Source organism: Enterococcus sp. HY326, from assembly GCF_026157065.1.
Classification (GTDB): domain Bacteria; phylum Bacillota; class Bacilli; order Lactobacillales; family Enterococcaceae; genus HY326.
Window position 1 is genome coordinate 230,687 of the sequence record NZ_JANLGQ010000003.1, and the last position, 57,671, is coordinate 288,357.

Genomic DNA, 57,671 nt, shown 5'->3' on the forward strand with positions numbered 1-57,671 from the left:
ATGTTAAAGCCAACGCTGATTTAGGTATCACTGTGATGAGTTGGGGTGCTCAAAGTGCCGGCTTCTTCGTTCCTTTATGGAAAGATATGAACGCTGATGCTCCTCAAGATATTAAAGACGCCTTCTTCACGGAAAGAAACTTTAAAAAATTAGCTCGCGTCGAAGAATTAGCTGCGAAAAAAGGCGTGGAGCCAGTTAACGTTGCGTTAGCCTATGTTTTAGACCCTCGTTTTGAAGTAACAGTTTCGATTGGACCTCGTAATAAAAATGAATTGCTTTCAAGCTTAAAAGCCTTAGAGGTTAGCTTGACTCCAGCAGAAATTGCTTATTTAGAATTAAAAGATTAAGACCTTATAATAGAAGACTTGCTCATCCTTTATCATGAAAGGAGCGCATGTCTTCTTTATTTTATTTATCTAAAAGAAGTCTGACATAAGTAATAAATGAAAAGTGCTGATTTTCACAATGACTCTTTATATAGTAGAAATTTGTAAAGCAGTAGATTAAAAAACTTTCGGTTAGTATTTATAACCGTAAAGCAGCTGTTGAAAAGCTTAAATTATACAAAATTTTTTATCACGAAGTAAGTGGCTGATTTTTGCAAATCTTTTTATAGCGCATTGAAAGAAGTAAAATTCAGCTGCTTTATTTTTTTATTTTTGACAGCCTTTTTTCTTTGACAACTTTTGCGTATAATGAGGGGTGTTTAGAAATGAGGCTAGTATGCAAAATTTAATTCCTTTATTAGAAAAAACTTTTGGTTATCGCAGTTTTCGTCCGGGACAGCAGGCGATTATTGAGAAAATTTTTGAAAAAAAACCAGTGCTGGGGATTATGCCCACTGGCGGCGGTAAATCGATTTGTTATCAACTGCCAGCACTAGCATTACCCGGTGTAACTTTAGTGATTTCACCGCTGATTGCCTTGATGAAAGATCAGGTGGACAGTCTGCAGGAGATGGGGATTGCGGCGGCCTATATTAATAGCAGCCTCAGTCAAGAGCAATGGCAGCAGCGGATGCAACAAGCCCGCAATGGCGAATTAAAATTGCTTTATGTTGCACCTGAACGTTTGGAGGCCGCTTCTTTTCAACAACTGCTGGAAAGTTTGCCGATTGATTTAGTGGCGATTGACGAAGCCCACTGTATTTCCCAGTGGGGCCATGATTTTCGTCCCAGCTATTTAAAAATTCCTGAGCTGTTGCAGGGCTTGCCGGCTTCTGCTAGCGTGGTGGCTTTAACGGCAACGGCCACGCCGAAAGTGGCCGATGATATTTGCCAGCTGCTAAAGATTCCTGCTGAAAATCGTGTGCAAACGGGTTTTGCCAGAGAAAATTTAGCCTTTGAGGTTGTTAAAGAGCAAAAGGATTTGTACTTACAAGAGTATTTGAAATTAAATAAAGGGCAGGCGGGCATTATTTATGCCGCCACCCGCAAAGAAGTTGACCGTTTATTTTATATTTTAAAAGATGGCGGGTTTTCAGTAGGCCGCTATCATGGCGGTTTATCAGAGGCGGAGCGCTCAAGTAATCAAGAAGCTTTTTTATTTGATCAAAGGACTGTGATGATTGCCACTAATGCCTTTGGAATGGGCATCAACAAAAGCAATGTGCGCTTTGTCATTCACGATCAAATTCCCGGTAATTTGGAATCCTATTATCAAGAGGCTGGCCGTGCAGGTCGGGACGGTCTATCGAGTGAAGCCGTTTTATTATTTGCTCCACAAGATATTCAAGTCCAGAAATTTTTTATCGAACAATCCCAAGGAACGATTGCCTATCAGCAGCAGGAATATTTAAAGCTGCGGGAGATGGAACAATACGCCCATACACAGGGCTGTTTGCAGTGCTATATTCTCCATTACTTTGGTGAGGAAGCAGGCGATTGCGGTCGCTGCAGTAATTGTTTAGACCAAAGGGAACAGGTGGAGATTACTTTAGAAACGCAAAAAATTCTTTCGTGTATTAAGCGCATGGGGGAACGGTTCGGTAAAGGTTTAGTTGCGCAAGTTTTGACCGGTTCAAAAAATCAAAAGGTGCTGCAATGGCATTTTGAAACATTGCCGACCTATGGCTTGATGAAGGACTGGGGCCAAAAAGAACTGACCCAGCTGATTGATTATTTAACAGCGGAGGGTTATCTGATCCCCTCAGACGGACAATTTCCAACGTTAAAATTAGCCAACAGCGGTGTTGAAGTATTGAAGGGCCAGCGGAAAGTTTACCGCCGGCAAGCGCAGGTGCGTCAGTTAGTAGCGGACGATGCTCTATTTGAACGATTGCGGGAGCTGCGCTCAGATTTAGCCCAGCAGCAGAAATTGCCACCATATATGATTTTTTCAGATAAAACCTTGCGGGAGCTAGCGGATAAACAACCGCAAAATTCATTGGAATTTCTGGCTATCAATGGTGTTGGTCAAAATAAACTAGATAAATATGGCGCAGTTTTTATCGACTTAATTCAACAATCAAGTCAAACGGAATAGAAAAATATCAGTGAGTCTAGCTGAGTTGCGTGAAAAGTCAGTGTTCAAAATAAAAAATCAAAAAAGTGCAGTGTCTAAAAAAGTTTGGCTTCATAAAAAGCTTTCAAGGACAGTGGACTTTTTTTGATGATTTCAATTTTTTAAACCCTTAAGCTCTATTTAAGCCACCATCCTTATAGTCATGAAATAAAATAATGTTTAGAAAGAAGGCTTCCTGTGAAATTAAAACATCTAATTTTGGGTGGGGTAATTTTAAGTGGCTTAACGGGATTGGTTTTAGAAGCTTGGTACAATGATGTTTTGGGATTAGCGGCAACAGTCGAAACCACTGAGACGACAGAAACAACAGCAACAACAGCGTCTGGGGCAGCCGCTGTGATGCAACTGGCGACTAGTAGTGAAGAGGACACTCAGGCATTAACGGATTACTTAGAAGATGTGGAGGAAATAATTTCAAGCTATGGCGAAAAAAGTGATGGTGAGCTTTCAATTACCTATACAGATTTAACTAGCGGTGAAACAATTTCTTATAATGGTGAAGTGTTATACGCCGCCGCCAGCACCACAAAAGTACCGCTGGTGATGTATCTCAGTGATCAAATTGATGCCGGTGTTTTGTCATGGGAGGATATCATTTACTACGATGATAGTTATTACGAATCGGGAACAGGCACGATTCAATATGATACTCAAGCAAGCTATACATTAGCGGAGCTAGCTGAACTGGCGATTGTCGAGTCAGATAATATTGCCACCAATATGCTTTATGCTGCCTTAGGAGGGTATGATAGCACTCGTAGTGCCTATTATTTGAAATATTTAGGCGAAGACATCAGTCAAAATGAAAATCAAATTACATCTGATGCAGCGGCAGAAATTTTAAGCTATCTCTATGAAGCAAGTGACACTAATGATAATTATCAAACTTTGATTGAAAATATGCTAGCGACTGCTTTTTCTGAACGCTTAGAGACCACTGAAACAACTGGTTCTGTTGCCCATAAAATTGGCAGTCTCGACAGCGATGTCCATGATATCGGAATTTTTTATAGTAAGGCTCCGTATATTGTGACGGTTTATTCTGAAGGGGTCAGTGATGCAGATCAGCTGATTGCTGAGTTGTCTGATGAGCTGTGGGAATTGCAAACAACCTCTTATCCAAACTAAAAACAGCTGACCAAACTAACGGATGAAGTGATTTCAAAGTTAGACTAAAAAGCTAGCTTTGAAGGATGCTCCATAGTAAATGTTTGGCAGCTGTTTTATTTAATGCAGTTCTTTGATTAAGTCATTTTCGGAAGTATCTTTGGCATGTTTTTTACTCCGCTCAGGACTTTTCCAAGTGCCGGAGCCGTGACCTAAAATAGTTTTAATTGCCGGAATAAAGGTGGTGACAATCGTCAAAGCGTTCATCATCCAATAAAACAACATATACAAAGGTGCAAAGAACATGTATTTTAATTTACGACCGCCGTCATCGGCTAGTAAGGCCGCAGCTAATTGGAAGAAGCCGGAAATCATTTCAAAAATGACAAAGACGAAGGCCATTGTAAACATATGATAAATTCTTTCGTAATTGCCCATGCTCAAAAAGTAAAAGAAGAGCCCGATAAACCAAGCGGTAAAAATCCAAAAACAAAATGACCAGAGAATACTTAAACTTTGGTCAAGATACATAATTGTCCGGCCGATATTTTTGAAGGGATGCAGAAAAACTTTTTTGAAATTGGTCAACCACACTTCCATGCCGCCTTTGGCCCAGCGGCGACGTTGCCGATAAAGCATCCGCATCGTTTCAGGGACTTCCATGAAGAACATAATTTGCGGAGCGAATAAAGAAAGCCAGCCATCCATTTGGTGATCCCATGCAATACTGATATCTTCTGTTGCTCGATCTTGCCGGAAGAGACCGACATCGACTAATGCGTCTTTGCGATACATTGTGTTGGCACCGCTATAGGCATAGAGGCCACCGAAAACACCCTTTTGTGTCCGCTTGATAATGCCGACAATGCTGGAAAATTCAACTGTTTGTGATTTGGTAATTAAGCGGCTGCGATTTTGCACATCCATATTAGCTGTAACGGCTGCAATATTGGTACTATATTGGCGAATAAAATAATTAATATAGCGATTCAAAGCACCTGGTTCAGGAACGGTGTCGGCATCGTTGCTTAAAATTAATTCACCTTTGGCAAAACCAACACCGATATCAAAGGCATGAGCCTTACCTTTATTTTTTTCAATGCGAATGACCCGCAGCTTATCGTATTTTTCCATTAAGCGGGCTAAAATATTGGGAGTATCATCTGTTGAGCCATCGTCAGTGACGAGGACTTCATAGTTTTCATAATTTAATTCAGTCATCAAGTATTCGATTGTGTTTTCAATAACGACTTCTTCATTGTGGGCTGGAACCATGATGGTCACAAAGGGTTCAATCTCAATGGGGATGTCGTCCCATTTTTTTTGCCGATAGCGGAAGATGAACCGATAACAAAAGACACCGATAAACCATGAGAAACCACCTAAGATTGGATAGGTTAATAAAATTAGAAAGAGTAACGTTAAAATAATATCGATTATTTGATTGCCGGTATGAAACATCAGGTTCATAATTTCACCCCATTTTCTTTGTAGAGATCAGCGACAAAGTGCGTGTCGAGATTTTGTTCTTCTTTGACAGCGTAGTATTTGACCGTGTGGCGATACTCTTGACTGCCGAAGCGTTCGTTGTAGCTGTCGTTTAAGACTTGCCGCCGCGTAGCTAGACGTTGATCATCGTAGGTCGTTTCTTTGCGTAACTGACCGCCAAAACGGTGATTATTCCAAAGGGTTAGGCTAACATAGGTAATTAAAATAATAACAAATGAGATGGCTAAGAAAATAACTAAAAACATCAACGCCCGAATTTCTTCAGAATAGCTATGGAAATAGCGGCTGATTTCTAAGTCAGGAAATAAAATCGGAACAAAAATCCAGATAAAAGGCAAGATAACGCCAAACCAACCAACCAGTGCAACCACACTTTGAAAGATTTTTGTGCCCAGATGACCTTTTTCATAATATTTATCTTTGACTAAGATATGGGAAACATCTTCACGGGTAATTTTTTTCATTTTTCTTCACTCCTTTTGACTTCGTTTGTATTCTAGGCTTAATCAAGCAAGAAAGATATTAGTTTGCTTGCAGCTGAGAATCATTTTTTGAAAATTAATCAAATCATAATGAATCCGTTCTTATATGACGAAAGTGTGAAAAAAGATGAAAGAATTAACTTTAATTTTGGACTAAAATAAAAAAATCCAACGGCAGTCACAAACTGTCCGTTGGATTGATTTTTTTATTAAGAAGCTGCTTCTTCTGCAGAATCCGCTTGTAGAGATAAGTAAGCCAGCTCTTTGTCAGTTAATTTTAAATCAAGGGTTTGAATGCAAGAGTCAAATTCTTTACGGCTGCGACTGCCGATAATCGCTGCTGGTTTAAAAGGCTGACACAGGACATAAGCTAAAGCAATGTTGATGCTGTCCACTTGATATTTTTTCGCTAAAACCTGACAGCGGCGCAATTTTTCAAAGTTTTCATCACTGAAAAAGGCATCCTTGATATCTTGCGGCGCATTTTCATCATAAATGTCGGCAAAAAATCCATGGGCTTGTGCAGCCCAGCTAAAGAGCGTTACATCTTTTCCATTGTGCCATTGAGCATAGGCATCATCTGCGTAAACACAACCTGGCCAGCGGGTTTTCTTAACCGTTGCTAAAGAATAAGATGGATTATTGACGGAAAGACCTTGGTAGCCTTTTTTATTGCAATAATTTACAGCATCCTCAACCCGTGATAATTCCCAGTTCGAAACACCGTAAGCCGTAATCAAGCCTTCTTTGCGATGTGCTTCTAAACGATCCATAATCAATTCCACTGGAACATCGGGATCATCTCGATGCATCAAATACAAATCAAAATGATCACAGCCGGTTCGTAAAAGGCTGCTGTGTAAATCATCCGTGATTAAATCGGGTTTCACCCGCCAATATTCAGGGTGATGAGCCCCGTCTTCAGTGATAATCGGATGGCAGGCTTTATCCATAATAATCAATTGCTCCCGATTGTCTCTAGAATCCAACCACTCTTTTAAAATTAATTCCGCTCGGCCAGCGCCGTAAAAACGGCCGGTATCAATCACATTGCCGCCGACTTCTACATATAAGTCGAGCATTTTAAAAATTTCTTCCCGCACATCTGCGCCAATGCCAAACCAAGCGGTCCCCATAATCATTCTTGAAATCGGTTGTTCAATTCCTTTGACTTTAATATATTCCATTTACTTATCCTCGTTTCTTTAAAATTTGACGAACCAATGCAACTAAAACCAAACCTAAGACTGCAACTGCTGCGGCCACATAAAAGACTGTATGATAGGCAGCTGTTCCAGCACTGGCATCCACAAAGCGGGCCGCAATTTGCGGACCAAACAAAGCACCTACTGAGTAACCGAAAAACATAATGCCATAATTGACACCGGAAAATTCCATGCCAAAGGTTTTAGCCGTCAGCGGTGGGAAAACCACCAACACCCCACCGAAGGACCAGCCCAAAATAATTAAAAAGAAAATAAAGACTGGCAATGAGTAAGCAAAGCTTAAACCGATTAAGGCAACAAAAGTTAGCACAAAGATGAGTGCTAGTGTTGGCAGCTCCCCCCATTTATCACAGAGCTTGCCGATAATCAAACGGCCGCAAAGATTTGAAATTAAATTCACAGCCACTAAATTGGAGGCAGCGATAGCACTCATACCTAATTGAGTTTGCCCGATGGCTGATAGCGAGCCAATCATCATGATGCCGGCCGTACAGGCAACGGAAAAGAGCAATAACAGCAGCCAAAATTGTAAAGTTGAAACCATTTCCTTTGGTGAAAAACTTTTTCCAGAGGGATTGCCTTGAGCCGTTTGCTGAATGAAATTTGCTGGCTGCCAGCCTTTTTCTGGTAGAGACATTTTCCAACCGACCGCCCAAATGACAATCAAGTATGCAACTCCTAAATACATTAGGCCTTGAATCCCAAAAGCATCACATAAAATGGCACCGGCTCTAGCAGTCACTAAAGGACCAACGGATGCGGCACAGAGTAAAACGCCAGACATTGTGCCGCGTTTTTCTGGATACCAGCGCAAAGCTGTGTTTAATGCCGGGTTATACAATAAGCCATTGCCGGCGCCAGCGACAAAGCCGCAGGTGATGTAAAGCATCGGAATGCTAGTAGCAAAGGCTGTTGCAAACCAACCTAAACCAAAAACTAAACCACCGACATACATTAATTTTTTTGGACCGGACTTATCGACAATCCGTCCTGAAATAATGCCGAAGAGAGCCATGAAAAATTGGTAAATGGTTAAGGCAAAGGCAACCTGAGCCGCATCACCGCCCGTTGCTTCTTGAAGCGGAATTGAAAAAACAGAAAAGGCCGCTGAAGCCGAACAAACAAAGATGACAAAAAAAGCGGCGACAAAAACGATTTTTCGAACTGATAATTGCTGTTGCTGGGTGATATCCATATTGTTTCACTCCTTGTGTTTTATTTCACAATTAGCATAACTTTTTTCTGAGGGAAGAACCAATACTAATTTTTAGTAAATTCATAGAGAGAATCTATTGATGTGGTATACTGAAAAAAAGTTCCAAAAATTTTTGGAGGTGGCAGATGAATTACAATCATCTAAAGTACTTTAACGCCTTGGCAACAAATGGCAACGTCACAGAGACGGCGAAATTTTTACGAATCAGTCAGCCTTCGTTAACCTATGCGATTAAACATTTAGAGATGGATTTAGGTTTTTCGTTATTTGAAAAAGTCGGGCGTCATATCCAATTAACCAAATCTGGAGAAGAATTTCACAAGGTAACAGAACAAGCAATTGCGGCTGTCGATCAAGCGGCTATCAATTTGCGAGAAGCGGAGCAATTAGCAGCTCAGCAATTAAATATCGGTATCATTCCTACTTTGGCTAGCAGCTTTATGCCCAAAATGCTGCGGGCTAGTCAAAGGGAACACTTTGCAACGGAGGATTACCATATTTTTCATGGCTTTACCAATGAGATTATTGCTAAATTATATACTGGTATCTATGATGTTGGTTTTTGTTCAAAAATAGTTGATGAACGCCTCGAATTTTTTGAAGTCGAGCGTCAATATTTTACTTTGATTGCTAACCAAGATTTTCCCTTGAGTCAGTATTCTATAGAAGAATTATTTCAACAACCACTAGTTACCTATCGCAAAACTGTCCCGATTGGTCAAAACGCCCATCAAGTGTTGCACAGCTACAATCCTTATCCACAAATTGTGGCGGAGATGGATGATGAAACATCGATTGGCGGCTATGTGATGGAAAATCCAGTGATTGCTTTGGTGGCAGATACTTCTTTATTGCGGCAATTTGATTTGCACAAATTTATTTTGCCAGATGAGGATAGGTACCACAGTGTTTATTTGACGGTCTTAAAGGAGCGTCTAGCGGAAACTAAAATTAAACAGTTTGTCGATTTTACCAAAATTTTTATTGCAGGCAGTTAAAAAAGGAGCGGATGCAGTCATGTTAATGTTTACAGATAAAAGCTTTAAAGTGTTTGAAATTGAAGGCCTTGAAAATAGGATGGCAGCCATCAGAAGTGAAATTCAACCCATTTTTCAGGAGCTGGATGATTACTTTAAAAATCACTTAGAAAAAGAATTGAATGAGGAGCTCTTTGTTCATATTGCTCAACACCGTCGCCGCAGTGTCTATCCACCAGAAAATACGTGGTCGGCCCTCAGCCGTAAAAAGCGCGGCTATAAAATGGAGCCGCATTTTCAATTGGGAATTTTTCCGGAATATGTGTTTATGTGGCTATCGTTTATTGACAATCCTCAAAATGAAAAAGCAATGGCAGAGGCAATGTTAGCTCACCCAGAAGTTTTTCCTGGATTAACTGATTTTTCGTTGTCCTTGGACCATACGCAGGCGGCTGTCCTGCCGTTAGAGGAGGCTGATTTGCAGCAGGCTTTGACTCGCTTTAGAGATGTCAAAAAAGGTGAGTTTCAAATTGGTCGAATAATTTATCGTGGTGACAAATTATTCAAGACTCCCACCAAAGCCCGCAAATTTATGCTGGAAACTTACATGGAGTTGTTACCTTTATATCGTTTGGTCATGCCTTGGGCGATAAAATAGTGGGTGATAGTTTTTAACTATCACGTAGCGGTCAAAATTAATATACTTTTTGTGATATTTATATTAAAATAGAAAAATCAATTAAAGAAAGATGAGTTTACTATGAAAATATACTAAGCTCGGCTTTTCTATTTTAAGCAAGAAGGTGTTACAATGGCGAAACCAATTATTGGTGTAGCGGCAAATGAAAGTCAAAATCCGGGAACAGTGCTTTATGAGATGCCAATTTTGTATACGCCCCTCGGCTATACAAAAGCAATTCAAGAAGTTGGCGGATTGGCAATGGTTTTGCCAATCAGTGAAAAGGCAGCTGCAAAAGAATATGTCAGTCAGATAGATAAGCTGGTGTTAGCTGGCGGTCAAAATGTATCACCGAAATTTTATGGAGAGGCAATGACTACTGCGGATTCGACTTTTTTAGCCCGTGATGAGTTTGAATTGGCTTTAATTGAAGCGGCTTTGCTTCAGAAAAAACCAATTTTTGCAGTTTGTCGTGGTATGCAATTGCTGAATGTTGCTTTAGGAGGGACTTTGCATCAAGATATCAGTCAAATGAAAATTTCTCACATGCAAGACCCGATTCCCCGGCAGGTTGCCACCCACAAAATTTTTACGGAAAAAGGCAGCATTTTAAATCATATTTACGGAGATCAGACGATGGTCAATTCTTTTCATCATCAAGCGGTGGATCACTTGGCAACTAATTTTAAGGAAACCGCGTGGAGTCCAGATGATGTGATTGAAGGCATTGAAGATCAGCAGCAACATTTATTAGGGGTACAATGGCATCCAGATTTTGCTTATGATGCTTTGCCGCAGGAATTATCGGCCTTTAGATATTTGGTTGAAAGTCTGTAGGCTAAAATTTTTACTTACATTGGTTAGTTTGGTTTTTAAACGAAAGGGGATTTACATGAAAAAGAAATTTATGGGGCTTTTAGCGACTGCTGCACTTTTATTGGCAGCCTGCAGTGGCGGCGGAGATACAACAGATAGTGGCAGTACTTCGACTTCAGGAGATACAGCTGCAGTGAGTCAAACCATCTCTGTTTCTACAGCTGGGGAACTGACGACTTTAGATAGTGGGCAATACACAGATACGTATAGTTCTGATATGATTGGTCAGCTAGCGGAAGGCTTGTATCGTTTAGATGCCGATGGTCAACCGGAATTGGCAATGGCCGCAGAAGATCCTGAAATCAGTGAGGATGGCTTGACTTACACATTTAAAATTCGTGATGCTGAGTGGAGCAATGGCGATCCGGTGACGGCGAATGATTTTGAATATGCCTTTAAATATGTAGCAAATCCAGAGAATGCGTCATCTAGTATTAATCAAATGGATATTTTCCAAAATGGTTACGAAGTTAGAAACGGAGACGCTGAGCCAGACACGTTAGGTGTGACGGCATTGGATGATGAAACTTTAGAATTAACGTTGGCAAGTCCAATTTCTTATTTGGATCAAATTTTAGTCGGTACGCCATTTATGCCGAGAAATGAAAGTTTTGCTAGTGATTTAGGCACAGCTTATGGTACAAGCTCGGATAATTTTCTCGGTAACGGTCCTTTCACCATTTCTGGTTGGAATGGCAACAGCGAGTCGTGGACTTTAACAAAAAATGAAAATTATTGGGATGCTGACAACGTTCAATTAGATCAAATCGATGTGCAGGTAATTACTGAAACAGCAACTGGCGTTAACTTATTTGATACTGGAGCGCTGGACTTTACTTTATTAACGGATACCTATGCACAAGAAGAACAAGACAACGCATTATCCCATTACGATACTCGTTCATTAGTTGGTTATGTTTCTGCCAACCAAAATCGGGAAGTTACCGGCAATGTTTTAGTGCGCCAGGCCTTGTTACAATCGATTGACAAAGAAGGCTATGTGGAAAATGTTTTAGGTGACGGCTCCACTGCTTTAAATGGTTTTGTTCCGGCTAACTTTGCTTATGATCCAGATAGTGGTGAAGATTTCCGTGAAGAAAATGGCGATTTGTTACCATATGATTTAGATGCAGCAAAAGAAGCTTGGGCTGCCGCTAAAGAAGAATTAGGTCAAGATGAGATTACCTTAGAAATACTTTCCGCAGATTCAACAGTTGCTAGAAGAACAGTTGAATTTTTGCAGGGCCAATGGCAGGATAATTTAGAAGGATTGACCATCAGTGTGGCTTCCATGCCGTTGTCCAATCGTTTGCAACGACAAACCGATGGTGACTTTGATTTAGTCTTTGGGACTTGGACGCCAGATTACGCTGATCCGATTAACTTCTTAGAATTTTATGATTCAACCGGCGGACTGAATACTTCTGGTTACGCTAGTGAATCCTATGATGCCGGCCTGCAGGAGGCCCGCACCACTTTAGCTAACGATCCAGAAGCTCGCTGGGATGAATTATTGGCTTTAGAAAAACAACTGATTGAAGAAGATACCGCAGTTCTGCCGATTTATCAAGGGGCTTTGGCTTATTTACAGTCAGAACGTCTGCAAGGTGTACAAACCTTCCAATTTGGTCGGACAGTTTCTTATCGTTTAGCTTATGTGACGGAATAAAAAATATGATCGATAAACTTTGAAAAGCGCTGCTGCATCTAGTGGCTGCTTTTCAAAGTTTTTTTATTGTTTTAGAAAAGTCTGGTTAAAGAGAGGGAAATCAGTTGCCGATTTTTAACTGATTTATTCAAGTAATAGTAGCAGCGAATTTTTTTGTGCTTTTAATTAAAAAGCAGGTATGCTAATTTTGAATTAGTGTAATTTATTTTTGTGTTTTAAAAGGAGTGAACAAGGTGATTGGAATCGGTGTACTGTATTTTATTGTAATTATTTTGGCCAATACCGTTGGAGCAATCTCAGGCATGGGGGGCGGCGTTCTTATCAAGCCGGTCTTGGATTTTATCGGCTATGATTCTGTTGCTGCGGTCTCCTTTTATTCAGCTGTGGCGGTTTTTACAATGTCGGTTGTCTCCACTTGGCGGCAACTTGCTAGCGGCCGCAAACTGAATGGCCCGATTGTTCTCTGGGTTTCTTTAGGAGCGGTCATCGGTGGTTTTCTCGGCAATGTTGGCTTTGAAGGCCTCTTAAAAATCTTTCCCAATGAAGACTACGTGCAGCTGATTCAAATTGTAATTACTATTTTTACGCTGGTCTTTGCCTTTTTATACAGCAAATACGACTGGAAACAATTTCATTTAAACAGTATATTTTGGTATTGCCTGTGCGGGGTGACTTTAGGCTTCCTCGCCAGCCTTTTAGGAATTGGCGGCGGGCCGATTAATGTTTCACTGCTGATGCTGCTCTTTAGTCTGCCAATTAAAGAGGCGACTGTTTACTCCATCTGCACGATTTTTTTCTCTCAGCTGACCAAACTGGCTACAATTGCGTTTTCCAGTGGTTTTGCCCGCTATGACCTGCAAATGCTATTTTTTGTGATTCCCGCAGCAATCTGTGGCGGCTTAATCGGTGCAAAGTTTAGCCAAGTTTTATCGCCACAAAAGGTGACAACCGTCTTTCAAGGTGTAATTATTTTAGTCATTTTGGTTAATATCTATAATGGCATCCGCATTTTCATTTGAATCAGGGACACTTTTTAAAAATCTGTAACTTTGGGAAAATTTCCTAGTTACAGGTTTTTTTGATTCTCATTTTAGAGACAATCATTCTCAACAAAGTCAGTAAACTACTGAAATAGCTTTCAAGTTTTGTTTAAATTGACTTAAACCGAGCGCATTCCTTGCTAATAGAAAGATAATCTTTGTAAAAAAATTTCTAGATTGTCAAAAAAGTTTTTTAAAAAGTGGAAAAAAGATTGACTTAATGGCTGTTTTATTATAATAATTATAAATAGGGAATCTACCCTTAAAATTTGTGAGGAGGAATTGTCAATGTCATTAATTGGAAAAGAAATCGAAGCGTTTGAAGCGAAGGCTTACCATAAGGGAGAATTTATCGATGTAAGCTCTGAAGATTTTAAAGGGAAATGGAACATCGTTTGTTTTTATCCAGCAGATTTTACATTTGTTTGTCCAACTGAGTTAGAGGATTTACAAGGACAATACGCAACATTAAAAGATTTAGGAGTGGAAGTTTATTCTGTATCCACAGACACTCATTTTACCCATAAAGCGTGGCACGACCATTCAGATGCAATCGGCAAAATCGAATACATTATGATTGGTGACCCATCCCATAAAATTTCCCGCATCTTTGATGTGCTGGATGAAGAAGAAGGCGCAGCTAATCGTGGGACATTCATTATTGACCCTGATGGCGTAGTTCAAGCAATTGAAATCAATGCTGACGGTATCGGCCGTGATGCTAGCACTTTAATCAATAAAATCAAAGCTGGCCAATATGTCCGTAACCATCCAGGTGAAGTATGCCCTGCCAAATGGCAAGAAGGCGAAGAAACTTTAACTCCTAGCTTTGATTTAGTAGGTAAAATTTAAGGGGGAACGTCTTTATGGCATTAGATGCTGAAGTAAAAGGACAATTAGCCCAATATCTAACCATGTTGGAAAATCCAATTGTTTTAGAAACAAGTTTAAATGATAGCGAAGCTTCCGGCAAAGTCCGCGACTTTGTCACGGAAATTGCTGAGATGTCAGATAAGATTGCCTTTAAAGAAGTTACTTTAAAACGGACGCCTAGTTTTAAAGTAACCCGCCCAGGCGAAGATTCCGGTATTGTTTTTGCTGGCCTGCCAATGGGTCATGAGTTTACTTCATTGATTATGGCTTTGCTACAGGTGAGTGGTCGGGCACCAAAAATTTCTGATGAACAGGTTGCCTTGATTAAAACAATCAAACAGCCGTTAGCATTCGAAACTTATGTCAGTTTGACCTGTCACAATTGTCCAGATGTGGTACAAGCACTAAATATTATGAGTGTTTTAAACCCAACAATCAGTCATACAATGATTGAAGGCGGCATGTTTAAAGCCGAAGTGGAAGAAAAAGAAATTTTAGCAGTGCCGACAGTTTATTTAGACGGCGAGTTTTTCGAAAGCGGCCGCATGACGTTAGATGATATTTTAGCAAAAGTGGTGACAAGTGATCCATCTGAGTTCACAGCCAAAGAACCCTTCGACGTTTTAGTTGTCGGCGGCGGACCGGCTGGAGCGAGTGCGGCAATCTATGCTGCCCGCAAAGGAATTCGCACTGGTTTATTAGCGGAAACTTTTGGCGGCCAAGTGATGGAAACCTTAGGTATCGAAAATATTATCGGTACTCCTTATACAGAGGGACCGAAATTTATGGCTTCTGTTGAGGAACATGTCAATCAATATGAAGTTGATGTGATGAAGGCCCAACGTGCTGCCAAAATTGAGAAAAAAGAATTTGTCGAAGTTACGCTGGAAAATGGCGCAGTGCTGCAAACAAAAGCAGCAATTTTAGCAACTGGTGCTCGCTGGCGCAATACTGGCGTTCCTGGTGAAGCGGAATTCAAAACTAAAGGGGTTGCCTATTGTCCCCATTGTGATGGCCCGCTCTTTGCAGGTAAAGACGTGGCAGTAATCGGCGGCGGGAATTCCGGAGTGGAAGCTGCAATTGATTTGGCAGGACTTGTCAAACATGTGACGCTTTTGGAATTTTTACCAGAATTAAAAGCTGACCAAGTGCTGCAGGAACGTTTGGCTAGTTTACCGAATGTGACTATTTTGAAAAATGTCGCCACAAAAGAAATTACCGGCGACACCAAAGTAAACGGCTTAACTTATATGAATCGTGAGACAGAAGACGAGCATCATATTGAATTAGCAGGTGTCTTTGTGCAAATCGGTTTAGTTCCAAACACCGATTGGCTAAAAGATACGCTAGAGTTGAGTCGCATGGGTGAAATTGTCGTCGACAAGCGAGGTCAAACTAGTATGGCGGGTGTTTTTGCCGCTGGCGATTGTACCGACAGTGCCTACAAACAAATCATTATTTCAATGGGATCCGGTGCAACAGCGGCCTTAGGTGCCTTTGATCATCTGATTCGCAGTTAATCTTTTCTTAACTTATATAGTAGGAAAAATGTTAAAAAGCTCTTTTGAGAACCTAAAAAGTTCTCAGAAGAGCTTTTTTTTGTTGAAATCTTTGATATCTGCTGAATCCAATCAATCAAACCGCTAAGAAAGTAATGAAAAACGTTTGCAATTTTGTAACATTTGTCAAACTTCGTAACATAAGACGGTCAAAAAATTCTTTACAAAATAAATTTAAGAATATTGACCAATTTTGTCCTTGTTATAAAACAGTGAAAAGTTTGATGTAGCAAGGGCTATCCGCCTTTTTTACAAGGTATTACGAAAACCCTGTTTCCCGTAACGAAGTGTTATATTATTTAAACCTATGTAATATTTTCTGGTGTTAAAGTAGTGTTCGTCGCTGATGCGAACAACACTTTATTTATTTAAGGAGAGTTACATGAAATCAATTAAAACTTTACTATTAGGAACAGCTGCCATTGCCGGAATCGGATTTTTCGCAGGTGCCACCAATGCTAGTGCTGCCGAAGCTTATACAGTTCAATCAGGAGATACTCTTTCACATATTTCATCTGAATTTTTTGGCAGTGACGACTATGTTAATGCCATCGCTGAAGCAAGTGGTTTAACTGACGCTAACTTAATTATCGTCGGTCAAGAATTATCAATTCCAACAGAAGAAGAAATTGCCAACGGAACTTACACCGTTGCTGAAACAACTACTTCTACTGCGACTGAAACAACAACAGATACAACAACTACTGATACTTCAAGCACTTCAACTTATACTTCTAGCGTAAGTGGTAGCGAAGCTGAAGCGAAAGAATGGATTGCCCAAAAAGAATCTGGTGGTTCTTATACAGCAACTAACGGACAATACATCGGCCGTTACCAATTAACTTCTTCATACTTGAACGGTGACTATTCAGCTGCCAATCAAGAAGCAGTTGCTGATGCTTATGTAGCAAGCCGTTATGGTTCATGGACAGCTGCCCAAGCCTTTTGGTTAGCAAATGGCTGGTATTAAGAAATAAAAAAATTGAAGTAAACGTTAAGACTGAAATCATTTTTTATGATTTCAGTCTTTTCTTTTATTTTTTATCAAAATTAGCTGCAGAAAAAGCCCGTTTAATTTTGTTGTCGGCTTTTTTATAAGGAATGTCAAATTTCTGCAAAAAGGTCCTAAACGCCTGCTGGCCGATTTGGGCATCGGCCACCTCTAACTCCACTTCAAAATCTTCTTGTCCGCTATAAAAACTATGGTCAATTGCTAACAAGCCTTCCGGAATTTTAAATTCAGCTCGTTTAGTAGTTAATTGGGCAATTTGCTCTAACTCATCGGCAGTGACCGCAAGCTCCTGTAATTTTTCCACCGTGTGGCCTGCTGATAAAAATTTTCCGGCCTCGACATAAGCGTTAGCTTCTCCTAAAGAAAGCTTGTCAGTGGTTTCTAAAAGCCCGTCTGTTAAAGGGGTTTTTAAAGTGGCTTCACCATAATCACTGTAGAGGCGAATCCGCAGACCCCAGCCGGCATTTCGCAGCCGGCCGTCTGCTGTATCATAGTAAGCATTGGTCTGGCTGAAAAAATCAGCGGCAGTTAGCTGGTAAAAATCAAGTAATTTTTTGTAATCTGTAGCTGCTAGTAAACTTTTGTATTCTATTTCGACACTTTCACTCATGAATTTCTCCTCGCTTTTCTTTTCATCATAGTAGATAAAATCAAAATCGACAACTATTTTAAAATGAAGTGCTTTCCTTAATTCTGCTAGGCCTTTATGGTAAAATAAGACTGTATGTAAAATGCAAAGTTGAGGAAAAATAGATGGAACGAGACTGGAACTTATTTTTGGCACCTTATGAACAAGCGGTGTCAGAATTGAAGATAAAACTGCGGGGGATCCGCAAGCAATACCGGGAACAAAGTGAACATGTGCCGATTGAATTTGTGACTGGCCGTGTCAAACCGGTGGAAAGTATTTTGGCGAAGGCTCAGCTGCGGCACATTCCTTTAGATCGTTTAGAAGAGGAAATGTCAGATATTGCTGGCCTGCGGATTATGTGTCAATTTGTGGAGGACATCCATCAGGTTGTGCAAATTTTAAAAAATCGTCGGGATATCAAGGTGATTCAAGAACGGGATTATATTTCTAATAATAAAGCAAGCGGTTATCGCTCGTATCATTTGGTGATTGAATATCCGGTGGAGCTTGTAGGCGGCGAAAAAATTATTTTAGCGGAAATTCAAATCAGGACACTGGCGATGAATTTTTGGGCAACGATTGAACACTCTTTAAACTATAAATATAAAGGAGAATTTCCTCAGGAGATGGGCGAACGCCTGCAGCGGGCAGCTGAGGCGGCCTATCTGTTAGATGAAGAAATGTCAAAAATTCGTGAGGAAATCCAAGAAGCCCAAAAGCTCTTCTCCCACGGGCGAGGCTCTGAGCGGGATAATTATTTTCAGAAAAATAGCGGGGATCAATCATGAAAGTTGCGATTGTAAATAATCACGAAGAAAAATCATTGGCAGTTGCCAAACAGCTGCGAGATCTCTTAGGTCAAGCAAATATTATTTTAGATGAACGCAATCCTGAGCTGGTAATTTCGGTTGGCGGCGATGGCACATTGCTTTCAGCCTTTCACCGTTACAATCACTTATTATCTAAGGTCAGTTTTTTAGGTGTCCATACGGGGCATCTAGGGTTTTACACTGATTGGCGAGATTACGAGCTGACGGAGTTAGTTGAAAGTTTAAAAAATAATCGTGGCCAGAGTGTCAGCTATCCTTTATTAGATATTGTTATCAAATATTCAGACGGCAAGACGCAAAATCATTTTCTGGCCTTAAATGAGTCAACGATTAAGCGGGGCAATCGCACGATGGTGGCGGATGTCTATATTAAAGATGAATTATTCGAGCGGTTTCGGGGGGATGGGCTGTCGATTTCAACACCGACCGGCTCAACGGCTTACAATAAAAGTATCGGTGGTGCAGTGATTCATCCTAGTATCAATGCCTTTCAATTGGCAGAAATTGCTTCACTAAATAATCGGATTTTCAGAACGCTAGGCTCGCCAATTATCATTGCAGAAAATGAATGGCTGGAAATTAATTTGAAGGATCGCAGTGACTATTTTGTAACTGTCGATCAATTGGATATCCGCCAAGACAATATTGCCTCCATTTATTATCGAATTGCCAAGGAACGGATTCACTTTGCTTCTTATCGCCATACGCATTTTTGGCGGCGAGTGCGGGATTCCTTTATCAGTGAGGGGTAGCCGTGGAATTTAATTGGATATTTCAAAAAGAAGCCCCGCAGCTTTTGCGGAGCTTTTTAAAAGAGCAGGGAATTTCTAAAGGACTGCTGGCGAAAATTAAATTTCAAGGTGGGCAAATTTTTGTTAATCAGCAGGAGCAAAATGTCTTGTTTTCTCTAAAGGCAAATGATAAGGTTACAGTTGTGATTCCGGATGAAAAAGAACATGAAACAGTTCTCTTAGATGAGACACCAATCGATATAATTTTTGAAGATGAGCACCTATTAGTAGTGAATAAACCATGGGGGGTCTCGTCAATTCCCGCCCAGTATCATCCGAATGGGACGATGGCCAATCGGGTGAAAAATTATTATAAAAAACAAGGCTATCTCGATCAAGTGGTTCATGTGGTGACCCGTTTAGATCGAGACACCAGCGGATTGATGCTTTTTGCTAAGCATGGTTTTGCCCATGCGAAATTAGACGTCCAGCTGAGGGAAAAGCAATTTATAAAAAAATATCAAGCTCTGGTGGCTGGTGAAATTAATACGCTACAAAAGCACGCTGAAATTAATTTACCCATCGCTAGAGATTTAACTTCTTTATTAAAACGCAAAGTTGCTGCAGAAGGCCAGCAGGCGGTCACGGAATACTGGTTGGATTATTTAGGTCAGGAAGTAGCTTTAGTCGATATTCAACTGCACACCGGCCGGACGCATCAGATTCGGGTCCACTTTGCGGCGATTAATTGCCCGTTATTAGGGGATGACATGTACGGTGGTCGCTTGGATTTAGGGGGTGAACGCCAAGCGCTACACTGTTACGACTTGCGTTTTCAACATCCTTTTTCGGGGGAAGCTTTAGCATTTGAGCTGCCTTTAGCGGAGGATATGCAAAAAGTTTTAGAACAGCAGAAAAATATTTTTTAGAAAGTTGTGGTGAGGGAAATGGATGAAAATCAAGAATTGCAGGAGCAGTTTGACCTATTACTGGTGGATTTAGCCCAGGATAAGATTCAAGATTTTCGAGAACGCTTTTTAGACCTGCATATTTACGAGCAGGGGCAGTTCTACCAAGACCTCGATGAAACCCAACGGCAGCAAGTTTATGGTTATTTATCGCCAAAAGAATTGGCGGATATGTTTGATGTTATCGAAGAAGACAATGAACACATGAAGGATTATTTAGCAGAAATGCGGCCTAATTATGCCGCTGATATGCTAGCGGAAATGTTTACCGATAATGCCGTGGATTTATTAAACACGTTAAATAAACGAGACGTTGCAAAATATTTAAATTTGATGGATGCAGAAGCAGCCAGCGAAATTAAAGAATTGCTGCATTATGAAGACGATACCGCTGGTTCTATCATGACCACCGAGTTTGTGTCAATCGTGGCCAATCAAACCGTGCGGTCAGCGATGTATGTGCTAAAAACAGAAGCGTTTGTTGCTGAAACGATTTACTATGTTTATGTTGTCAATAGCGAAGAGCAACTTGTCGGTGTAATTTCTTTGCGGGATTTAATTATCAATGATGACGACACGATGATTTCAGAAATTTTAAATGAACGGGTTATCTCGGTTCATGTTGGCGATGACCAAGAGGATGTTGCTCAAACCTTCCGGGATTATGATTTCCTAGCTCTGCCGGTGACTGATTATGATGACCATCTACTAGGGATCGTTACCGTCGATGATATTATCGACGTTATCGATGATGAAGCAGCCAGCGATTATTCCGGTTTGGCGGGGGTTAACGTTGAAGAAATCAGCGAAAATCCGATGAAGGCAGCTTCACGTCGTTTGCCATGGCTGATCACCTTACTTTTTTTAGGCATGTCAACAGCGACGTTAATTTCGCATTATGAAAGTTTGGTCAGTGAAGCGAGTATTTTGGCCGTCTTTATTTCTTTGATTACTGGGACTGCGGGGAATGCCGGCACGCAATCACTAGCGGTTGCTGTGAGGCGGCTAGCGGTTTCAGATGAAAAAAAAGGCTTTGCTAGTATGATTTTAAGTGAAGTGGCCACCGGTGCCATTACCGGTGCCATCACTGGTGTCACCATTATGATTATTGTCGGTATTTGGCGGCAAGATTTTATTTTAGGTTTCGTGATTGGTATGGCGATGTTGGGGGCAATTACAGTCGCCAATTTGGCCGGCAGTTTGATTCCAGTTTTAATGGACAAGCTAGGTTTTGATCCGGCGGTTGCCAGTGGCCCTTTTATCACCACCTTAAGTGACTTAACAAGTGTTTTGATTTATTTCAATATTGCCAGCTTCTTTATGAGCTATTTTATTGGTCATTAGCAAAAGAACAGCATAAAAAAAGTGAAGTGGCCCTCAAAAGTTAGATTTTTGGTCTAACTTTTGAGGGCCACTTTAGTGCTGTTGTTTACTTTAGCCAAAATTACCAACAATTTTGGTGCCGTGGGCTTCGTGAACATTTAGTGTCGCCATCACGGCCTCAACTTTTGCATCAGTGATGCCGGCGCCGGGCAAGATAATTAATTTATCTTTGGCATAGTCAATTAATTCTTTGAGACGGGGGAAATTATCTTCAATTTTTGTGCCAGCTGCTCCACCGTGGGTTAAAATCCGTTGGACGCCATGCTCGGCTAACCAATCAATCGCTTGAAATTGTTTGGCGGCTGGAATTTGGTCAAAGGCCATGTGAAAGGTCACCTGTAAGCCTTCAGCATTTTCTAAAAGCATTTCTAGAGCTTCTTCATCTAACCAATGCTCTTCCGTCAAGCAGCCGAAGACTACGCCATCTGTGCCTAATTTTTTAGCTTCGATTAAATCCGTGTGCATAATTTTTAATTCGGTATCATTGTAGAAAAAATTACCGCCTCGAGGCCGAATCATGGTCATGATAGGCACTTGATGCTCATTGCCATAGCTCAAGGCTTCTTCAATGACGCCTGTGCTAGGAGTCGTTCCGCCAACGGCCAAGTTGTCGCATAATTCAATCCGTTTGGCACCATTGGCAATAGCTTGGGGAATATGGGTAAAGTTTTCGGCACAAAATTCTTTAATCACTTGTTTGCCTCCTTAATGATTAAGTAGTAGTTAAGCTGAAATCAAGATTTCACCGCTATTTTAGCATATTTACTTGCAGTTGTTGAGAGCAAGCTTTAAGATGAAGTCATTAGTTAAAAAAGTGAGAGAAAAGATGTTAAAAAAAATTGATCAAGCCCAATTATTTATAGAAAAAAATGCTAATTTTTTTCGCTGTCCTTTGTGCCATCAAGGGATGCAGTCTAAAGAATATAGCTTAATTTGTGAGAGCGGTCATCGCTTTGATTTATCCAAAAAAGGAACACTGTTTTTTTTAAAACAGGGACATGTTACTGAATACTCGAAGGAAATGTTTCAACCAAGAGGCCGCATGATTCAAGCAGGCATGTATCAGCCGGTACTGGATGTCGTAGCCAGCTGGTTAACTTCTGAAATGAGTATCTTAGATGTTGGCTGTGGAGAGGGCAGCTTTTTGTCATTGCTGAAGGACAAAGTGAGCTTTCAAACTGGTGTCGGCTTTGATATTTCTAAAGAAGGCATCTATCTGGCCAGCAATCAGCCGGGAGAAAATTTTTACTGTGTCGCAGATTTGACCAATTTACCCTTTGCTGATCAAAGTTTTACTTGTTTATTGAATATTTTTACTCCTTCCCACTATCAAGAATTTCAACGAGTGTTACAAAAAGACGGCTTTTTGTTAAAAATAGTTCCGCAATCTTGTTATTTAAAAGAATTGCGAGCTGCTTTTTATCCAGATCAAAAAGACAAGCAATCTTATTCAAATCAGGCGGTTGTTCAAAAGCTTTCTGAAAAAATGGCGATTGTACAGCAAAAACGTGTGACCTATAGCTTTGATGTTCCCGAAGAAAATCGTTTGGATTTATTGTCAATGTCGCCTTTAGAGTGGCAAGTCAGTCCCGAAAGAAAACAGTTTCTTTCAGAAAACCCCTTAAGAAAAATCACAATTGATGTCGATGTGATTAAGGCTGTAAAGAAAATGGCCTGAAATTTGAAATAATTTTAAGAAAAGACTTGAAAAATTTTACGAATGATGTTATATTACATTCAAGTCATTTTTCATTGGTTTTTATCAGGTTCCTGTTCTGATAAAAGTTAGTGAAAAGAGCTTCACTAACGTAACGACTCGCAGTGCTAGACACCGAGGCGGTACGTTTTTTTTATGCAAAAATCATGAAATCCGCTATACTGTTTGTATTGCGATTGACGATAAACTATAGAATGAAGGAACTTTTCCATGACAAATCAGATAGTCTTGTTTGAACCACAAATTCCTGCTAATACCGGCAACATTGCTCGGACGTGTGCGGCGACTAATTCACCGCTGCATTTAATTGAACCTCTAGGCTTTTCGACAGATGACAAGCAGCTGAAACGAGCGGGTTTAGATTATTGGCACGATGTTGATATTACTTACCACGCATCTTTAGAGGCATTTTTAGAATACCTTGGTGAGCGCCAGCTCCACTTAATCACTAAATTTGCCCACAAGGTTTATAGTGATGTTGACTATAATGACGGGCAGGACCATTTCTTTTTATTCGGAAAAGAAACAACCGGTTTGCCGGAGGAATTTATGCGGGAAAATGAAGAAAAATGTTTGCGGATTCCAATGAATGACGAGCATGTACGGTCATTAAATCTATCGAACACCGCCGCATTAATTGTCTATGAAGCGTTGCGGCAGCAAAATTTTCCAAATTTGGAACTTGAGCATCATTATGAGCACGATAAATTAGATTAAAAATAAACGATAAAGGACGTCAAAATGGATTTATATTTTACACGCCACGGGAAAACTGAATGGAACTTAGCCGGCCGTTTTCAAGGAATGATGGGGGACTCCCCTTTATTGCCTACTAGTCATGATGAAATTAAACAATTTGGCCAGCATGTCAAAGAGATTCCCTTTGCAAAAGTTTATGCTAGCACCTCTAAAAGGGCCCAAGATACTGCTAAAGGAATTGTTAGCCAACTAGCTCAGCCGGTGGAAATTATTTCTACGCCGGATTTGCGGGAATTAGGTTTAGGAACTTTGGAGGGGCGGTCAATCGAAAGTCGTCGAAAACATTTTGCCGAAACCTTAGACAATATGCGGTATCGGATGGATTTATATGATCCAACTCCCTTTGAAGGGGAGCCGATTGATCAAGCGATTGCCCGCGTTGTCAACGTTGTGACGCAGGCTGTGGCGGATAATACTACGGATCAGCCATTGCTTTTTGTGGGGCACGGGGCCTCGTTGACCTCCTCCATTCAGTGGTTGGCGGGAAAATCTTTAGCGGAAGTCCGTAGTCAAGGTGGTTTGTTAAACAGCAGCTTAACGATTTTAGAAGCGGTCGAACCAAAGCGAGAGCTGCCTTATCAGTTAAAATTGTGGAATGATGTCAGCTTTTTAACGGAGTAGTCGATAAATTAAAGGATGAGAGTATGTTTGAAGCAGAACGCATGTATATCACCGGTGAAGTAGCGGCGATTTTTTTTCAAAATCCCGGCAACTTTTATAAGGTGCTGTTGATTAAAGTCAGCGACACCAACAGTGAATTCAAAGAAGCTGAAATTGTAGTGACCGGCAGCTTTGGCCAGCTGCAGGAGGGGGAAAGCTACCGTTTTTTTGGTGACTTTGTGGATCATCCCCGCTATGGCAAACAATTTCAAGCCGAAAGTTATGAACAAGAGCGGCCAACTTCGGCCCATGGTGTCGTCAGCTATTTGTCTTCTGATAAATTTCCCGGCATCGGCAAGCGGACTGCAGAAAAAATTGTTGAAGTTTTAGGCGAAGATGCGATTGAACGGATGCTGGCAGATCCAAGTCTGCTGCAGCAAATCCCTAATTTAAATGAAACTAAGCAGCGGACCATTTTAGAAACGGTGCGCTTAAATCACGGCATGGACCAAGTGATTGTTGGTTTGACCCGCTATGGCTTTGGCAATCAACTGGCCTTTGCTATTTATCAAACGTATCAAAATGAAGCGCTGGAAATTATTCAAGAAAATCCGTATCAGCTGGTGGAGGATATCGAGGGAATCGGCTTTAAAAAGGCCGACAATATTGCCGAGCAGTTAGGGATTGTCGCAGATTCGCCGCAACGTATCAGAGCGGCTATCCTGCATCAAAATTTTCAGCAGGCTTTGCAAACAGGTAATACCTACGCTGAGGCAGAAATGCTGCTGAATCAAACGATTTACGTCTTAGAGAGCAGCCGCCCCTTTGAAATCAAGCCCAATTTAGTAGCGGATGTCATCATTGGACTGGTGGAGGAAGGCAAAATTCAACAGGAGGAAACCAAGCTGTATGAAAATAGTTTGTATTTTTCCGAGTGGGGCATTGGCGGCGCCGTTGACCGACTGTTAGGTCGTAAAAAAGAAATTAGTTATCCCAAAAAAGAAATTGATAAAGCATTGCGCTTGATTGAAAAAACTTCCGGCATTGTCTATGGTGAATCCCAGGAAAAAGCGATTAGAGATGCTATCAAAGCGCCAATGTTTATTTTAACTGGCGGACCAGGGACCGGAAAAACGACAGTCATCAACGGGATTGTTCAATTGTTTGCGGAATTAAACGGTATTGAATTGGATCCAAAAAAGTACAGCAATGAAATTTTTCCAATTTTATTGGCGGCGCCGACTGGCCGAGCAGCTAAACGTATGAATGAGACGACTGGCTTGCCCGCCAGCACAATTCATCGCTTGTTAGGCTTGAACGGACGGGAAAAATCCCAGAGCCTTTCCGCTAAGGAATTAGAAGGTGGCCTATTGATTGTCGATGAGATGTCGATGGTGGATACTTGGTTGGCCAATACCTTATTTAAAGCGATTCCCACCAATATGCAGGTGATTTTTGTGGGAGATAAAGATCAGCTACCTTCAGTTGGTCCCGGTCAAGTTCTTCATGACTTATTGGAAATTGCCGAAATTCCCAAAAAAGAATTGACGGAAATTTATCGCCAAGGCTCGGATTCAACGATTGTACCTTTAGCCCATGAAATTCGCCAAGGAATGCTGCCGGCTGATTTCAATAAAAATCAGAAGGACCGCTCATTTTTTAATGCCCATGCTAATCAGATTGAGCCATTGATTCGGCAAATTGTCGAAAAGGCCAAGCTGAAGGGTTTCACTCCCCAGGATATTCAAGTTTTAGCGCCGATGTATCGTGGCGTTGCCGGCATCGATGCTATCAATAAAATGATGCAGGAAATTTTTAATCCCAACGACGGTTCCCGCAAGGAAGTTAAATGGAATGACACTGTCTATCGTATCGGCGACAAAGTGCTGCAGTTAGTCAACGAGCCGGAGCTGAATGTTTTTAACGGTGATATGGGAGTTATCACCGGCATCACCTTTGCTAAAGACAATGAAGATAAAGTTGATCAGTTGACAATTTTGTTTGACGCCACTGAGGTGACTTATCGCCGGAATGAGTGGATTAACATCACGCTGTCCTATTGCTGTTCAATACATAAAGCTCAGGGGAGTGAATTTAAAATGGTGATTTTGCCGATGGTCAAACAGTATTCCCGCATGTTGCAAAGAAATCTGCTTTATACCGCTGTCACCCGCAGCAAAGACCTGCTGATTTTATTAGGAGAGACCGAAGCCTTTGTTCAATGTGTGCACAATGAATCGGCCATCCGCTTAACAACTTTAAAGGAAAGAATTCTCAATGCCTCTGAGATGTCGCTGACTCTGCGCAGCAAATTGGAAGCATATGAAGAATCTTTAATGGCCGATCCCTTCACCGATGAGGAACGGCCACGGCGGAGTGTTCAACAGGCCAAGGAGAAAAAACAGACTGAATCTACCAATGAGGAAAAGCAACCCCAATTATTTAGCGGGATTGAGCTGGATAATTCGGCCAATCAGCCTAATATTTTTGAGGCCAGCGAAAGCTATCAAACCGCTGATTCAGGAAAAGCAGGGGCTGTTGAACCTGCAGCAGTCAAGAAATCTTCATCAGCTAAGGAATCTACTGACGCAACAAATGAACCAGAGCCACAGATAAAGGATTTTATTTTGACCTTAGCAGCGATTCAAAAACAACAAATCGATCCGTTAATTGGAATGGCGGGGATAACGCCTCAGGATTTTTCCTGAAAAATGTTTTTGAATATTTTCAAAAAAATTTAAGCAAATCTCTTACACGAAAATTTTTTTTGTGATAAGCTAACTCTTGCGACTGAAAAGAATGCCATTGGCTAAAATTCTCTTCAGGCGCTTTTTTTATTTTATGAAAACGAAGGAGCAAAACAATGCCAAAAACAAAACTCGAAGGAATTCTTTTTACAACTACAATGTGTCTTTTAATGGTGACAGGAATGAGTGCTTATAATTTAGCGATTCATCATAGTTTCTCGTGGGGGGCCTTATTCGGTGGTTTAATCCCCGGTTTTATCGTTGCCTTTATTTTGGATGTCTTTGTCGTCGGTAAAATCGCCAAATCAGTAGCCTTTAAATTGCCCATCAACAAAGAAAAAATGCTGCACAAAATTTTGGCTATTTCAGGTTGTATGGTCATTGGAATGGTTTTATGTATGTCATTTTACGGTGTCGTCTATGAACAAGGCTTCAGCGAAAACTTTTTGATGATGTATCTGACAGCGATTGGTTTTAATATTATTGCGGCTTTGCCATTGCAATTATTGATTGTCGGACCAATTTCCCGTAAGCTATTAGGTCTATTTCAAGGGTATACTGCAAAATCTGCAGTTGAATTTGACCCGGAAGCTTAAATTAGCAAAAAAAATCCGTATCTTCTGCTAAACTCTCTGAGTTGTTAGGAAGATACGGATTTTTTTGTAGGAAATAATTTTACGTCAAATTAATTTCTAATGTTTAGATCAGCTGATTAATACCACAATAATTGTTTGTCTAATTGAAAGGAAACATCAAAGGGCTGCGGCTCTAACACTTCGCCATCTGTTTGGGCGAACTCTGGCACTGTTGAAATCAAACGCAATTTGCGGCCATTAAAATGGTGAAAATATTTTGACTTTGTATGTTTCTTTTGAACCAATAAAATAATCAGCCAAAAAATCTTAAACAGAGCAATCCGCTCAACGACAATCGTTTCAAAGCTATCCTGCTCAACACTAGCCATCGGGGCAATCGGTACGCCGCCGCCAAAGTAAGGATGATTGGTTGTTGTGCATAAAAAGGCATTGTCAAAGGAGTATTCTTGTCCGTTTGATTCAATTAAAATCGGATAGCCTTTTTGGGTAAACAGCACTTTTAGGATAGAGAAGATATAGGAAAAAGATCCCATGTGATATTTGTTTAGATTTTTTTTAGTGGCAGAGTCATTCGTGGTAGCCACAATCGAGGCCTCTAAGCCAATGCCAAAATTATTGAAGACTAAGCCCTGTTGATTTTTGACCTGCTCGTCATAGGTGATGACGTGCATTTCTTTGGGGCTTGGAGCATTAACAATTTGCCAAAAGGCCTTTTCAATTTCCTTTGGCAGGCCGATTGCTCGAGCCAAATCGTTACCGGAGCCGGCCGGTAGATAGGCCACCGGAAATTTTTTACCTAACAGATAAAATTGATTCAATACACCATGTAGCGTGCCATCACCGCCGACAATCACTAGCAGCGGATAGACTCCCTCAGAATGTTGCAGGTCATCCTGCCACGGTTTCAGTGTAGTTTCCGCCAATTCGGTAGCAATTATTTTTTCATCGCCGACGTTTTCTGTTCGGTAAACGCTATGTAAGAAATGATTTTTTTCCAATAAAGTAACTATTTTTTTGGCAGCATTGGCCCCCGTACCGCTGCCAGCAGCTGGGTTAATTAGTAAGTGATAATGAAAATTCATAAAATAATTTACTCCTATAAAAATTAACTAATCTTTCGTTTCCTTTGAATTATAGCAGAAATTCAATGAATAAAGAAAAAGTTGGACTCACAAAATTATTTGTGGGCCCAACTTTTTTTATTCTTCGATAATCAGCGCTTGAATACCGGCTCCCGCTAAGATACGGGCGGCGTTATAATTATTCAAGCCTTTCCTAAAGGTTAAATAAACCGTTTGATTGGTTGGTACTTCTGCTAGTCGCTCCCGTAATTCACTTAAAGGAATATTGGCAGTCGCTGTTACAGAACCTGCTGCAGCTTTACCGGCTTCGCGAATATCCAAGAAAAAGGCGGTTTGAAAATCGGCTTCAGGAATGTCTGCCAGCTTGATTGTGGCTGCCACATTGCTTAATTGATTAATCGCAACATAACCAGCAGTATTTAGTGGATCACGAGTTGTGGAATAAGGTGGCGAATAAGGCAATTCTAAGTCCGGCAAATCAAAGACACTGAGATTTCCGGTGATGGCCACAGATAATTCACCAATCCGTTTATCCACACCTTTTTCACCAACGGCTTGGCCGCCGAGAATTTTACCGCTATCGGCATCAAAAATTAATTTCAAATTTAAACGAGTCGCTCCTGGATAAAAGTAAGCATGGTCAAAGGGTGTGATGAAAATTGTTTTATAATTGGTAATGCCGGCTGCATGCAGCATAGCTTCTGTGTAACCGACGAAGCTAGCGGTCAAATCAAAAACCTTGCCCACACCAGCACCGATAAAGCCGCGATAGCGCAGCGGATTGCCAACAAAAATATCCGCCAACAAATGGCCTTGGCGATTGGCTGCACTAGACAAGAGACTAGGGATTGGTAGACCAGTAATCACACTGGTTGTTTCAATGACATCGCCAATTGCGTAAATGTCAGCAATATTTGTCCGTAGTTGATCATCCACAATAATGTGTTGATCAGCTGCCAAAGCGATGCCAGCTGCCGCTGCAACTTCGTTATTTGGCTTGACGCCTGTGGCAAAAATCAGCATCTCCTGTTCAATCTCTTGACCGTCTGCTAAGCGTAATTTCCGGCCGTTTTCGCTAATTTTGGTGGCAGTTTCCCCAAGGAAAACGTGAATGTCTTCGGCAATTAATTTTTCATATAAAATATCAGCAATTTCTTGGTCGTAAGGGTAGGCAACCTGAGGCAATTGTTCAACCAAAGTCACCGCCATGCCCCGATGCTTGAAATTTTCAGCTAATTCCAAGCCGGCAATCCCTGCTCCTAAAATGGTCACTTTTTGAGGATTTTCTTGCTCCATGAAATTTTTTATCGCATCAGCATCGGAAACACTTCGCAAGACAAAAGCATTATTCGCTTCAGCTAAACCGTCAATCAGCGGAAAAACTGGCCGGGCTCCCGCAGAAATAACTAATTTGTCATAGGTCTCCACATAGCTCTCGTTGGTTTTCAAATTGGTGACGCTGACGGCTTTTGCTTGCGGGTCAATCGTGGTCACTTCATGAAAAATCCGCACATCTAAATTATTTTTTATCTTTAAGCTTTCCGGGGTGCGTTCAATTAAAGAATCCCGGTCATCAATCACACCACCTAAATAATACGGCAACGCACAACTGGCGTAGGAAATATTGGCGCCTCTTTCCAACATAATGATTTCAATACTTTCATCTAAACGGCGTAGGCGGGTAGCAAACGAAGGGCCACCGGCGACAGCACCAATTATTAGGACTTTCATGGAAAAGCCTCCTTCTATTTTTCTAAGAATTAGAATAAATTCATGCTACGCTTGGTGAAAAAAATAAGCAACTAATTGTACTTCAAACAAAGAATAACCTTCCAAAACAGTTACAATTAACTGACCTTGGAAGGTTATTGTTAAAAAAATTTATTTACTCGACTTCTGTGAAGCCCGCAGCCTTTAAGCTGGTAGCAAAGTCATCATAGGCTAATTCGCTGACGACCTGACTATCTGGCAAAGTTGTGCCGGTCAAATTGGCGAAACTGCTGCTGTCGACTTGACTCATGTCTAATTCAATATTGACCTCAAAGGCCTCATCGGTAAATTGATTTGTCAAAGTGACGCCTGCTGTGTCGCTATAAGTTTCAAAGGTACTAGCCAAGGCTTCTTCCAATGCTGTCTGCTGTTCTTCTGATAGCGTGGCATCCTCTTCTAAGCCTAAATCCGTTAATTTAAAACTGGCTAAAATTTCGACAGTCCGCATGGTTTCATCTTGATGATGAATGGTAATTTTGGTTTGGGCACCATCAAGGAGACCTTCGTAGACCGCTGTCTGCTGTACTTTATCTTCAATAACTTCTGTGGCATTCTCGCTGCAGCCAGTTAACAGCAAAAGCATTATGCCGGCAACCAGTAACGGCAGATAGTTTTTCAATGATTTCATCTTTATGGCCCCCAAAAATCTTTGTTTCATTAATAGTATCACAAATTTTTCGCCTTAGACGCAGGAATTTTTCCTTATCAAGCAATCGGCAATTGCTAAAATTATTTTTTTTGGTATAATTGACCATTGTTATCATATTTTTATCGCGGTTCGTCGACCATCCCGCGTTACCAAAACTAGGAGGAGGAAAAAACATGCAAGCAACCAACAGTACTACGAGGAAATCCCTCGTCGCCTTAATCGTCAACGGGCTAATCATGGCACTTTATATCGCCCTAACTATTTTGGTGGCTCCCGTTTCATCAGGACCGATTCAATTTCGGATTTCGGAAAGTTTAAATCATCTTGTCGTCTTCAATCGCAAATTTATTTGGGGTGTCTTAGGCGGTGTAGTTGTCTACAATCTGTTTTTCGGATTTGGTGTGATGGATGCGCTCTTTGGGGGAGCACAGACTTTGATTTCATTAGGCTTAACAGCTCTTTTGTATAATAAAGTCAAAAGTCCCATTGTTCGTCTAGCTTTGAACACGCTATTTTTCACAGCAAGCATGGCAATCATTGCGTATATGCTGACAATGACTGGCAGCGAAGGCAGCTTCTGGGCAATGTATAGTACTTTAGCGTTGAGTGAATTTATTATCATGGCGATTTCAGCGCCAGTAATGTATGTCTTAAATGAAGCCTTAAACTTCAAAAAAATCGTTTAAGATTCACCAGCAACAACTGAATAAAATAAATAAAACCGGCAGCTTTTAGTGGGAAAACTAAGGCTGCCGGTTTTTTATAAAATATTGTTATAAGCTGTTGTCGTCATTATGTTGCAGGTCTTCAACTTCAACTACCTTAAAGTTTTTATGCTCTAAGTTAGCAATAATTTCTTCACAGGTTTCTCTAGAAGTATTTTCAGGTAACGTAATTAATGTGCGGCGGATAAAGGCATCCTTGCCGACATCTAGAGTGATACAAGCTGCAATGCTGACGTATTTAGAAATAATTTTTGACATATAAGCTAAATCGCCTTGTTTTCCTGTCGAAGCAATTGTTAAAACATAACTGCCGGTTTCGATATTCCAAGACTGGGCTAAAACATTTAATAAAGCCGCATGGGTTAAAATCCCGTAAAAATAATTGTTATCATCTAAAACAGCAATATAAGGTAATTCTTTAATAGTAAAGAATACTTTGAAAAACGAAGTATCAATATCAATAAATTTAGTAGCGTTTTTCAACAGGTGAGTCACCGGTAAGCTCATGTCACCACCGTTAGCTTTGTGGCGATAAATGTGCATCTTATAGATATTACCCCGAAAAATTTTATTGGTTTCATCGAGAATCGGCACACAGCGGAAACCAGACTCTTCCAAAATGTTTAATGCTTCCTCCAAAGTGCTGGATTCAGTGACTGTCGTCAAATCTTTTTTCTTGCGAACAATTGATTTTAATAACATAAAATACTCCTCCTAACAATCTATTCCTTCCCTTGTATAATAACATAATTTCAAAAGAAACCATAGAGGATTAATGGAAAACTGCGGTGAGCAGCGCCGGTTTGACAGAAAAATCATCTCGTGATAATGTATGTTAGTACATTTGTGAAATCGTCAGGAGGTTTATCGATATGGCAAATAAAAAAGCGGCTTTAGCTTGTACCGTTTGCGGCTCAAGAAATTATCACAAGAGTGTCAGCGAAGGCAAAAAGGGCGAACGTTTAGAAATCAATAAATTTTGTAAACACTGTAATCAATATACATTACATAAAGAGACAAAATAGAAAAAAGGAGCAGACCAATGAAATTTCTAAAAAGTGTTAAAGAAGTCATGAAAAAAGTAACTTGGCCAAGCGGCAAACAATTGCGTCGAGATACGATTATCGTCATCCAAACATCTTTGGCGTTTGCGCTATTCTTCTTTATCGTGGATACCGCTTTGCGCTATGGTATTACTTGGATTGTTGGCAATTAAAGCTAGCCAAAGGGAAAAGTCGATGTTATACTAGGGTTGAGAAAAATCTCGGGAAACTGAGGTTTTTTTATTATGGAAAAAGCTTTTTCAGCTTTTGAGCAGGTCACTTAGGGAAATGAAAGGAAATTTAAAACATGGAAACTTTTGAAAAAAATTGGTACGTTCTACACACTTATTCCGGTTATGAAAATAAAGTAAAAGCGAATATCGAATCACGGGCCCAAAGTATGGGAATGGGAGATTATATTTTTAGAGTAGTCGTTCCTGAAGAAACCCAAACAGAGGTGAAAAACGGCAAGGAAAAAGAAATTGTGCATAAAACTTTTCCTGGTTACGTGTTAGTTGAAATGACGATGACGGATGATTCATGGTACGTTGTCCGCAATACTCCAGGGGTGACCGGTTTCGTTGGATCGCATGGAGCCGGCAGCAAGCCAGCACCTTTATTGCAGGAAGAAATCAATCACATCCTGCGTTCAATCGGCATGAGCACGCGCCAAAGCGATTTGAAAGTTTCCCTTGATGAAGTTGTGAAAATTACGGAAGGGGCCTTTTCTGGTCTTGAAGGGGTCGTGACTGAAATCGATGAAGAAAAGCAAAAGCTGAAGGTTAATATTGATATGTTCGGTCGGGAAACCAGCGCCGAGTTAGACTTTGATCAAGTAGATAAAATTTAAAAAACAAATGAGACTGTCAGATAATTTCTGCGACCAGATAAATTATTGAATAGTAGAAAATTTAGGCGTTAGTCTAGCGGCATGGCATAAAAGCCAGCTAGAGTAGCATAAAGCTAACGGCTAACCTTCAAAAAAATTCTTTAATCTTATCTGGTGGCACTTATCTTAATGGTCTCTTTTTTTGTAGTCAACTAGCTAGGAGGCTTGGAAATTGAAAAAAATTATGGCGTTTATATTGGGCTTAGTGCTGATCTTTCTGGCAGCTTGTTCCAACAGCCCGCAGACCACTACTGCTAGTACAAGTGGCACGTCCACTGAGGAAACAACTGCTTCGACAAGTGAGATAATTACGAAAACGAACGAGCCAACCATTTTTTTTCACGGTTATAGTGGCACAATCAATTCCTTTAAAAGTATGATTTCTCGGATTGAAACGGACGGCTATGCCACAAAAGAATTGGTGCTGACAGTCGCAACTGACGGCAGCATTACTTCAGAAGGAACCTACACAAATACTGAGAACAATCCAATCGTTCAAGTATTATTTGCGGATAATAAAAATAATGAGTGGAATCAAGCGGAGTGGGTCAAAGATGTCCTGGAGTATTTACAGACGACTTATAATGTGCAGGCTGTTAACATTGTTGGACATTCAATGGGGGGCGTCAGCGCCTTTCGGTATCTGACTGCTTATGGCTATGATACAACCTTGCCTAAAGTTACTAAATTTGTCGGTATCGGTGCGCCGTTCAATGATTTTTTAGATACCTCCAGCAGCCAAACCATTGACGAGCTATTAGCCAACGGTCCCACAGAAAAAAGCCAGCGTTATTTAGATTATGCAGCCGGGATTACTAATGTTGCCGCTGATATACCCGTATTACTTTTAGCAGGGCAAATGTCAGAAACCGATTTGAGTGATGAAACGGTGCCTTTGACCAGCGCCTTAGCTCCTTTTCAACTGTTGCAAACCAATGGCAATTCTGTAAGCTATCAAATTTTTATGGGAATTCAACACAGTCAGCTGCATGAAGAGCCAGCTGTCGACCAAGTGGTTGAAAAGTTTTTGTGGGGATAAAAGAAAAAAAGTTTTGCTTAATATAGTTATTTCCTTTACTATAAATAATGTAATATATTTTTAGTTTTATTGGAGGAAAAATTTTGAAAAAGAATGTTATGGTGTCCTTGGCTTCCTTTTTTTTAATTGGACCAAGTGTTTTGGGTTTTTATGCCCCTTTAAGTGCTCAAGCTTCAGAAGAAACGGTAACAATATCTAATGGTCAAGAAAATGAAAGTTCAACAAAATCATCAGAATCAACATCTGACTCTTTGATGGCGGCTACTAATGAGTCAGAATCTAGTATTGCTCCAGATGAGACTATGTCAACTACAGAAATAACCGAAACTCAAACGAGTAGTTCTACAGAGGAAACAGTGAGTGCAGAGTCTGAAGACGTTGTTATTACTGAAGAAAACAATAGTGCAATGGGTAGCTCAATTTCGCAATATTATTCTGATGAGGATACAATTAGTTTGGCTCGTGCATCAATAGATATCGTTCATGCTGGTGAAAGTAATCGTCCTGGTGCGCATTTTGTCGATGTATCAAGTCATAATGGTAACTTGTCAGTAAGCGACTACAAAAAGATGCAATCTTACGGTATTACAGGGGTTGTTGTAAAGGTGACTGAAGGGACAACCTATACTAATCCTTATGCTCAATCTCAAATTAATAACGCATTAGCCGCGGGTATGAAAGTTTCAGTGTATCATTTTGCTTGGTATACAAATGCTGATAAGGCTAGAGCAGAAGCTGCTCATTTTGCAAGAACTGTAGGCAGTATGGGATTGCCGAAATCTGTAAACATGGTTATAGATATTGAAAAATCAGATTCTCAAGCTAATATGAATATTAGCAGTTTAACAGCTAATACAACAGCTTTTAAAAATGCTCTTAATACTTCCGGTTATAATAAGGTTTACTATTATATTGGGAAATACTGGTTAAATGAAAACGGTGGGAATTTCAATGTCAGTAATTTTGGAGCTAAAAATATCTGGGTTCCTCAATATCCATACTCACCGAATGCTACTCAAAAATGGAATAGTGAATTTGCTGCATGGCAGTGGTCTTCAAGATATTACATTAATTCAATAAATAGTTCTCAGCCCTTTGATATTAATTTAGATTATACATCAACCTTTAGTAATGCTTTAGGTAATAACTATTATTTTAAAAATTCCTTAACTACGGGTGTGGCCGATGGCTCATTTAAATACGGGAATATTGATGATGAAGTATATTTTGGCGACTGGAATGGTAACGGTCAAGATACAATTGCAGTACGTCGTAATAATACTTACCATTTGAGAAACAGCTTAACTTCTGGTACAGCGGATCTTGTCATTAAGTATGGAAATAACGATGATGAAGTTTACTTTGGTGACTGGGATGGTGATGGTAAAGATGGTATTGTTGTCAGAAGAGGAAATACGTATTATTTCAAAAATCTTATCGCCTCTGGTGTTGCAGATTTTGTGATTGTTTATGGGAATAACGATGATGAAGTTTATTTTGGTGATTGGGATGGTGATGGTAAAGATACAATCGTAGTGCGACGAAAGAATGATTACTATTTTAAAGACTCTTTAACAACTGGAGTTGCTGATCGAATCATTAAATATGGAAATAATGATGATGAAGTATATTTTGGTGACTGGACTGGTAATGGCAAAGATTCTATTGTCGTGCGCCGTGGTGCAACTTATTATTTTAGAAATTCATTGACATCTGGTGTCTCAGAAAATACTATTAATTATGGATTAACCTCTGATACAGCTTATGTAGGCGATTGGAACAGTGATGGCATTGACTCATTGATGGTGCGCCGCTAAAGATTTAGAGATTCTGTATTAGATATTGTGAATCTAAGCTTCATACAGGCTTGTAAGTCTGTATGAAGTTTTTTTCAACTATACTTAAATTGGTTAGAGTTCATTCTTAATAAATTATTTTTCTTAAAAGTGTGATCAACTTTGTCGAGGAATACTATGCTTCTAAATTTTATCAGCTTGCTAAAAAAAATAGATTCTATACAATTGAAAAAGACAAATCATTTTTAGAGTGGTTAAAAACGAACTTAACAAAGTGGAGCGGAGGGGAATTGATTGAAAAGAGTATCTGTGATAATTACTTGTTACAATCATGAAAAATATATAGAGCAGTGTTTGAAAAGCATTTTTAGACAAACATATCAAAATATCGAATTATTTGTTATTAATGATGGCTCGCTGGATGATTCTGATAGCGTTATTCGTAAAACACTAAAACGGTCTCCTTTTAAAACAAATAAATATCTTTCACAAGATAATAAGGGTAGCTGTATCTCAAGAAATATTGGTTTGGATTGGGCAACTGGGGATTTTGTTTTAATGGTAGATAGTGATAATTATTTAGAAGAAAATCATATTGAGAAGTCAATTCAGTTATTAGAGCAAACGAAGGCTGATATTGCTTATACTTCTTTAAAAGATGCCGATACTCAGAATATTCTAAATGAAGTGCCGGTTTTTGATTTAACTCGTTTAATTAATGTCAATTATATTGATACCTGTTCATTGATTCGTTCTAGTATTTTAGGGGACTATCGTTTTGATTTGCATTTGAATCGTCTTTTCATGCAAGACTTTGATTTCTTTTTAGGTTTGATTGCTAAAGGTGCGAATGCAGTTAAAGTAGAAGGACTTTATCAGAACTACCGGGTGCTGCCTCATTCAGTGGGGAATCGTGCTCAAAATCGGGAACAGCGACAAAAATGGTTTGATGTTTACAATTATATATTGGCTAAACATCCTGATTTTCTTACTAGTAGTACGACTCAATGGTTTGCTGGGTGGTATGATCAATTAAACGAGGAGTTTATCAAAATTCAATTTGAAAATGCTAAACTTAATTCCCGTAATTATGATTTATACTCACAAAAATATACAATTGAACAGGAATTGTTGGGAAAAGAAAAAAATCTATTACAGTTGCAGCGAACCTTGGAAACTGAAAAAGAGAATCAATTCAGTGGATTTCGCAAACAGTATAAACAAAAAGTAAAAAGTCTGTTTAATAAGAAAGAGCAAGATAATTCAAAAGATAGTTTGAATGAAGAAATTTTAGATGTTGAGTATCAAAACTGGATTGATAATATTGAGGACATGCAAAAAAGAATTCGGTTTGAAAGCCATATTGGATTCGGTTTAATTCCTAGCATTTCAATACTTGTCATCCTAAATGAAATTGACTTGAATCTTTTAAAAAGAGCAATTCAGTCTATAAAAAATCAATGGTATCCAAAGTGGGAAGTTTGCTTTGTTGTAAATACAATTCTGACTATTGAAACTCAAAATTATCTAAACGAACTACTAGCTGACGATAGTTTTGCAGCAAAAATTGTTACCGGAAAGGAAAATCAATCCTTTTCAGTAAAAGTGAATACTGCTTTAGAATTCGCTTCTGGAGAATATTTTTTGTTAATGAGCAGCCAAGATATGCTTGCCTCAGATGCCTTATTTGAGTTTGTTGACTTGCTAAATAATAAGTCTGATGATGTACATTTAGTTTATTCAGATGAAGATCTAATTGATGATCAGAAGAGACGTTTTTCCCCTACATTTAAACCAGATTGGTCGCCTGATCTAATTATGAATCAAAATTATATTGCTCGTTTGTGTTTCTACAATCTAATGATTGCTAAAAAAATTGATGGCTTTCGGTCCAATATTAATGGTATGGAAGAATATGATTTTACTCTGCGCTATACTGAGCAAATAGATTCTGCAACAATATTCCATCTTCCTAAAATTTTATATCACAAAAGGCCTATAAGTTTTTCTTTAAATCATGAAATTCAAAAAGATGATTCAACTGCTAGAAATAGTATAAAAGTAATTGAAGAAGCTTTAAAGCGGCGTAATGTTGTGGGGGAAGTGGGACTGACTAATGTCTCTAATTTGTATAACCTGCGCTATGCAATTAGAAAAAAATCTTTAATTAGTATTATTATTTCTGGAACTGATGATGAAAATGTGAAGAAATGTATAAACTCCATTATCGAGAAAACGAGTTTTTCAAATTATGAAATAATTATTGCCAGTTTAGGTGAAAAAAATAAAGAAAAACAGACTATACATGACTTGTATAAAGAAGAATTGGGAGAAAGGTTTAAGCTCGTTTACCTTAAAGAACCACTTAGCCCTGCAAAATTTAGCAATAAAGCGGCTGCCATTTCTTCAGGTGAATATTTATTATTTTTAGACAGTCGAACAGAAATTTCAACGCCAGATTGGCTTGAACAGATGCTAAGTTTTGCTCAATTTGAAAGAATTGGGTGTGTAGGAGCGAGGATTACATCTCATAACGACGAAATTCAACTTGGTGGAATTATTTTGGGCCTAAATGGGGTTGCTGAAATTAATGTGTTGGATACCTCTGAGACTACATCCATGAACTCTAGGTTATTTCAGACAGATTATAATTATACAGCTATTTCCTCGGCTTGCTTAATGATAAATCGAGGGGATTTTATTGCTCACAATGGTTTTGATGAAGAATTAGAAGAGTATCATGATGTTGATTTAAGTATACGATTATATCAAGCCGGAAAATGGAACATTTTAGCACATAATGCAGTAGTAAATAGCTTTTCCAATAAAATATATCAGTCGAAACCTGCACAAGATTCAATAACTTTTTTAAATTTGAATGAAGTTAAGATTAAGGCTAGATATGGCGATTTTTTGTTAAAAGATCCTGCTTATAATCCAAATTTGACTTTAAAAGGGGTCCCTTTTAAAGTCAAGACCTTTTCGAGTTAGAGTTAACAATGTAGTTTTCTCTTTTTCTAAGAATAAAACATGTCTGGAAGTAAGCAGGTTTTGCTAAGTTTAAAAAGAGCTATTAGGCTCTAAAAAAGTCGAGGCAACTCAAATGATCTAGCTATAGTTCTCTGGGGAATTTCGAAATTGGTGAATTGGCTAGACTTTGATTTTAAATTCATAATTCTTTACAAATTTCATGAATTTTTTGGTTGTGTCAAATTGTTTGATGTGTTTTTTGGACTTTTATTCATTAATAATTAGTCTGAAAGGGAATATTCTATTCGCGAAAACGTTCTTTGACTTATATACGGTTTTAATATAATGATTTATGCAGACATAGACAGTAATGCGCAGATTGCTCTGCGATGTCTTTAAGAAAAAATGAATTAGAGTATCGATTTGTTCCTTCTTTTGTCAAATTTATTATGACAAGCAACGTGGAATAGGTCGATATTTTTTTCATACTGTTTTGTAAAGTTTGTACGGCTATGCCATTAGTTAATACAAAACCAAAATTCTTGAACAATATTTCGTCAATATAATTAAATATTGAAAGTTTGCTATGGGGATATATGTACCTCAGTTGCAAATAATAAAGTAACTCGGGACTTTACCCGTTAATAAGACTAAAGTCATAACAGCTTGCTATTCATTCTTGTTTACCCTATTTCCAGAGAAAATATTTTAAAAAGACTTATACATTTGTTTGACAAAACCCACTTTTCCTCTTATACTTTAGTAGTGGTTACTACCAGTTGAGTTGAGAAATAATTTTGCTAGAAGGGGCGTCACTATCATGGACAATTCAAAAAAACAGCCATTGTATGACCAGTTAGTTTCTGTGATTATTAAAAAGATTGAAGACGGTCTTGAAGCGGATACTCTTTTGCCTTCTGAAAGAGAAATGTCTGAGCAATATGATTTAAGTCGGACCACGGTACGGCAGGCTTTGCAGGAGTTGGAAAAACTCGGCTACATTTATCGTCGGCATGGCAAAGGAACTTTTGTTGCGGATTTAAGCAAGCAAACTATGAATTTGGCAGGAGCCTATAGTTTTACTGATCAAATGAAAAGTTTAGGGAAGATGCCAGAAACAACAATTTTAAGTTTTGAAATTGTCGAGGCGAAAAAATATTTTGCCGATAACTTGGATCTGACTGAAGGGGAGTCGTTAATTAAAATTAAGCGGCTGCGCTTAGCAGACGGTGAGCCAATGATGGTGGAGCGGAGTTATTTACCGCAAAAATACTTTGGGGATTTAACAGAGGAATTGTTGCAACAAAAACCTTTGTATGAAATTTTTTCTGAAGAGTATCATCAGGTAATCAAGCTGGCAGAAGAGGAATTTTATGCGAGTGTAGCAATTTTTTCTGATGCTGAGCAGTTGGCCATTCAAGAGTCTGCGCCAGTACTAAATTTAATCCGGCGCACCTATAACGAGAAAAATGAAGTCATTGAATTTACTTTAAGTGTCGCTAGAGCGGACCAATTCCGTTATAAAATTATTCATACTCGCTAGTGTTAGAAAAATGGCCCATCTAAAATTATTTAGGAAAACTGCGTTACAGAATGTTTTTTAAGTCTATCAGCAGCTATTAAATTTTTATTTTTGTTATTTTAATCTTTAGTCAGACCTTTTTGAAAAAAGACTGACTTGGGAGCTTCATAGAACTCAAGTTGTAAAGATGATATAGGAGGAGAGCAAATGTTTCAACAATCAACAGTGGAATTAGAAAAACTAGGCGCCGAAATTACGACAAGAGAAATTCGTCAGCAGCCGGAATTATGGATGGAAGCATTGGATTTATTCAAAGAACAAGAGGTGAAAATTAAAAACTTTTTAGACAAAGTTTTGGCGGAGACAGATCAAAAAATTCGGGTCATCTTCACGGGAGCTGGTACATCGCAATATGTCGGAGATACAATTGTGCCTTATTTAGCCGATAAGGGTAGCTCGCAATTTATTTTTGAAAGTATCGCAACTACTAGTATTGTGGCAACACCGGCTGATTATCTGACTGCCGATGATGTAACAGTGTTGGTATCTTTCGCCCGCAGCGGAAACTCACCTGAGAGTGTGGCAACTGTCGAAATTGCCAATCAAGTTGTGAAAAATCTTTTCCATATTACGATTACATGTGCCAAGGAGGGTTCTTTAGCGAAAAATGCAGCTGGCGATGAACGTAATTTGTTATTATTACAACCAGAACGTTCCAACGATGATGGCTTTGCGATGACCGGTAGCTTCAGTTGTATGGCATTGACAGCCTTATTGGTCTTCGATCAAACTCCTTTGGTGGCTAAAGAAAAATTTGTTGCCGATATGATTACGTTAGGCAACGAAGTCATTGCCAGAGAAGCGCAAATTCAAGGATTAATTGATAAAGATTTTGATCGGATTGTCTACTTGGGTTCTGGCTCACTGGCTGGTCTGACTCGGGAATCTCAATTGAAGATTTTGGAATTGACAGCCGGTAAAATTGCGACAGTCTTTGACTCTTCCATGGGCTTCCGTCATGGACCAAAATCCTTTGTTAATGAAAAAACACTAGTTTTTGTCTACCAAAGTAATGATGAGTACACTCGGCAATACGATCAAGATATTTTACATGAAGTGGCCGGCGATGAAATCGCGCGGGCAACGGTCGCCATTTCTCAAAATGCTCAAGGAAGCTTCACGGATGATTCTTTCATCTTTGAAAGTCAAACTGATTTACTGCCTGAAGGGTATCTTGCATTGCCATTTCAAATGGTGGCTCAAACAGTTTCCTTGTTGGCCTCCGTCAAAGTCGGCAATACACCAGACACGCCATCACCAAGCGGAACAGTTAACCGTGTTGTCAAAGGTGTAACGATCCACCCATATCAATAATTTTTTATAAAAAACTTTTTTAAAGGGGATATAAATTATGTTAAAAATGTCAGCTGGAAAATGGCAATACATGGAACAATTATCGACAAAGGATGGTTTTATTGAAGCCTTGGCAATTGATCAGCGGGGGGCTTTGAAAAAAATGATTACAGCGTTGGGGGAAGAACCAACTAGCCAACATATTACCGATTTTAAAAAATTGGTGTCAGAGGAATTGACCCAATATGCGTCTTCAATTTTATTAGACCCAGAATATGGGTTGCCTGCAGCGGATGCCCGAGATAAAGAGGCCGGTTTATTGTTAGCCTATGAAAAAACTGGCTACGATGCAACAACGCCTGGACGTTTACCGGACATTTTAAAGGAGTGGTCTGTGCTACGCCTGCAAGAAAAGAAAGCCGATGCGATGAAATTCCTTCTATATTATGATGTGGATGAGGATGCAAAAATCAATCATGAAAAACATGTTTTTGTGGAACGCTTAGGTAGCGAATGCGCTGGTCAAGATATTCCATTTTATCTAGAAGTGGTCGCTTACGATGCTAAGATTGCTGATGCAACTTCAAAAGAATATGCTAAAGTTAAACCCCACAAAGTGATTGAAATGATGAAGGAATTTACCAAACCTCAATATAAAGTTGACGTTTTAAAAGTTGAAGTGCCGGTTAACATGAATTTTGTTGAGGGCTATGGCGATGACGTAGTTTATACGAAAGCTGAGGCGGCCGCTTACTTCAAAGAACAAAGTCAAGCAACTGATTTACCATTTATTTTCTTGAGTGCTGGGGTGTCGGCAAAATTATTCCAAGAAACTCTTTTATTTGCTAAAGAAGCTGGTTCGACTTTTAATGGTGTACTTTGCGGTCGAGCAACTTGGAAAAACGGCGTAGAACCTTTTATTAAAGAAGGAGAAGCGGCCGCTCGCAAATGGTTACAAACAGAAGGCCGTGCTAATATTGAAGAATTAAATGCGGTAGTGGACAAGACAGCAACTCCTTGGTTCAGCAAAGTTGAAAAAGCTTAAGGAGTAAACCATGATTATTACAGTGACTATGAATCCCTCTTTGGATATGGCCTATCCGGTACCACATTTAATTATTGATGACGTGAATCGGGTAACGAATGTCTCAAAAACAGCTGGGGGTAAAGGCTTAAATGTTACGCGGGTTTTAAAGCAATTAGGCGCTTCAGTTGTTGCGACTGGCTTAATCGGCGGCAACATCGGCCGTTTTATTACTGAACAGCTGGGAGCAACTGATATTGCCCATGATTTTTATGAAATTTCGGGTGAAAGCCGCCACTCGATTGCTATCTTGCATGACGAGGGCAAACAAACGGAATTATTAGAAACCGGTCCAGAAATTTCTGAATTGGAACTAGCTGGCTTTTTAGAAAAGTTTGTCGGTTTAACCAAAGATGTTGCGGCATTGACGATTTCTGGCAGTCTGCCACCGGGTGTGCCCCAAGATTTTTATCAAAAATTAATCAATCTGGTTAAAGTTCCTGTATTATTGGACAGTTCGGGTAAAACGTTAGCTGCAAGCTTAGCCGGTCAGCGCAAACCGTTTCTAATCAAGCCTAACTTATCTGAGATTCAAGAGTTAGTTGGTGTCGAATTATCGCTAGACAATCTTGAACAATTGAAAGCTGTTTTGCAAGGAGAAACCTTTACTGACATTGAGTGGTTAGTTATTTCGATGGGCAGTCAAGGGGCGCTTGCAAAACACAATGAGCATTTTTATCGGGTGGAAATCCCCAAAATTGCTGTTGTCAATCCAGTTGGTTCTGGTGATGCGACCCTTGCTGGCTTAGCCTATAGTGTTGAAAAAGGTCTATCAGATGAAGAGTTATTAAAAACTGGCATGGTATGCGGCATGTTAAATGCGCAAGAACATCAAACCGGTTGGATAAATCCAGCTAATTTTTCTGAGCTGTTTGAAAAAATTATTGTCACTAAAATATAAAAAAAGTGCGTCGAAGGAAAGCTTGTTTAGTCAGCTTTCCTTCGACGCTGTTTTCTTCGCTAAATCAGTGGAAAATAAAGAAAAAGACTTGCAACTGTCAGCAAACCTGTTATACTGTTTTAGTGTGTGTTTTCCGACACGCAGTTTTATGCTCAGGGGTAACTGAGCAGTGGGAGGAGAAATATTGATCTCCAATTAACCACATCACGGACTCAAGGAGGTATGTCTCGTGGCAAAAAAAGTAGAAAAAATCGTTAAATTGCAAATTCCTGCAGGTAAAGCAACACCAGCTCCCCCAGTAGGTCCTGCACTAGGTCAAGCCGGTATCAACATCATGGGCTTCACAAAAGAATTTAATGCCCGCACAGCTGACCAAGCAGGTTTAATCATTCCAGTGGTTATCTCAGTTTATGAAGATCGTTCATTTACTTTCGTAACTAAGACACCACCAGCAGCTGTTCTATTGAAAAAAGCAGCGAAGGTTGACAAAGGCTCTGGCGAACCAAACAAAACGAAAGTTGCGTCTGTTTCAAAAGCTCAAGTTCAAGAAATCGCTGAATTAAAAATGGAAGACCTAAACGCCGCTAACGTTGAGTCAGCAATGCGCATGGTTGAAGGAACTGCAAGAAGCATGGGGATCACTGTAGAATAATTTTTACACCCTGAAGCAACGGCTTCTCAGTTGGCTCTGTATTGAAAAATATAGAACACGTGGGAGGTTCAACCCGTTATAACCACTAAGGAGGAAACAAAATGGCTAAAAAAAGCAAAAAAATGCAAGAAGCATTAAAATTAGTTGACAAAAATAAAGCATATCCTGTTGCAGAAGCAGTTGCTTTAGCAAAAGAAACCAACATCGCAAAATTCGATGCAACTGTTGAAGTGGCATACCGCTTAAACGTTGACCCTAAACAAGCAGACCAACAAATTCGTGGCGCTGTCGTTTTACCTAACGGAACTGGTAAAACACAAAAAGTTTTAGTTTTCGCTAAAGGCGACAAAGCGAAAGAAGCAGAAGCTGCTGGTGCAGATTATGTCGGCGAAGCTGATATGGTTCAAAAAATTCAAGGTGGCTGGTTCGACTTTGACGTAGTTGTAGCAACTCCTGACATGATGGCAGAAGTTGGTAAATTAGGTCGGGTCTTAGGGCCAAAAGGCTTAATGCCAAACCCTAAAACTGGTACTGTAACAATGGACGTTACAAAAGCTGTTAACGAAGTAAAAGCTGGTAAAGTAACTTACCGTGTTGACCGTGTTGGAAACATTCATGTACCAATCGGTAAAGTATCATTTGACACTGACAAATTAATTGAAAACTTCAACACAATCAACGACGTTTTAATGCGTGCTAAACCAGCCGCAGCGAAAGGTCAATACATCAAAAACATCACAGTAACCACTACCTTTGGTCCTGGTGTTCACGTTGATCAATTTTCATTTTAATTTAAATTAAAGATTGACTTGCTTGCCTTATCTATGGTAAGGTAAGCAAGGTTAATTAATATTAATCGTACCGAAGACAGTAGGTGACGCAAGTCTTAATTTCCTACCGAGGACAATGTTGAGAAATTCAATAGTCCCTCTATGTCTACGGTGGCATAGGGTTATTTTTTTGGTTTCAAAGAAAAACTCTTTCCATCAAAATTCAGGAGGTGAAATACAATGAGTGAAGCAATTATTGCAAAAAAAGCCCAAGAAGTTGAAGAAGTAACTGCGAAATTTGAAGCAGCTGCCTCTGTCGTTTTTGTTGACTATCGTGGTTTAACTGTTGAAGAAGTAACAAACTTGCGTAAACAATTACGTGACAACAACGTTGAAATGAAAGTTATCAAAAATTCAATCTTATCTCGTGCTGCTGAAAAAGCTGGTTTAGATGGTTTAGGTGACGTGTTCACTGGACCAACTGCTGTTGCCTTCAGTAACGAAGATGTGGTTGCACCTGCAAAAATCATGGTTGATTTTGCTAAAGATGCAAAAGCATTGGAAGTAAAAGGTGGCGTAGTTGAAGGAAAAGTTTCTTCAGTTGAAGAAATCACTGCCTTGGCTGCATTACCAAACCGCGAAGGTCTCCTTTCTATGTTGTTATCTGTGCTACAAGCACCAGTTCGCAATGTGGCTTACGCTGTCAAAGCAGTGGCCGAAAAAGAAGACGACGCAGCTTAATGTTAGTTGATTTAGTCGCTTAGTTACTATTAAAATACAAAACCAATATATGGAGGAAATTAAAAATGGCATTGAACATTGAAAACATTGTTGCTGAATTAAAAGAAGCAACTATCATTGAATTAAACGATTTAGTAAAAGCTATTGAAGAAGAATTTGGCGTATCTGCAGCAGCTCCTGTAGCAGTTGCTGGTGCAGCAGGCGGTGCCGCTGCAGCTGAAGAACAAACTGAATTCACTGTTGAATTGACAGCAGTTGGCGATCAAAAAGTTAAAGTTATCAAAGCAGTTCGTGAAGCAACTGGTCTTGGCTTGAAAGAAGCGAAAGAAGTAGTTGACGGCGCTCCTGCAGCAGTTAAAGAAGGCATCAACAAAGAAGAAGCAGAAGCATTAAAAGCTTCTTTAGAAGAAGTTGGCGCAACTGTAACTGTAAAATAATTTTTAAAAATTATTTTAAGACTAGAAACCTTGTTAAGTCAGGGCTTCTAGTCTTTTTTTGTTGCGACAAAAGCAAAATTTTATCAGTAAAATTGCCGAAGGTATTATCAGAATATTTAGTCAAATACCCCTATTTTAAACCTAAAAATCTGTTTTTAAACAATAAAAAATTCTAGTTTCTACTATTATATATGGTGATTATCTGCACTTAGTTTTTTACCTATTTATCAAGTGATTTTGATTCCTGCTAACATGGCGATGTTGCTTCTAATTAAATGATATTTTGCTCAATGTCTGTTGTTTAAATTTTGCATATCTTTCTAATTCCGCTTCGAGCATCTGTTTTGAAACCAAGCCTTCCCGCCAGATAGTCAGTTCAGCCTCAAGTTTTGTTCCTTTGCTGCGGGTTTTCCAAAACCCGATAATCGCCCCTTCAAACAAAATTGCTCCAGGATTTGCAATAGTTTGCCAAATTACTCGTTGATGTGAGCTATTGGCTAAAATAACATGGCGATCTTGGAGACCAAGATAAGGATCGTGTCCTTTTAAAAGATGAAAAGTTCGTTGATTACTGACGGGAGTTGCTAAGGCGGATAAATCTTTCTCCAAGATAAATTGCTTTTTACCGGCAACTGTAACAGGCACAATTTCTGTTACAATTGTATGCCACATTCGTTTGGCCTGCTGAGGTGAACAGCCTAACCAATTGGCAAAGGCTAGCTCATTGGTGGGACCATAGCAATGAAGAAATTTTTTAAGAAGTTGACGGATTGGTGGAGCTTTCAACTCAAGTTCTTCCCCTACCCAATTTTTATAAGAAGTAAAACTAGGTGTCTGTCCATGACGTTTGGCAAAAACGATTTGACCTTGAAAAGCACAGGGCCGCAGTAAAAAAGAAACTGCGGCTCCGCCCATTGTTTGTTTTTGGGGATTGCCGTACATGGAAGGCGCATTCCATAAGCTTTTTTTCTCTTTTGGAAGATAGTCTGCTACCCATTCAGCAATTGTTTGGTCTAAACTCGTTTTACTTTCGATAATCGTTGTATCTAATTGATGGATAACTTTTTGTAATAGCTGCCAGACAAGGTCAAAGTCCATTTGTAAAAAATCTAAAGCCAACTGGATACCCCTGGTATAAATCCACGGCTCATCAACTAAAGGAATTAAGGTTGGTAAAAAGATGCGGCTTTCTGTGGTTGGAAAGACGACCGGTGTTCCGCGGAAACTCCAAGCTTGGACTAGAATTTTTTCTTCCTCCAAAGCTTTTTTCATCTGTGTTTTAGAAAAGGCAGTTGTCCGATTATGGAGGGCCTCTTGCCAAGCATCTGGGGGCGAATTTTGAAAGCCGCAGGCACCGACAAGCTCTGTTAGCTTTTCAGCGGGATAAAATTTATCCAAATTGTGAGAGCGCAGACGGAAATTTCGAATTTCTTCGTAAGTAAACTGTTTCATTGGTAAGCTCCTTTCAAAGTTATTATACAAGCTAAAGGGGTTTCTCCCAAATTTAGTTAATTTTTCTGTTAAATAACAATCAGATGAGAAATTGAAAGGTTATTGATGAATAAAATGTGAAGAAATTCTAAAAAAACTATTGCTAATTTCAGAATTTTCTATTAATATATGAACAATTACAAGATTAGGGGGATAAAGTATGAAAAAAAGCTTGTTTGCAGGATTTTTATTATGTGGGTTAGTCTTAACAGCCTGTGGAGGCGATTCGAACTCCACAGACGGTAGTAGCACTTCAGGCAGCAGCTCTGCTTCGGGAAATGCAGAGCAGGTTTTTAATCTTGCGGTAGTTCAAGAAATGCCGAGTGCCGATTTATCATTGGCGACAGATACAATTAGTTTTGCAGCATTGAACAATGTCTATGAAGGATTGTATCGTCTAGATGCCGATCAAGCACCTTCACCGGCGGGAGCAGCAGAAATGGCCGAAATTAGTGACGATGGTTTAGTTTACACGTTGCAGTTACGAGAAGATGCAACTTGGTCAAATGGTGATCCTTTGACAGCAGATGATTATGTGTATGGTTGGCAAAGAACCGTTGATCCAGCAACAGCGTCTCAATATGCTTATCTCTATTCCTCAGTGGCAAATGCAACTGCTATTACGGAAGATGGCGCAGATGTCTCAACCTTAGGAATTAAAGCTTTAAGTGATTACGAGTTAGAAATTACTTTGGAGGTGGCAACGCCGTACTTTGATTATCTATTAGCGTTTCCATCATTCTTCCCGCAACATGAAGCAACAGTTGAAGAATATGGCACCGAATATGCCCAAACCAGTGATAAAGCAGTTTATAATGGGCCTTTCGTGTTAGCTGATTTTGATGGTCCAGGTACGGATACTGAGTGGACTTATCAAAAGAATGATAATTACTGGGACGCTGACAATGTAGCGTTGGATACAATCAACGTTTCCGTTATCAAAGAATCTTCTACAGCTTTGAATTTATTTAATGATGGACAGTTAAACGATGTGACCTTGACGGGTGAATTAGCTCAGCAAAATGCTGGCGAAGACGCTTATGTAGTTGATAAATCTTCCCGGACGACGTATATCGAAATGAATCAGCGGGAAGCCGATTCTCCTTGGCACAATCAAAATCTGCGGATGGCATTGTCCTATGCCATCGATCGAGAAATGATGGTTCAGCAAGTTTTAGGTAATGGCTCAGTTGCTTCCACCAGTTTGATTCCTTCAGAGATGTCTTATAATCCAGATACTGGTGAAGATTTTGTGGCAGATTCAAAAGCTGATTTAGAATACGATTTGGAGCAAGCTCAAAGCTATTGGGAAGCAGCCAAGTCCGAATTAGGAATTGATTCTTTGAGCTTTGAATTATTAGCAGATGATACAGATTCAACGAAAGCTGTAGCACAATACTTACAGGGAGCTTGGCAGGATGCTTTTGATGGTATGTCTGTAAGCATTGCAACCGTACCCTTCTCAGTGCGGATTGATCGAGCGAATACCGGTGATTTCGAAGTGGTTCTAGGTGGCTGGGGTGCTGATTACTCTGACCCAAGTAGCTTCACTGATTTGTTTGTCACAGACAATACGTACAACCGTGGACATTGGTCAAATTCTGAGTATGATACTTTAGTAACAGAAGCAGCAACTACCAACGCCAATGATCCTGAAGCCCGTTGGCAGAATCTAGTGGATGCTGAAGCGATTATCTCCGGCGAGATGGGTGTTATTCCGGTCTTCCAAAAAGCTGAAGGTCACCTGCGTTCAACAAATGTGAAAAATGTTGTCGTTCACGGAGCTGGCGCTTCTTATGATTACAAATGGGCTTATATAGAATAAGCTAAACAAAGATTGAAAGAGGAAGCTCTGCAGAAGGATAATAAAACTTTCTTCTGCAGAGCTTTTTAGCTATTTCAGGCCCAAAAATTTTGCGTTGATGTAATTTATTTCTTCGACTAAGAAAATTTTGATGAACCACCTATTTTACAAAAATGAAAAAATGGTTATTTTACAATTAGATTAACCTCATAAAGTTGGTGTTGAGCAAAACAAACAGTTTTTTTTGTATGTTATTTAAATATTTTTTTTGTGAAAACGCCTAATCGAAACCTTGTAATATTAGTCGGTTTTTGGAAATGTATAAAAAGTGTGAAAAATTGGCATTATTTTATTGATTTTTTCAGGTTTATTCTATTGCAATTTTAATCGAAATTATTTAAAATCTTAATTAACTTCAGACAGTACTAATTTTTCTGAAAATACAAAATAATGCGAGGTTATCAAATGAAGAAGAGTGTTCTTTTTGGTTTAACTGCAACATGTGCCCTAGTGCTTAGTGCATGTTCAGGTGGGAGTAATGATACTTCAACAAATGACTCCGGTACATCAAGTTCTGGTTCTAGCGATTTAGCTGCAACACAAGAACTAAATTATGTGGAAGGTTCAGCAATTCCAACGGCTGACTTGTCTCTAGCGACAGATGCTACAAGTTTTACTGCACTAAATTCTGTTTATGAAGGTCTTTATCGTGTTAATGCTGATCAAGCAGTTGAACCTGCAGGTGCAGCTGAATTAGCAGAAGTAAGTGAAGATGGTTTAACTTACACGATTCACTTGAATGAAGATGCAGTTTGGTCAAATGGTGACCCAGTAACGGCTGCTGACTATGTTTATGGTTGGCAAAGAACCGTTGATCCAGCAACAGCGTCTCAATATGCTTATCTGTATGCTCCAGTAGCAAATGCTAGTTCAATCATGACAGGTGATGCTGATGTCTCTACTTTAGGAATTGTTGCGGATGGCGATTATGATTTAACGATTACTTTAGATGTGGCAACACCTTACTTTGATTTCTTATTGGCATTCCCATCATTCTTCCCTCAACACGAAGCTACTGTTGAGCAATATGGCGCTGATTATGCCTTAACTAGCGACAATGCTGTTTACAACGGTCCATTTACTTTAACTGATTTCGATGGTCCTGGTACAGATACTGAGTGGTCATACACTAAAAATCCTGACTATTGGGATGCTGACAACGTAACTTTAGATAAAGTCAACGTTAGTGTAGTAACGGAAGTTGCGACTGCGTTGAACTTGTTCCAAGATGATCAAGCCGACTATGTTACATTATCAGGGGAACTAGCTTCTCAAATGTCTTCTGATCCAGAATATGTAACAGTAGCTCAAGGTACAACAGCATATCTAGAAATGAATCAAACTGCAGAGGATTCTGTATGGCGTAATGAAAACCTGCGTAAAGCAATTTCCTATGCAATCGATAGAGATGCTTTTGTAACCAATATCTTAGCTAATGGTTCAATTCCAGCACCGGGTATCGTACCTTCTGGATTAGCAATCGGTCCTGATGGTAATGACTTTACAGAGGATACAGATATGGATGGCTTTGAATATGATCCAGAAAAAGCAGCTGAATATTGGGAAACTGCAAAAGAAGAGTTAGGGATTGATAGCTTAAACTTTGATATCTTGAGTGATGATGGTGATGCTGCTAAGCGTTCCTTGGAATACCTGCAGGGAGCAATTCAAGATGCATTAGATGGCGTAACTGTAACTGTTACTAACGTGCCATTCTCTGTTCGTTTAGATCGTTCAACTAACGGTGAGTTTGATATGGTAGTTTCACTATGGGGTGCTGATTATGCCGATCCATCTAGCTTCTTAGATTTATTTGTGACTGGTAATTCTTATAACCGCGGTCAATGGAGCAATACTGATTATGATGCTTTAATTGAAGCGGCAGCAACAACCAATGCTAATGATCCAGAAGCTCGCTGGCAAAATATGTTAGAAGCAGAAAATATCTTCTCTGAACAATTAGGAGCTATTCCTTTCTACCAACGTTCACTAGCAACAATGCAAAGCTCAAACATGGAAGGTGTCGTTGAACATGCTTCTGGAGTTAAAATTGATTTCAGATGGGCTTACATGACTGCTGAATAATTTGTAATTTAAAGAGTTAAAATTAAATAGTATTCATCGTGTGAAAAATAAGCGTGGCGTATCAGTGAATAGCAGATACGCCACGCTGTTATGATGAAAGAATGGAAAGAAAAACGATGCAAAAATGGGAAACTGTGAAGTTTTGGATTCGTTTTTTTTAATTTATCATGTTAAACCTCTTTACATATGATTAGAAAAGTTATATAAAAGAAACTAGCAAAAAAAACAAAGAGCATAAAAGGAGAATTCCGGTTGTTAAAACCCAGAATAAATAATTCTCTGCTCCAACTTCAGACAATTTTTTAGATGGTAGGTCTCTTTTTTCTTTTCGAGCAAGAGCTTTTCGCATAGAATGTTGGAAAAAATCAAAGAAGCCAGAAGCAAAAACCGCTAAAAAGCCACCGACTATCAAAAAGAACAGCATAAACATAAATAAATAATCTGAAACAGTTCCCCAGGAGAGCTGATCATTGGTGAATGCAATTATGATGCTTAGTACAAGACAGATGGCGGAGACGATTAGTGGTAGACGAAATTTTTTCATAGATTCACTTCATTTCTAATGGATTAGTCGTTGTTTACTTTACCTAATTTTTGTTTGGAAGTCAAAATACTTTAGGAGGCGGAATTTTTGAACAGTTTTGTAAAATATCTCTTGAAACGTATACTGTTTATGGTAATTACTTTGTGGTTGATTGCTACAATCACATTCTTTCTAATGAAATTGTTGCCAGGAACACCGTATACGAACCAAGAACGTTTGAGTCCAGAAGTGATTGCTCAGTTAAATGCGCAAAACGGTTTGGACCAGCCAGTGATCGTCCAATATTGGCTTTATTTAAAAAATCTTGTAACCGGGAATTTTGGGATTTCCTTCCAATTCCAAAACCAACCAGTTGCCAACTTATTATCTGCTAGAATCGGACCTTCTTTACAATTAGGTGCCCAAGCAATTATTTTGGGAACATTTGTTGGTATTATTTTAGGAACCATTTCTGCTATGCGTCAAAATACCTGGATTGATAGCTTAGCAACTTTAGTCGCAATTTTAGGACGTTCAATTCCTAACTTTGTCTTTGCGGTTATTCTGCAATATTTGTTCTCTATTAAATGGCAAATCTTGCCAATCGCAAAATGGGATGGCTTTATTTATACCATCTTACCATCCGTTGCTTTAGCGATGTCGCCATTAGCCGATTCAGCTCGTTTCATCAGAACGGAAATGGTTGAAGTGCTCCATAGTGATTATGTGGAACTGGCACGGGCGAAAGGGTTAAGCCGCTGGCAAGTTGCCTTCCGCCATGGTTTAAGAAATAGTTTGATTCCTTTGCTTACTTTATTAGGGCCACTAGCTGTAGGTTTAATGACCGGGTCTTTGGTTATTGAAAACATCTTTGCTGTGCCTGGTATCGGGGATCAGTTTACTAAATCAATTTTGACAAATGACTACCCAACGATTATGGCCGTGACGATTTTGTATTCGGTGATGTTAGTTACAGTTATCTTAATCGTTGATATCTTATACGGAATTGTCGATCCACGAATTCGCGTATCAGAAGGGAGCAAGAGTTAATGGATTCTTTTAAATTAAATAATATCCCTGAAAAAATCAAAGAAATTCCTGCTTCCAAGTTTGATTTTATTAAGCGAAATTCCGTTGCTGAACGAGAAAGAATCGCTGCTCCATCATTAAACTTTATTCAAGATGCGTGGCGCCGTTTAAGAAAAAATCGGGCTGCTGTGATCTCCATGATTTTACTGGCAATTGTCATCTTGGTTTCGATCATTACTATTTTCTGGTCACCATTTGACCCAACGCAGCAAAATATTGCTTACACAAACTTACCGATTAAAATTCCTGGTATTGATATCAATGGCTTTAATGGTTATTCACAGGTTAGTGGGCAATGGGTTGACCGTTATGCTCAAGCGAATGTTCCTGAAGGTACCTATTACTTATTAGGAACAGATAGTTTAGGTCGTGACTTATTGTCTCGTTTGTTCATGGGTACTCGGGTATCCTTGATTATCGCCTTCTTTGCAGCTTTCTTAGATATTTTCTTTGGGGTAACCTACGGAATTATTTCTGGTTTAGCTGGTGGCCGTGTGGATACCTTTATGCAACGGATTATTGAAATCCTTTCAGGTATTCCTAACTTAGTTGTAATGATTTTGATGTTAGTTGTGTTTGACCCAGGTATTATCTCAATCGTTGCGGCGATGGCGATTACTAACTGGATTTCCATGGCTCGGATTGTGCGCGCCCAAACCTTGAAGCTAAAAGATCAAGAATTTGTTTTAGCTGCTATCACTTTAGGAGAATCCAAATTTAAAATTGCCTTCAAGCATATTTTACCGAATATCTCCAGTGTGATTATTATTCAAATGATGTTTAGTATTCCATCAGCAATTTTCTTCGAAGCCTTCCTGAGTTTCATCGGTTTAGGGGTTTCTGCACCAACTGCTTCATTAGGTACTTTGCTGAATGAAGGATACAAGACTTTCCGTTACTTGCCTAACTTAATGTGGGCACCAGCTTTTGTATTGTCAGTTATTATGATTGCCTTTAATATGTTGGCCGATGGTTTACGTGATGCATTCGATCCGAAGATGAAAGAGGGATAATTTTGAAAAAAGTACTCGAAGTTAAAGACTTAAAAATATCTTTCGATACCTTTGCCGGAAAAGTGCACGCAATTCGTGGTGTTAGCTTTGACTTGTTCGAAGGAGAAACCTTAGCAATTGTTGGTGAGTCAGGAAGTGGGAAGTCCGTTACAACTCGTAGCGTGATGCGCCTTTTATCAGACAATGCCAATATTGACAATGGTCAAATCCTTTTTAAAGGCGAAGATATCGCAAAGAAGACTGAAAAAGAAATGCAAGCAATTCGTGGTAAAGAAATTGCCATGATTTTCCAAGATCCGATGACCTCATTGGATCCAACTATGCCGATTGGCAAACAGGTTGCTGAGTCTTTGATTAAACACAATAAAGTGTCTAAAAAAGAAGGCTTAGAAGCCGCTTTAGAATTATTAAAACTTGTTGGTATTCCCAATGCTGAAAAGCGTTTGAAAAATTATCCCCACCAATTTTCTGGCGGGCAGCGTCAACGGATTGTCATTGCGATTGCCTTGATTTGTTATCCTGAAGTCTTAATCGCTGATGAACCAACGACTGCCTTGGACGTGACGATTCAAGCGCAAATTTTAGAATTGATGAAGGATATTCAAACGAAAATCAATACATCCATCATCTTCATCACCCATGACCTTGGGGTGGTTGCCAATGTTGCCGACCGAGTTGCCGTAATGTACGGTGGTCGAATCGTTGAAGTTGGCACCTCTGAAGAAATTTTTTACAATCCACAACATCCATATACATGGGGTCTGTTAGGCTCGATGCCTTCAATGGATGGTGGCGAAGAACGATTGTACGCAATTCCTGGTTCACCACCAGATTTATTAGATCCACCAACTGGAGATGCCTTCTATCCTCGTAATGAATTTGCTTTAGAGATTGATACCGAAGAAGCTCCACCGTTCTTTGAAGTATCTAGCACGCATAAAGCTGCGACTTGGTTATTGGCACCACAAGCGCCTAAAGTTGAGCCGCCGGTTGAGATTCAACGTCGCTGGAAAATTTTCCAAGAAAAACAAGCGGTTAAACAAGCGTAAAGGGGTGGCAGAATGTCAGATAAAATCTTATTAGATGTAAAAGGTTTAAAACAATATTTCAACGTTGGCCGTCCTGACGAAGTCAAAGCGGTAGATGATATCAGCTTCCACATTTACGAAGGGGAAACCTTTGGACTTGTTGGAGAATCTGGTAGTGGTAAGTCAACAACTGGTCGGACAATCATCCGCTTAAACCAGCGGACTGCCGGCGATATTCTTTTTGATGGTCGTGATGTTGCTTCGTTAAAATCACGAGCAGATTTAACTAAATTCCGCCGTGATGTGCAGATGATTTTTCAAGATCCGTATGCTTCATTAAATCCACGGATGAAGGTCAATGATATCATCGCTGAAGGGATTGATATCAACAATTTAGCAACTTCTAAAGAGGCCCGGGCAGAACGAGTGAATGAATTATTAAAAACAGTTGGTTTGGATCCAAACCACGGTACTCGTTATCCCCATGAGTTTTCCGGCGGTCAGCGCCAACGGATTGGGATTGCTAGAGCTTTAGCAGTTGAGCCACGGTTTATCGTCTGTGATGAACCAATCTCTGCTTTGGATGTGTCGATTCAAGCTCAGGTGGTTAACTTATTACAAGATTTACAAGTGGAACATAATTTAACTTATCTATTTATCGCCCACGATTTATCAATGGTAAAACATATCAGTGACCGAATCGGCGTAATGCACGGCGGTAAATTATTAGAAGTCGGCACCAGTGATGAAATTTACAATCACGGTGTTCACCCTTACACAGAAAGCCTGCTTTCAGCGATTCCTTTACCAGATCCCGATTACGAACGTACTCGTACGCGGATTAAGTATAAAGATGATGTTGAGCATGATGGAAAAGTTCGTTCCTTGCGGGAAATCACGGATGGTCATTATGTCTATGCGAGCGACGATGAAGTGGATTATTACCGCAATAAAATCGAAGAAAAAATTAAAGCCGATAATAACTAATTGTTGACTGAAATTTTTTAAGCAGTTGAGACTTTCGAGTTTCAGCTGCTTTTTTTATTGGACTTTGCCAAATCAAGCTATAGAAGTATTCGTTCAAAAATTACAAAAGCTACATCTTTTACCTTGCTTATTTGCCGGCTTCTGGTTATAATTGGACTATACCAAACAAGAGGTGGATAAAAATGGAAATTATTCGCGTGAAAGATGCTCAGGCAGGCGGAAAAAAAGCTTTTGAATTAATTGAAGCAGCTATCAACGAAGGCGCTGGCGTTTTGGGGTTAGCCACAGGAAGCACACCAGAAACTTTGTATCAAGAAATGATTCACAGCTCTAGAGATTACTCAGAAATAGTTTCAATTAACTTAGATGAATATGTTGGTTTAAGCAGTGAAGATTCGCAAAGCTATCGTCAATTTATGAATCAGCATTTATTTAACGAAAAACCATTTAAAGAAAGT

54 protein-coding genes and 1 other annotated feature (2 of these 55 running past the window's edge) are annotated in these 57,671 nt (G+C 39.6%); of the genes, 42 read left to right on the forward strand and 12 right to left on the reverse strand.

What is annotated here, in order from left to right; translation table 11 throughout:
* The 3 genes from ORH16_RS08940 to ORH16_RS08950 form a co-directional block, all read left to right on the forward strand.
* Nucleotides 1–347, forward strand: the final stretch of a protein-coding gene (locus ORH16_RS08940) for an aldo/keto reductase (protein ID WP_265458141.1). The gene continues 616 nt to the left of window position 1, outside the view; 347 of the gene's 963 nt are visible here — the last part of the coding sequence; its start codon lies beyond the left edge, outside the window; it ends in the stop codon at nt 345–347.
* Nucleotides 348–723: 376 nt separating this feature from the next.
* The gene (gene recQ / locus ORH16_RS08945; RefSeq protein WP_265458143.1) at nt 724–2,484 is read left to right on the forward strand and encodes a DNA helicase RecQ; all 1,761 of its coding nucleotides are present in this window, start codon (nt 724–726) and stop codon (nt 2,482–2,484) included.
* A gap of 216 nt (nt 2,485–2,700) precedes the next feature.
* Entirely contained in the window at nt 2,701–3,651 is a 951-nt protein-coding gene (locus ORH16_RS08950; protein ID WP_265458145.1) for a serine hydrolase, read from the forward strand.
* 99 nt (nt 3,652–3,750) lie between these two features.
* On the opposite strand, the gene ORH16_RS08955 is transcribed toward ORH16_RS08950, so the two are convergent.
* The 4 genes from ORH16_RS08955 to ORH16_RS08970 all read right to left on the reverse strand — a co-directional run bounded on the left by ORH16_RS08955 (nt 3,751) and on the right by ORH16_RS08970 (nt 8,042).
* Entirely contained in the window at nt 3,751–5,100 is a 1,350-nt protein-coding gene (locus tag ORH16_RS08955; protein ID WP_265458147.1) for a glycosyltransferase family 2 protein, read from the reverse strand.
* The gene (locus tag ORH16_RS08960; RefSeq protein WP_265458149.1) at nt 5,097–5,603 is read right to left on the reverse strand and encodes a cell division protein; all 507 of its coding nucleotides are present in this window, start codon (nt 5,601–5,603) and stop codon (nt 5,097–5,099) included. Before ORH16_RS08960 ends, ORH16_RS08955 begins: the two co-directional genes overlap by 4 nt.
* Before the next feature lie 227 nt (nt 5,604–5,830).
* A complete protein-coding gene (locus ORH16_RS08965; RefSeq protein ID WP_265458151.1) occupies nt 5,831–6,808 on the reverse strand; it encodes an aldo/keto reductase in 978 nt (325 codons plus the stop codon).
* A gap of 4 nt (nt 6,809–6,812) precedes the next feature.
* A complete protein-coding gene (locus ORH16_RS08970; RefSeq protein WP_265458153.1) occupies nt 6,813–8,042 on the reverse strand; it encodes an OFA family MFS transporter in 1,230 nt (409 codons plus the stop codon).
* 146 nt (nt 8,043–8,188) lie between these two features.
* Between ORH16_RS08970 and ORH16_RS08975 the strand changes: the two genes are divergently transcribed.
* The 8 genes from ORH16_RS08975 to ORH16_RS09010 all read left to right on the forward strand — a co-directional run bounded on the left by ORH16_RS08975 (nt 8,189) and on the right by ORH16_RS09010 (nt 16,706).
* Entirely contained in the window at nt 8,189–9,061 is an 873-nt protein-coding gene (locus ORH16_RS08975) for a LysR family transcriptional regulator (protein ID WP_265458155.1), read from the forward strand.
* Between the two features lie 19 nt (nt 9,062–9,080).
* On the forward strand, nt 9,081–9,698 hold the full coding sequence (locus ORH16_RS08980) for a DUF1054 domain-containing protein (protein ID WP_265458156.1): 618 nt from the start codon (nt 9,081–9,083) through the stop codon (nt 9,696–9,698).
* Between the two features lie 153 nt (nt 9,699–9,851).
* Nucleotides 9,852–10,556, forward strand: coding sequence for a gamma-glutamyl-gamma-aminobutyrate hydrolase family protein (locus ORH16_RS08985; protein ID WP_265458157.1), 705 nt, complete (start codon nt 9,852–9,854; stop codon nt 10,554–10,556).
* Between the two features lie 55 nt (nt 10,557–10,611).
* Nucleotides 10,612–12,264 carry a peptide ABC transporter substrate-binding protein gene (locus tag ORH16_RS08990; RefSeq protein ID WP_265458158.1) on the forward strand — a complete coding sequence of 551 codons (1,653 nt, stop codon included), beginning with the start codon at nt 10,612–10,614 and terminating at the stop codon, nt 12,262–12,264.
* Between the two features lie 236 nt (nt 12,265–12,500).
* Nucleotides 12,501–13,283, forward strand: coding sequence for a sulfite exporter TauE/SafE family protein (locus ORH16_RS08995; RefSeq protein ID WP_265458743.1), 783 nt, complete (start codon nt 12,501–12,503; stop codon nt 13,281–13,283).
* 309 nt (nt 13,284–13,592) lie between these two features.
* Complete coding sequence (ahpC, locus tag ORH16_RS09000) at nt 13,593–14,156, forward strand: alkyl hydroperoxide reductase subunit C (protein WP_265458160.1); 564 nt, start codon at nt 13,593–13,595, stop codon at nt 14,154–14,156.
* A gap of 14 nt (nt 14,157–14,170) precedes the next feature.
* Nucleotides 14,171–15,697 (forward strand): alkyl hydroperoxide reductase subunit F, encoded by a 1,527-nt coding sequence (ahpF, locus tag ORH16_RS09005; RefSeq protein WP_265458162.1) that lies wholly within the window; start codon nt 14,171–14,173, stop codon nt 15,695–15,697.
* Nucleotides 15,698–16,118: 421 nt separating this feature from the next.
* Complete coding sequence (locus tag ORH16_RS09010) at nt 16,119–16,706, forward strand: LysM peptidoglycan-binding domain-containing protein (RefSeq protein WP_265458163.1); 588 nt, start codon at nt 16,119–16,121, stop codon at nt 16,704–16,706.
* A 64-nt stretch (nt 16,707–16,770) separates the two neighbouring features.
* Here the strand turns inward: ORH16_RS09010 and ORH16_RS09015 are convergent, their stop codons facing one another.
* A complete protein-coding gene (locus ORH16_RS09015) occupies nt 16,771–17,358 on the reverse strand; it encodes a CYTH domain-containing protein (RefSeq protein ID WP_265458165.1) in 588 nt (195 codons plus the stop codon).
* A gap of 143 nt (nt 17,359–17,501) precedes the next feature.
* On the opposite strand from ORH16_RS09015, the gene ORH16_RS09020 reads away from it, so the two are divergent.
* From ORH16_RS09020 to mgtE, 4 genes are read left to right on the forward strand one after another with little or no spacing between them, the layout of a single operon-like run.
* Nucleotides 17,502–18,167 carry a GTP pyrophosphokinase gene (locus tag ORH16_RS09020; RefSeq protein ID WP_265458166.1) on the forward strand — a complete coding sequence of 222 codons (666 nt, stop codon included), beginning with the start codon at nt 17,502–17,504 and terminating at the stop codon, nt 18,165–18,167.
* A complete protein-coding gene (locus tag ORH16_RS09025; RefSeq protein ID WP_265458168.1) occupies nt 18,164–18,961 on the forward strand; it encodes an NAD kinase in 798 nt (265 codons plus the stop codon). Before ORH16_RS09020 ends, ORH16_RS09025 begins: the two co-directional genes overlap by 4 nt.
* A 2-nt stretch (nt 18,962–18,963) precedes the next feature.
* A complete protein-coding gene (locus tag ORH16_RS09030; RefSeq protein WP_265458169.1) occupies nt 18,964–19,869 on the forward strand; it encodes an RluA family pseudouridine synthase in 906 nt (301 codons plus the stop codon).
* Between the two features lie 18 nt (nt 19,870–19,887).
* The gene (gene mgtE, locus ORH16_RS09035; RefSeq protein ID WP_265458171.1) at nt 19,888–21,252 is read left to right on the forward strand and encodes a magnesium transporter; all 1,365 of its coding nucleotides are present in this window, start codon (nt 19,888–19,890) and stop codon (nt 21,250–21,252) included.
* Between the two features lie 90 nt (nt 21,253–21,342).
* Here mgtE and ORH16_RS09040 read toward each other — a convergent pair whose 3' ends face one another.
* On the reverse strand, nt 21,343–21,984 hold the full coding sequence (locus tag ORH16_RS09040; protein ID WP_265458173.1) for a copper homeostasis protein CutC: 642 nt from the start codon (nt 21,982–21,984) through the stop codon (nt 21,343–21,345).
* 133 nt (nt 21,985–22,117) lie between these two features.
* Between ORH16_RS09040 and ORH16_RS09045 the strand changes: the two genes are divergently transcribed.
* The 5 genes from ORH16_RS09045 (at nt 22,118) to ORH16_RS09065 (ending at nt 27,710) form a co-directional block, all read left to right on the forward strand.
* Nucleotides 22,118–22,969, forward strand: coding sequence for a methyltransferase domain-containing protein (locus ORH16_RS09045; RefSeq protein WP_265458175.1), 852 nt, complete (start codon nt 22,118–22,120; stop codon nt 22,967–22,969).
* Between the two features lie 249 nt (nt 22,970–23,218).
* Nucleotides 23,219–23,725 carry a tRNA (uridine(34)/cytosine(34)/5-carboxymethylaminomethyluridine(34)-2'-O)-methyltransferase TrmL gene (gene trmL, locus ORH16_RS09050; protein WP_265458177.1) on the forward strand — a complete coding sequence of 169 codons (507 nt, stop codon included), beginning with the start codon at nt 23,219–23,221 and terminating at the stop codon, nt 23,723–23,725.
* Nucleotides 23,726–23,749: 24 nt separating this feature from the next.
* Nucleotides 23,750–24,388: a histidine phosphatase family protein gene (locus tag ORH16_RS09055; protein ID WP_265458179.1), complete on the forward strand. Its 639-nt coding sequence runs from the start codon at nt 23,750–23,752 to the stop codon at nt 24,386–24,388.
* A 23-nt stretch (nt 24,389–24,411) separates the two neighbouring features.
* Entirely contained in the window at nt 24,412–27,075 is a 2,664-nt protein-coding gene (locus ORH16_RS09060; protein WP_265458181.1) for an ATP-dependent RecD-like DNA helicase, read from the forward strand.
* 155 nt (nt 27,076–27,230) lie between these two features.
* Nucleotides 27,231–27,710 (forward strand): DUF2798 domain-containing protein, encoded by a 480-nt coding sequence (locus tag ORH16_RS09065; RefSeq protein ID WP_265458183.1) that lies wholly within the window; start codon nt 27,231–27,233, stop codon nt 27,708–27,710.
* 116 nt (nt 27,711–27,826) lie between these two features.
* Here ORH16_RS09065 and ORH16_RS09070 read toward each other — a convergent pair whose 3' ends face one another.
* From ORH16_RS09070 to ORH16_RS09080, 3 genes are all read right to left on the reverse strand, one after another.
* Entirely contained in the window at nt 27,827–28,792 is a 966-nt protein-coding gene (locus tag ORH16_RS09070) for a diacylglycerol/lipid kinase family protein (RefSeq protein WP_265458185.1), read from the reverse strand.
* Nucleotides 28,793–28,909: 117 nt separating this feature from the next.
* Complete coding sequence (locus ORH16_RS09075; protein WP_265458187.1) at nt 28,910–30,523, reverse strand: FAD-dependent oxidoreductase; 1,614 nt, start codon at nt 30,521–30,523, stop codon at nt 28,910–28,912.
* A gap of 154 nt (nt 30,524–30,677) precedes the next feature.
* Complete coding sequence (locus ORH16_RS09080; RefSeq protein ID WP_265458189.1) at nt 30,678–31,190, reverse strand: DUF1307 domain-containing protein; 513 nt, start codon at nt 31,188–31,190, stop codon at nt 30,678–30,680.
* A 194-nt stretch (nt 31,191–31,384) separates the two neighbouring features.
* On the opposite strand from ORH16_RS09080, the gene ORH16_RS09085 reads away from it, so the two are divergent.
* The gene (locus ORH16_RS09085; protein ID WP_265458191.1) at nt 31,385–31,897 is read left to right on the forward strand and encodes a QueT transporter family protein; all 513 of its coding nucleotides are present in this window, start codon (nt 31,385–31,387) and stop codon (nt 31,895–31,897) included.
* Between the two features lie 87 nt (nt 31,898–31,984).
* Here the strand turns inward: ORH16_RS09085 and cbpA are convergent, their stop codons facing one another.
* On the reverse strand, nt 31,985–32,638 hold the full coding sequence (gene cbpA / locus ORH16_RS09090; protein WP_265458193.1) for a cyclic di-AMP binding protein CbpA: 654 nt from the start codon (nt 32,636–32,638) through the stop codon (nt 31,985–31,987).
* 170 nt (nt 32,639–32,808) lie between these two features.
* Here cbpA and rpmG point away from each other — a divergent pair, with 170 nt between their 5' ends.
* The 14 genes from rpmG (at nt 32,809) to rplL (ending at nt 47,133) form a co-directional block, all read left to right on the forward strand.
* Nucleotides 32,809–32,961: a 50S ribosomal protein L33 gene (gene rpmG, locus ORH16_RS09095; protein ID WP_265458195.1), complete on the forward strand. Its 153-nt coding sequence runs from the start codon at nt 32,809–32,811 to the stop codon at nt 32,959–32,961.
* Nucleotides 32,962–32,978: 17 nt separating this feature from the next.
* Nucleotides 32,979–33,152 (forward strand): preprotein translocase subunit SecE, encoded by a 174-nt coding sequence (gene secE / locus ORH16_RS09100; protein WP_265458196.1) that lies wholly within the window; start codon nt 32,979–32,981, stop codon nt 33,150–33,152.
* Between the two features lie 134 nt (nt 33,153–33,286).
* Nucleotides 33,287–33,829: a transcription termination/antitermination protein NusG gene (gene nusG, locus ORH16_RS09105; RefSeq protein ID WP_265458197.1), complete on the forward strand. Its 543-nt coding sequence runs from the start codon at nt 33,287–33,289 to the stop codon at nt 33,827–33,829.
* Nucleotides 33,830–34,040: 211 nt separating this feature from the next.
* Nucleotides 34,041–34,907 carry an alpha/beta fold hydrolase gene (locus tag ORH16_RS09110; protein WP_416207849.1) on the forward strand — a complete coding sequence of 289 codons (867 nt, stop codon included), beginning with the start codon at nt 34,041–34,043 and terminating at the stop codon, nt 34,905–34,907.
* An 83-nt stretch (nt 34,908–34,990) separates the two neighbouring features.
* The gene (locus ORH16_RS09115) at nt 34,991–36,724 is read left to right on the forward strand and encodes a GH25 family lysozyme (RefSeq protein ID WP_265458199.1); all 1,734 of its coding nucleotides are present in this window, start codon (nt 34,991–34,993) and stop codon (nt 36,722–36,724) included.
* Nucleotides 36,725–36,997: 273 nt separating this feature from the next.
* Nucleotides 36,998–39,694, forward strand: coding sequence for a glycosyltransferase family 2 protein (locus ORH16_RS09120; RefSeq protein ID WP_265458201.1), 2,697 nt, complete (start codon nt 36,998–37,000; stop codon nt 39,692–39,694).
* A 799-nt stretch (nt 39,695–40,493) separates the two neighbouring features.
* Nucleotides 40,494–41,216 (forward strand): GntR family transcriptional regulator, encoded by a 723-nt coding sequence (locus ORH16_RS09125; protein WP_265458203.1) that lies wholly within the window; start codon nt 40,494–40,496, stop codon nt 41,214–41,216.
* Between the two features lie 186 nt (nt 41,217–41,402).
* A complete protein-coding gene (locus tag ORH16_RS09130) occupies nt 41,403–42,569 on the forward strand; it encodes an SIS domain-containing protein (protein ID WP_265458205.1) in 1,167 nt (388 codons plus the stop codon).
* A 37-nt stretch (nt 42,570–42,606) separates the two neighbouring features.
* Nucleotides 42,607–43,593 carry a tagatose-bisphosphate aldolase gene (gene lacD, locus ORH16_RS09135; RefSeq protein ID WP_265458206.1) on the forward strand — a complete coding sequence of 329 codons (987 nt, stop codon included), beginning with the start codon at nt 42,607–42,609 and terminating at the stop codon, nt 43,591–43,593.
* A 10-nt stretch (nt 43,594–43,603) separates the two neighbouring features.
* Complete coding sequence (locus ORH16_RS09140) at nt 43,604–44,533, forward strand: hexose kinase (RefSeq protein ID WP_265458209.1); 930 nt, start codon at nt 43,604–43,606, stop codon at nt 44,531–44,533.
* Between the two features lie 229 nt (nt 44,534–44,762).
* Nucleotides 44,763–45,185 (forward strand): 50S ribosomal protein L11, encoded by a 423-nt coding sequence (gene rplK, locus ORH16_RS09145; RefSeq protein WP_265458211.1) that lies wholly within the window; start codon nt 44,763–44,765, stop codon nt 45,183–45,185.
* 101 nt (nt 45,186–45,286) lie between these two features.
* Nucleotides 45,287–45,976, forward strand: a complete 690-nt coding sequence (rplA, locus tag ORH16_RS09150; protein ID WP_265458213.1) for a 50S ribosomal protein L1 — start codon at nt 45,287–45,289, stop codon at nt 45,974–45,976.
* Nucleotides 45,977–46,028: 52 nt separating this feature from the next.
* Nucleotides 46,029–46,153 (forward strand) — a sequence feature (ribosomal protein L10 leader region).
* A gap of 42 nt (nt 46,154–46,195) precedes the next feature.
* Entirely contained in the window at nt 46,196–46,696 is a 501-nt protein-coding gene (gene rplJ, locus ORH16_RS09155) for a 50S ribosomal protein L10 (protein WP_265458215.1), read from the forward strand.
* A gap of 65 nt (nt 46,697–46,761) precedes the next feature.
* Nucleotides 46,762–47,133, forward strand: coding sequence for a 50S ribosomal protein L7/L12 (gene rplL, locus ORH16_RS09160; RefSeq protein ID WP_265458217.1), 372 nt, complete (start codon nt 46,762–46,764; stop codon nt 47,131–47,133).
* Nucleotides 47,134–47,400: 267 nt separating this feature from the next.
* Here rplL and ORH16_RS09165 read toward each other — a convergent pair whose 3' ends face one another.
* On the reverse strand, nt 47,401–48,585 hold the full coding sequence (locus ORH16_RS09165) for a winged helix DNA-binding domain-containing protein (RefSeq protein ID WP_265458219.1): 1,185 nt from the start codon (nt 48,583–48,585) through the stop codon (nt 47,401–47,403).
* 199 nt (nt 48,586–48,784) lie between these two features.
* Here ORH16_RS09165 and ORH16_RS09170 point away from each other — a divergent pair, with 199 nt between their 5' ends.
* Together ORH16_RS09170 and ORH16_RS09175 are read left to right on the forward strand one after the other, a co-directional pair.
* Nucleotides 48,785–50,449 carry a peptide ABC transporter substrate-binding protein gene (locus ORH16_RS09170; RefSeq protein ID WP_265458221.1) on the forward strand — a complete coding sequence of 555 codons (1,665 nt, stop codon included), beginning with the start codon at nt 48,785–48,787 and terminating at the stop codon, nt 50,447–50,449.
* A gap of 444 nt (nt 50,450–50,893) precedes the next feature.
* Entirely contained in the window at nt 50,894–52,573 is a 1,680-nt protein-coding gene (locus ORH16_RS09175) for a peptide ABC transporter substrate-binding protein (RefSeq protein ID WP_265458223.1), read from the forward strand.
* A gap of 199 nt (nt 52,574–52,772) precedes the next feature.
* On the opposite strand, the gene ORH16_RS09180 is transcribed toward ORH16_RS09175, so the two are convergent.
* Nucleotides 52,773–53,117, reverse strand: a complete 345-nt coding sequence (locus ORH16_RS09180) for a DUF3899 domain-containing protein (protein WP_265458225.1) — start codon at nt 53,115–53,117, stop codon at nt 52,773–52,775.
* Nucleotides 53,118–53,204: 87 nt separating this feature from the next.
* On the opposite strand from ORH16_RS09180, the gene opp3b reads away from it, so the two are divergent.
* From opp3b to nagB, 5 genes are all read left to right on the forward strand, one after another.
* On the forward strand, nt 53,205–54,146 hold the full coding sequence (gene opp3b, locus ORH16_RS09185) for an oligopeptide ABC transporter permease (protein ID WP_265458227.1): 942 nt from the start codon (nt 53,205–53,207) through the stop codon (nt 54,144–54,146).
* On the forward strand, nt 54,146–55,198 hold the full coding sequence (locus tag ORH16_RS09190; protein ID WP_265458229.1) for an ABC transporter permease: 1,053 nt from the start codon (nt 54,146–54,148) through the stop codon (nt 55,196–55,198). Before opp3b ends, ORH16_RS09190 begins: the two co-directional genes overlap by 1 nt.
* Complete coding sequence (locus ORH16_RS09195; protein ID WP_265458747.1) at nt 55,195–56,247, forward strand: ABC transporter ATP-binding protein; 1,053 nt, start codon at nt 55,195–55,197, stop codon at nt 56,245–56,247. The genes ORH16_RS09190 and ORH16_RS09195 overlap by 4 nt, the downstream gene beginning before the upstream one ends.
* Before the next feature lie 12 nt (nt 56,248–56,259).
* Nucleotides 56,260–57,213, forward strand: coding sequence for an ABC transporter ATP-binding protein (locus ORH16_RS09200; protein WP_265458231.1), 954 nt, complete (start codon nt 56,260–56,262; stop codon nt 57,211–57,213).
* 182 nt (nt 57,214–57,395) lie between these two features.
* Nucleotides 57,396–57,671, forward strand: the 5' portion of a protein-coding gene (nagB, locus tag ORH16_RS09205; protein ID WP_265458233.1) for a glucosamine-6-phosphate deaminase. Its footprint extends 426 nt past the window's final position; only the first 276 of its 702 coding nucleotides appear in the window; the start codon lies at nt 57,396–57,398; its stop codon lies beyond the right edge, outside the window.

What these genes read in the sequence shown, in the direction of transcription:
- recQ (WP_265458143.1), top strand. Translation starts at nt 724, where the DNA reads ATGCAAAATTTAATTCCTTTATTAGAAAAAACTTTTGGTTATCGCAGT.
- ORH16_RS08955 (WP_265458147.1), bottom strand. Translation starts at nt 5,100, where the DNA reads ATGAACCTGATGTTTCATACCGGCAATCAAATAATCGATATTATTTTA.
- ORH16_RS08960 (WP_265458149.1), bottom strand. Translation starts at nt 5,603, where the DNA reads ATGAAAAAAATTACCCGTGAAGATGTTTCCCATATCTTAGTCAAAGAT.
- ORH16_RS08965 (WP_265458151.1), bottom strand. Translation starts at nt 6,808, where the DNA reads ATGGAATATATTAAAGTCAAAGGAATTGAACAACCGATTTCAAGAATG.
- ORH16_RS08970 (WP_265458153.1), bottom strand. Translation starts at nt 8,042, where the DNA reads ATGGATATCACCCAGCAACAGCAATTATCAGTTCGAAAAATCGTTTTT.
- ORH16_RS08975 (WP_265458155.1), top strand. Translation starts at nt 8,189, where the DNA reads ATGAATTACAATCATCTAAAGTACTTTAACGCCTTGGCAACAAATGGC.
- ORH16_RS08980 (WP_265458156.1), top strand. Translation starts at nt 9,081, where the DNA reads ATGTTAATGTTTACAGATAAAAGCTTTAAAGTGTTTGAAATTGAAGGC.
- ORH16_RS08985 (WP_265458157.1), top strand. Translation starts at nt 9,852, where the DNA reads ATGGCGAAACCAATTATTGGTGTAGCGGCAAATGAAAGTCAAAATCCG.
- ORH16_RS08990 (WP_265458158.1), top strand. Translation starts at nt 10,612, where the DNA reads ATGAAAAAGAAATTTATGGGGCTTTTAGCGACTGCTGCACTTTTATTG.
- ahpC (WP_265458160.1), top strand. Translation starts at nt 13,593, where the DNA reads ATGTCATTAATTGGAAAAGAAATCGAAGCGTTTGAAGCGAAGGCTTAC.
- ahpF (WP_265458162.1), top strand. Translation starts at nt 14,171, where the DNA reads ATGGCATTAGATGCTGAAGTAAAAGGACAATTAGCCCAATATCTAACC.
- ORH16_RS09010 (WP_265458163.1), top strand. Translation starts at nt 16,119, where the DNA reads ATGAAATCAATTAAAACTTTACTATTAGGAACAGCTGCCATTGCCGGA.
- ORH16_RS09015 (WP_265458165.1), bottom strand. Translation starts at nt 17,358, where the DNA reads ATGAGTGAAAGTGTCGAAATAGAATACAAAAGTTTACTAGCAGCTACA.
- ORH16_RS09020 (WP_265458166.1), top strand. Translation starts at nt 17,502, where the DNA reads ATGGAACGAGACTGGAACTTATTTTTGGCACCTTATGAACAAGCGGTG.
- ORH16_RS09025 (WP_265458168.1), top strand. Translation starts at nt 18,164, where the DNA reads ATGAAAGTTGCGATTGTAAATAATCACGAAGAAAAATCATTGGCAGTT.
- mgtE (WP_265458171.1), top strand. Translation starts at nt 19,888, where the DNA reads ATGGATGAAAATCAAGAATTGCAGGAGCAGTTTGACCTATTACTGGTG.
- ORH16_RS09045 (WP_265458175.1), top strand. Translation starts at nt 22,118, where the DNA reads ATGTTAAAAAAAATTGATCAAGCCCAATTATTTATAGAAAAAAATGCT.
- trmL (WP_265458177.1), top strand. Translation starts at nt 23,219, where the DNA reads ATGACAAATCAGATAGTCTTGTTTGAACCACAAATTCCTGCTAATACC.
- ORH16_RS09055 (WP_265458179.1), top strand. Translation starts at nt 23,750, where the DNA reads ATGGATTTATATTTTACACGCCACGGGAAAACTGAATGGAACTTAGCC.
- ORH16_RS09060 (WP_265458181.1), top strand. Translation starts at nt 24,412, where the DNA reads ATGTTTGAAGCAGAACGCATGTATATCACCGGTGAAGTAGCGGCGATT.
- ORH16_RS09065 (WP_265458183.1), top strand. Translation starts at nt 27,231, where the DNA reads ATGCCAAAAACAAAACTCGAAGGAATTCTTTTTACAACTACAATGTGT.
- ORH16_RS09070 (WP_265458185.1), bottom strand. Translation starts at nt 28,792, where the DNA reads ATGAATTTTCATTATCACTTACTAATTAACCCAGCTGCTGGCAGCGGT.
- ORH16_RS09075 (WP_265458187.1), bottom strand. Translation starts at nt 30,523, where the DNA reads ATGAAAGTCCTAATAATTGGTGCTGTCGCCGGTGGCCCTTCGTTTGCT.
- ORH16_RS09080 (WP_265458189.1), bottom strand. Translation starts at nt 31,190, where the DNA reads ATGAAATCATTGAAAAACTATCTGCCGTTACTGGTTGCCGGCATAATG.
- ORH16_RS09085 (WP_265458191.1), top strand. Translation starts at nt 31,385, where the DNA reads ATGCAAGCAACCAACAGTACTACGAGGAAATCCCTCGTCGCCTTAATC.
- cbpA (WP_265458193.1), bottom strand. Translation starts at nt 32,638, where the DNA reads ATGTTATTAAAATCAATTGTTCGCAAGAAAAAAGATTTGACGACAGTC.
- rpmG (WP_265458195.1), top strand. Translation starts at nt 32,809, where the DNA reads ATGGCAAATAAAAAAGCGGCTTTAGCTTGTACCGTTTGCGGCTCAAGA.
- secE (WP_265458196.1), top strand. Translation starts at nt 32,979, where the DNA reads ATGAAATTTCTAAAAAGTGTTAAAGAAGTCATGAAAAAAGTAACTTGG.
- nusG (WP_265458197.1), top strand. Translation starts at nt 33,287, where the DNA reads ATGGAAACTTTTGAAAAAAATTGGTACGTTCTACACACTTATTCCGGT.
- ORH16_RS09125 (WP_265458203.1), top strand. Translation starts at nt 40,494, where the DNA reads ATGGACAATTCAAAAAAACAGCCATTGTATGACCAGTTAGTTTCTGTG.
- ORH16_RS09130 (WP_265458205.1), top strand. Translation starts at nt 41,403, where the DNA reads ATGTTTCAACAATCAACAGTGGAATTAGAAAAACTAGGCGCCGAAATT.
- lacD (WP_265458206.1), top strand. Translation starts at nt 42,607, where the DNA reads ATGTTAAAAATGTCAGCTGGAAAATGGCAATACATGGAACAATTATCG.
- ORH16_RS09140 (WP_265458209.1), top strand. Translation starts at nt 43,604, where the DNA reads ATGATTATTACAGTGACTATGAATCCCTCTTTGGATATGGCCTATCCG.
- rplA (WP_265458213.1), top strand. Translation starts at nt 45,287, where the DNA reads ATGGCTAAAAAAAGCAAAAAAATGCAAGAAGCATTAAAATTAGTTGAC.
- rplJ (WP_265458215.1), top strand. Translation starts at nt 46,196, where the DNA reads ATGAGTGAAGCAATTATTGCAAAAAAAGCCCAAGAAGTTGAAGAAGTA.
- rplL (WP_265458217.1), top strand. Translation starts at nt 46,762, where the DNA reads ATGGCATTGAACATTGAAAACATTGTTGCTGAATTAAAAGAAGCAACT.
- ORH16_RS09165 (WP_265458219.1), bottom strand. Translation starts at nt 48,585, where the DNA reads ATGAAACAGTTTACTTACGAAGAAATTCGAAATTTCCGTCTGCGCTCT.
- ORH16_RS09170 (WP_265458221.1), top strand. Translation starts at nt 48,785, where the DNA reads ATGAAAAAAAGCTTGTTTGCAGGATTTTTATTATGTGGGTTAGTCTTA.
- ORH16_RS09175 (WP_265458223.1), top strand. Translation starts at nt 50,894, where the DNA reads ATGAAGAAGAGTGTTCTTTTTGGTTTAACTGCAACATGTGCCCTAGTG.
- ORH16_RS09180 (WP_265458225.1), bottom strand. Translation starts at nt 53,117, where the DNA reads ATGAAAAAATTTCGTCTACCACTAATCGTCTCCGCCATCTGTCTTGTA.
- ORH16_RS09190 (WP_265458229.1), top strand. Translation starts at nt 54,146, where the DNA reads ATGGATTCTTTTAAATTAAATAATATCCCTGAAAAAATCAAAGAAATT.
- ORH16_RS09200 (WP_265458231.1), top strand. Translation starts at nt 56,260, where the DNA reads ATGTCAGATAAAATCTTATTAGATGTAAAAGGTTTAAAACAATATTTC.